This is a genomic window from Streptomyces sp. NPDC055140 (assembly GCF_053607285.1).
The window spans coordinates 278222-335586 of record NZ_JBSGTG010000008.1; the positions used below are offsets into that span (position 1 = coordinate 278222).

The window sequence follows — 57365 nt, forward strand, 5'->3', positions numbered from 1 at the left end:
CACAGCGGATCGTCGTCGAGTACGACAGGCGGTTCGAGTTACGACGATGACGACGACTCGTACAGCAGCTCCAGCTCGGGCTCCTCGGGCTACACGTCGGGCGGCAGCAGCTACAACAGGCGCCCCACCCGCACCCCCAGCACCTCCAGCACCTCCAGCACCTCGGGGAGCGGCCGGAGCGCCGACATCACGGCGAAGCTCCTCAAGTGCGCAGGCAAGGACTCCGCGTACGCGTCCGTCGAGCTCAGGAACCGCGGCAGCCGGGACGGCCGCTACAACCTCACGATCCACTTCCAGGACGCGGACGACATCACCGTGATCGACGGCAGCACGTCCGTCACCGTCCCGGCCAACGGCACGAAGGTCGCCAAGGTGAAGCCCGGCGGCGTCGGCCTGCTCCCGTCGATCGACCACTGCCAGCTCGACGGCGCCCCGGCCCCGAGCTGAGGCCCTGCCTCCCCGCCGCCGGTCACCGCACCCGGAACCCGCCCGGCCGCCGCGCGGAGAACAGCTCGGCCTGCCGCTCCGGAGCCAGATTGCCCAGGGCGATCAACTGCGGCGCGTGCGCGAGGGCCTGCGTGCGCGCCGCTTCCTTGGCCGCCCACACCGCCCGCACCGTGCCCTGCACGGCCTCGGTCGGATACGACGCGATCGTCTCGGCGCAGCGCACCGATGCCGCCAACGCGCCCCCGGGCCCGGTCAGTTCGGACACGAGCCCGGTCTCGTACGCGCGCCGGGCCGAGATCCGTTCGGCGGTCCCCATGAGCGCCATCCGTGCCACCTCGCCGAACGGCATGCGCTGGGCGAGGTGGATGGTCTCGTAGGCGCTGACCATGCCGTAGGTCGTATGCGGGTCGAAGAACGTGGCGCTCTCGTCGGCGACGACGAACTCGCTCTCGCCGATGAGATAGAACGCCCCGCCACAGGCCATCCCGTTGACGGCGGCGACGACGGGCTTCCACAGATCGTTGGCCTTGGGCCCGACCGCGACGAGCGGATCGTCGATGCTGTACGGGGACTGCGGCTGCGGCACCTCGGCGTCGCGGTCGATGCCCGTACAGAAGGCCCGCTCGCCGGCGCCGGTGATGACGACGGCGCGCACCGAGTCGTCGAACCTGAACCCCTGCCAGGCGGCGGTGAGTTCATCGGCGGTCGCCAGGTCGATCGCGTTGTGGCGTTCGGGCCGGTCGAGGGTGACGACGGCGACCCCGGTCTCCTTGTCGGTCTCGACGCGCACGCTCACGGCCGCTCCAGAACCCAGCGCGGCATCGTCACACCGTCGACGTCGGTGAAGGCGACCTGCACCTTCGCGCCGATGCGCAGCCGTCCGGGGTCGACGGAGTTCAGGGCCGCGTCGGCGGAGGCGACCAGATTCCCGACGAGCCGGATCCGGGGCGCGTCCGCCAGCTCGACGATGATCGCGTTGTACGGGGCGACGGCGGCGTACGCGGGCAGGAGCGGCGGATGCGGGACGACGTAGGACCAGATCCGCCCCCGCCCGCTCATGAGCCGCCACTCACTCTCGAACGACCCGCAGTGCGGGCAGCAGGGACGAGGCGGGAAGCGCAGCTCACCGCAGGTGGGGGAGGCACAGGCCTGCATGCGGAGTTGGGACTGGGCGGCGTAGTGCCAGAAGGGTGCTCCGTCGTCATCGATGACAGGTGACAGATAACAGATTTCAGATTCTGTCATTGGTCAATCCAACTTCCCTTTTTGTCATGGGTAAGTCCAACGCCGTCGGGGCGGCGGTCATGGTGCCGGTCACGGCGACCCGCAACGGCCTCACCGCCCAAGCTCACGCCCCCCGCAGCAGCAAGGCCGACGTAGGTACCCCCTCGCCCGCTGTCACCAGGCACGTCCCAGCCCCTGGTACCTGCGCCGTGCTGATGCCGCGCAGTTGTTTCACACCCTCGTTGATCAGGTTGAAACCGTGGACGTACGCCTCGCTGAGCCCGCCCCCACCGGTGTTGAGCGGCAGCCGTCCGCCGATCTCCAGCGCCCCGCCCTCCGTGAACGCGCCGCCCTCGCCGCGCCCGCAGAACCCGTACCCCTCCAGGGACAGCGGGATCAGCGGCGTGAACGCGTCGTAGATCTGGGCGACGTCCACGTCCTCCGGCCCGAAGTCAGCCTGTTTCCACAGGTGTCGGGCCGCGGTCCACGCCGGCCCCGTCAGCGGGTCGTCGTTCCAGTAGTTGACCATCCCGTGGTGCTGGGACGGCAGCCCCTGCGCGACCGAGTGCACGTACACCGGCTTCTGGCGGCAGTCGCGTGCCCGCTCGGCGGAGACGACGACGCACGCCAACGCGCCATCCGTCTCCAGGCAGTTGTCGAAGAGGCACAGCGGTTCGCTGATCATGCGGGCCGTCATATACATGTCACGCGTCAGCGGCCGCTCGTACATCATCGCGGCCGGGTTCTGGTTGGCGCGGTTGCGGCAGGCGAGCGCGACGTTGAAGAGGTGGTCCCTGGTCGCCCCGTACTCGTGCATGTAGCGCCGCGCGAGCATCGCTATCTCGTCGGCGGGGCGCAGCAGCCCGTACGGGCGGGTCCACTGTGCCGGCGTCGGCAGCTGGACCGCCGTGTTCTTCCACGGGCGCGGCCCCGACCCCCGCTTGCGCGACCGCCACGCGACACCGACGCTCGCCTGCCCGGTGGCGACGGCGGCGGCCAGATGCGCGACGGTCGCGCACGATCCGCCGCCCCCGAACCCCACCTTGCTGAAGAAGGTCACGTCGCCCGCGCCGACGGCCTTGGCGACCTCGACCTCGTCGGTCTCCTCCATCGTGTACGAGGCGAAGGCGTCGACCTCGGACGGCGCGATCCCGGCGTCGTCGAGCGCGGCGAGAATCGCTCGGCAGGCCAACGTCTTCTCGTTTTCCCGGAGTTGTTTACCGAAGGCCGTCTGCCCGATCCCCACTATGGCTGTCGCGTCCTTGAGCCCCGCCATCGCAAGCCACCTCCGCGCGTCGTGATGCCACCACGATCGTCCCGTCTGCTGACAGCGCGTCAGGCTACCGTTAATCTGACGGATAGTCAGCTACGGGTCGGCTACGGGTGTGGAGGTCGTGCGATGCGCGGGGACCTGGAGTGGGGCACCGTTCCCCAACTGGTGCATGCGGCAGCCGAACGGTACGGGGAGCGTGAGGCCGTCGTCGAGGGCCGTACGCGCATCTCGTACGCGGAACTCGGCGACCGCGTCGAACGGGCGGCCGCCGCGTGCATCGCGAGCGGCGTCGAACCCGGCGACCGGGTCGCGGTCTGGGCGCCCAACACCCTCGACTGGATCGTCTCCGCCCTCGGCGCGGTGAGCGCGGGCGCGGTCCTCGTCCCCCTCAACACCCGCTTCAAGGGTACGGAGGCGGCCTACGTCCTGGCCCGCTCCCGCGCGAAGCTCCTCTTCGTCACGGGCACGTTCCTCGGCACGTCCTACGTGGCATCCCTTCGCCGTGCGAACGCCGAACTCCCCTACCTGGAGCAGGTGGTTGTCCTCTCCGACACGGCCCCCGACACCTCACCCGACCACGAGGACCCACGCGTCTGGCGGACCTGGAAGGACTTCCTGGCGGGCGGCGAGGGCGTCTCTGGCGAGACGGTCCGGGCCCGCGCGGCGGGAATCGCCCCGGCCTCCCCCTCCGACATCATTTTTACCTCGGGCACCACGGGCCGCCCCAAGGGCGCGGTGATCACCCACGCCCAGACCCTGCGCGGCTACGCGATCTGGTCCGACCTGGCCGGTCTGCGCGAAGGCGACCGCTACCTGATCGTGAACCCGTTCTTCCACACCTTCGGCTACAAGGCCGGCATCATCGCCTGCCTGATGCGCGGCGCGACCATGGTTCCGCAGCCAGTCTTCAACGTGGACACGGTCCTCGCCAACATCGCCGCCGAACGCATCTCCGTACTCCCCGGCCCGCCCACGCTCCACCAGTCACTCCTGGACCACCCGAACCGCACCGCCCACGACCTGTCGGCCCTACGCCTGGTGGTGACAGGCGCGGCGGTGGTCCCCCTCCAACTCGTCGAACGCCTCCGCTCCGAACTCCGCATCGACACCGTCCTCACGGCGTACGGCCTCTCCGAGGCGAGCGGCATCGTGACGATGTGCCGCCGCGGTGACGAGGCGTCGGTGATCGCGTCGACGTCCGGCCGGGCGATACCCGGCACGGAGGTACGCGTGGACTCGCCCGAACCCGGCGAACCCGGCGAGGTCCTGGTCAGGGGCTTCAACGTCATGAGCGGTTACTTCGAGGACGAGGACTCGACACGCGAGGCGTTCACCGAGGACGGCTGGCTGCGCACGGGCGACGTGGGGGTCCTGTCCGACTCGGGGAACCTTCGTATCACCGACCGCATCAAGGACATGTTCATCGTCGGCGGCTTCAACGCGTACCCGGCCGAGATAGAGCAGCTCCTCGGCCTCCACCCGCACGTGGCCGACGTCGCCGTGATCGGCGTCCCGGACGGGCGGCTGGGGGAGGTCGGCAAGGCGTACGTCGTACGGCGCCCGGGTTCCGTCCTTACGGCCGACGACCTGATCGCCTGGTCCCGCCGCGAGATGGCGAACTACAAGGTGCCGCGCGAGGTGGAGTTCCTGGCCGAACTCCCGCGCAACGCGAGCGGGAAGGTGGTGAAGGGGGAGCTGCGGGCCGGTAAGTCACGGTAGTCGGCAGCTATCCGAGGGCGGCACGGATCTCCTCGATCATCCGCTCGGGCCGCTGGAACACGTCGGCGGCGGTGCAGCGCAGGAGGAGGCGGACCTCCGGGCACTGGAGGACCTGGTTGAAGCGGTCGATGTCCCGCCGGTGGGCTTCTAGGGAGCCGTGGTACGCGTAGCCCTCGATCTCGACGGCGAGCCCTTCCGCCCGGAACAGGAAGTCCAGGAAGCGGCGCCGCCCGTCCGGCGTGCGTACTTCCACCTGGCTCTCGGGCCGCAGGCCGGCATCATGCAGGCGCAGGCGGGCGACGGTCTCGGCGGGGGACCCGGCACCGGGGTCCACGAGCTTCAGCCGGCCCCGCGCCCGGGACGCCCCGAGCAGCGGCGCGTCCAGTTCGGCGGCGAGCGCGGCGGCGGTCGTGAGCGGGGGCCGGCGCACTCGGCCCACCGTGCGCCGGGTGAGGGCCGACTCGACGGCGACCAGCGCGTCGTCCGTAGGACCGTCTGCCCGGAGCAGGTCGGCGACGGTGCGGTTCACGTGCGTGACGCGCAGCCCCCATCGGACCGCGATCTCGCTCGCCGCGAGGGGCATCCGGTGCACGCGCACCCCCGTACCCTCCCGGCGGAGTGTGAGCCCGGGGTCGGTGAAGTGCAGGGTGTGGGCGCCGCGCTCGGGGGTGAGGGTCTCGATCCGCCAGAGCGCTGCGGCGCTGCGGTGACTGACGACGAGTCCCGGCTTGAGCAGTTGTACGGCGCGCAGCCGTATCGGCAGGTCGGGCCGCCGCCCGGGCTCGCCCCACGCCCCGGCTCGCAGCCGGGTCCAGCCTTCGTCACGCAACCGCCGCGTGAGCGTACGCCCCGCCCACCCCGCTTCCAGTGCGGCCGAGGTGAGCAACACCCCGCCCCGCGCCAACGCCCGCAACTCCGTCCCGGCCATGAGATGACTCTGCCGGAGCGGGGGATGTGGCGCTCGGGCCTGTGGATAACCAGCGCGTGAGGCGGGCGCCCGGTGGGTGGGGCCTGCGTGGGTGGCTGGCTGGCGGGGTGGGATTGGCGGCTTTGGGTCAGGGAGTGTGCGCTACGAGGGGGGTGGGCGTGGCCGGGATCTGCCTATCGCTGTTCTCTAGCTGGGGGTCAGCGCTTCAGGTCGGCTACGAAGGCGGCCCAGGCCGGGGTGCGGAAGAGGAGGACGGGGCCGCCGGAGCGGGCGGTCTTCGAGTCCCGGACGGGCACGAGGGCGGGGTGGCCTTGGGCTACTTCGACGCAGTTCCCGCCGTCGCCGTTGCTGTAGGTGCTCTTCGTCCAGTGGGCGGCGCCGGGGAAGGCCTCGGCGATCTCGACGCAGTCGCCGCCGCTGCCGTTGCTGTAGGTGCTCTTCCTCCAGCACGCGCCGCTCAAGTCAAAGTCGTTGCTTGCCATTTCGGTAGTCCTCAGCCGCTTCCTCGATCAGGGCGAGGGACGCCTCCGGCGGCAGAGCGGCGGCCCTGAGCCGATCGTACGACCTGCGGTACTCCTTCACGAGGGCCGGATCATCGATGGTGTCACCGGTGTGGAGCGACTCCGTGTAGACCAGGGGCGGGGCATCAGCGAAGGTCATGACCTTCGCGGTGCCGAGCATGAAGGGATGCGCCCCGCAATTCCACGGAAGGATCTGTGGAGTGATCCGGTGCCGGTGCGCCAAGGCGGCGATACGGTCGAGTTGTTCGGCCATTTCCTCGGGCGGGAGGATGGGTAGCCGCAGCAGCAATTCATGCAGGATCGCCCAGTACTCGGGCGTCGAGTGGTCGTCGTCGAAGAGGCGGGCTCGCGCCAGGCGGGCGTTCACCTTGGCGTCGGTCCTCTCCTGGGGTTCGAGAGGATGCGTTGCCCGCACGACGGCACGGGCGTAGGCCTCGGTCTGCAGCAGGCCAGGGATGAGGGTCGGGCACCACTCCTCGATGGCCTCCGCGTGCTTCTCCGCCTCCAGTACCTTCTCGAAGTAACTCGCGTGACCGGCCCGTCGGGCCTTGCGCACTTCCTCGCAGCGCCGCCCGAAGAACCCGTCGGTCTCAAGGACCCGGTCCACGTGTTCGGCGAGGTCGCGCGGCATGCGGCGCTCGCCGCGTTCGATCTCGCTGAGGTGGCTCTGGCCGTAGAAGCTGCCCTCGACGAGCTGTTGGAGCGTGAGCCCGGCCGCCTCCCGTTTCCACCGCAACTCCTTGCCGTAGAAGCAGGCGACGCTCTCCGAGCCGTCGATGTCCTTGCGTCGCACCATGCGCTACCGCCGATTCCACAACTGCCGGGCGCAGTTCCACAGTTCGGGTCCGGGAACCCAAACCCTTTTACGGTACGCCGCTCAGCGCCACTGTGTGACTGATTCGCCACGGAGTGCACTCGATGGGAAGGCGTACGCATGCACCACCAAACCCCCACCGCTGTCGGCGCGAGGGTAGTGAGCCCGCACGAACTGGCCGTCGAGTTGCTCGCCGTTCCGAAGGCCGTGCCCGAGCTGCGCAGAGCGGTGCGGGGGCACTTGGGTGCGGAGTGCTCCGAAGTGCAGCTCTGTGTCAGTGAGTTGCTGGGGAACGTGATCCGGCATGTGGGGGAGGGGACGCCGGTTCGCGTGCGGGTGGCGCGGGTGGAGGGCGTCGGGATCCGGGTCGAGGTCACGGACCCCGACCCACGCGTGCTCCCCGTGCTCCTGCACGCGACGGGGGAGGACGAGTCGGGGCGGGGCCTCGTACTGCTCGACGCGGTGGCGCGGCGATGGGGCGTGGAACAGGGCGCGGCGTCGAAGACGGTGTGGTGTGAGGTCGAAGCGGAGGAGGCGTAGTGCTGCCGGCCTTGCTCGGGCGGGTGCTCGCGTGGCTGTTGCCGGGCGGGGGCACCCGGCGTCGGGCCGTCACGGTGACGGAGCCGGGGCCGGTCGCACCGCCGCCCCCGCGTGCGCGGCCCCGTAGCCCTTACGCACGCGAGGCGGCGGCGGACTACCGGGTCGACGTGTCCGACGACCCGCTGACCCGGCCCTACTACCGCCACTACCGCGCGACGGAATCCATGTGCGCAGGTTGAGTGGCGTGGGGAACACTGCCCAGATGAGCTCCGAGGCCTTCCGGAAACCGCAGGAACGGGCCCTTCGCCATGTCGCGTCAGTGGCGTCGGGCCCTCCGCTTGATCCGGCGCTGCGGGTAACGATCAACTTCCACCCGGACCGCCTGTTGCACGGCAAGCCGATCCTGGACGCACTGGCGGACGACGGCCTCTACCGCTCGCAGTTCGTCACGGGCACGAGCAACGGCGGCCTGACCGCGCATCCCGGCGGGGACCGGTGGCGCTGGGAGAGCCGGATCTTCGGCGGTTCATATGACGGGGCGCCTGCTCACGAGAGGCCGGTCTACGGGGCGTTGAACTTCCGCCGTAAGGCGGTGGGCGCGGCGCCGCGGTTCGGTTCGGCTCACTTCCGGCTGGCTGGAGGGGCGGTGGCGCGGACGACGTTCTGCTACCCGGACAGTTTCCTTGAGCCCTCGGATTTCGGTGTCGCCGATCGTATGGGGCTCATCGACCTTGCCCTGGCCGACAACCAGGACGACCTCGACGACTACATCGAGGCGCAGGTGCATGGGCCGGTCCGGCTGAACGGCCATGTGGAGGCGGTGGTCTTGGACCCGTGCTACCGCGACTCCCCGGTCGAGGCCGCGGCGCTGCGCCTCGGCTGCCCGGTGGAGTGGCACGGTGGCTTCCGCCTCGGGGTCGAGGAACTCCGCCGTCACCCGGACTACCGAGGTCAGGAGTACGTCGACCTGGCCACGCGGATCGCCGTCGGCGGCGTACTCGATCCCCGCATCATCGGAGACGCGGCCCGCGCCGGCCACTACGCCCCGCAGTCGGTCAAGAAGGTGTGGCACTACCTGGCGCGCTTCGGAGCGCCCCGCGCTTAGGGCGCGGGTACGACGATGGGGCCGAGCTCGGTGAGCTCGGCCCCATCGAGGAGGTGCTGGATCAGGGCATGTGGCTGTCCTGCGGCGCGACCGGCGCGTGGCTGTCCAGCGGCACAATCGGCGCGTGGCTGTCCGGCGGGCTCACGGGCATGTGGCTGTCCGCCAGTGCCGGCGCGGCCGCGCCGGCTGCGACGCCGACGACCATGGCAGCGGTGACGAGGATCCTCTTGGTGCGCGTCATGGCAACTCCTGTGATGCGAGTGGTCATTCGGACATCAAGTGACGCTAGTGGCAGGAGATGGATCTTCGATGAAATCGGACAGTTTCTGCCAGAGTTTGGCCTGAGCGAGTCGCCTCGCCCGGACATGACTCGGCCGCGACGGCTCCCCCTCCGCGCCGCCGCGGCCGATCCCCGTCGGGAAGAAAGTCTTAGGAGTCCTTGGCCGGAGCCGGCGCGTGGTTGTCCATCGTGATGATGGTGTCGTCGGCCGGCGGCGCGGGCGCGTGGTTGTCCATCGTGATGATGGTGTCGTCGGCCGGCGGCGCGGGCGCGTGGTTGTCCATCGTGGTGATGTCTTCCAGCTTCTTCTCTGCCTTGCTCATTGCCATGAACCCCTTCTGACGCGACCGGATGACAGAACCCTTGCCCGGCAACTCCCCCGAGGGTTGCCGGACAAGGGCCGTAGTGGGCGCTCACCTGCGAGGCAAGTCCCGGCGATCCGTCTGCCCCCCGACGCGGCGGATCGATGACCTAAGCATGTCAGGCAGCTATAAACGTTCAATGAACGCCCCAGCAGTCTCAAACTGCGGGGGTCGGGGCGAGCAGCTCTCGGACTTCACTGGCTTGGGCGTCGGCGCCTGTCGCCTCGTACAGGGCAAGAGCCTCGCGCCAACAGACACGTGCGCGATCCACCTGACCGACGCTGACGAGGGATCGCCCAAGCGTCGTGAGGATGCCGGCGCGTGAGCGGTCGCCCCCCACAAAGCCCGTGGCGAGCGCCTGTTCGGCGTGCTGAGCGGCCGAGGTGGGACGCTTCGCTGCGAGGTGCGCCTGAGCAATCCGGAAGTGAGTGGTGCCTTCCCAGAGTCGCTGACGGTTCTTGGTGAAGATCTGAAGTGCCTCAGCAAGCTCGTCCAGGGCATCGGACGACCGGCCGGCCTGGATCAGGGCAATGCCCAGCGCGTATCGGGCATTCGCCAACCGCAAAGTGCGCCCAATGCGGTTGTAGATCTCCACGCCCTCACGGGCAAGGGAGATTGCGTTGGTCGAGTCCCCCATGGAGGCGCGAAGGCGCGAGAGATTGCATACGGCGCTGGCTTCTGCAGGGAGGTTGCCGTCGCAGCGGGAGCCGTCAATTGCCTTGCGGAGATGATCTTCGGCCTCGGCGTGCTTCCCTTGGATGAAAGCGATGATCCCCCGATCGTTGCTGGACCAGTAGAGAGGCGCGACGTCGTCGGCTGACGCGGCAAATAGTGCCGCTTGACGTGCCTCGTCGTCCGCCTCCTCATAACGGCCGGCTACGAGATGGACGTTGGTGAGCGTCGTTCGAGCCCGTCCCTCTGCTCGTGCATCGTCGGCAGCAGTTGCGGCTTGCCTGGCTGCATGAGCGGCCGACTCGTACTGCTTGGCATTCGCGCCGGACTCCGCCAAGTCTTTGGCCGCCCAGAGAAGGTCGACGGCCTGACGGAGCGTGGTGCCTCCTGACGCTTGTCGAGCGCATGCCAGCAGGGAGTTGGCCTCGGTGTACAACCAGTCGAGGGCGTCATGGCGGTCGTGGAACTCGATGCCTGCATAGCGAGTGGGCGCCAAATGATCTACGACGCGATCCCCCGGCCGCTCAATCGCATAGACCCTGGCCGCAGTAGCCAGATAGAAGTCCAGCAGCCGAGACATCGCCGCCTCCCGCTCCTCCGGAGGCAGCTCGTCCCGCTCCGCGCACGCACGCGCGTAGAGCCGGACCAGGTCGTGGTAGCGGTAGCGGCCGGGGGCCGCGGACTCCAGCAGGGACGTGTCGACCAGCGACTCCAGGAGGTCCTCCGTCGGCTCGACCGGGAGGTCCAGGACCGCCGCCGCCGCCGCGAGGGAGATGTCCGGGCCGTCCGCGAGGCCCAGCAACCGGAAGGCCCGAGCCTGCGCGGGCTCCAGCTGGCCGTAGCCCAGTTCGAACGTCGCCTTGACCGCCAGGTCGCCCGCCTGGAGTTCGTCCAGGCGGCGGCGCTCGTCGGCGAGCTTCGCCGCCAGGACCGAGACCGTCCACGTGCGCCGCGCCGCGAGGCGCGACGCCGCGATGCGGATGGCGAGGGGGAGGAAGCCGCAGGCGGCGACCACGTCGAGGGCCGCCTCTCGCTCGGAGGCCACCCGTTCCGCGCCCACGATCTTCGTGAAGAGCTGGAGCGCTTCCTCCGGCGACATCACGTCGAGGTCCACGAGATGCGCGCCCACCAGGTCGACCATGCGGACGCGGCCCGTGATGAGCGCGGCGCAGCCTTCCGTGCCGGGGAGCAGGGGGCGGACCTGGGCGGCGTCGCGGGCGTTGTCCAGGAGGATCAGGACGCGGCGGCCGTCGAGCGTGGAACGGTAGAGCGCCGAGCGTTCTTCCAGGGAGTCGGGGATCGCCGAGTCGGCCGTGCCGAGCGCGCGCAGGAACGAGCCGAGGACCGTCTCCGGTTCCGCCGCGCGCGGGCCCGCGCCCTGGAGGTCGACGTACAGCTGGCCGTCCGGGAAGGACGGGCGGGCGGCGTGGGCCACGTGGACGGCGAGCGTCGTCTTTCCTACGCCGCCGATTCCGGCCACCGCCGACACCGCCATGACCTGGCCCTCCCCGTCGGGGGAGGAGGCGGACGACAGGATGTCGCGCAGTTCGGTCACGAATGACGCCCGGCCGGTGAAGTCCGGGACCGTCGCCGGGAGTTGCGCGGGGCGGAGTGGGCTCGCCGAGGGTTCCGCCGTCGGGGCGGACGGTTCCGCGAGTGCCGGGTCCGCCTGGAGGATGCGCTGCTGGAGTTCGGCGAGGCCGTGGCGCGGGTCGACGCCGAGTTCGTCGGCGAGGAGGCGGCGCGTGTCGGCGTAGACGGCGAGGGCCTCGGCCTGGCGGCCTGAGCGGTAGAGGGCCAGCATGAGGAGCTCGCGGAGGCGTTCGCGCAGGGGGTGCGCGGCGGTGAGGGCGGTGAGTTCGGAGACCGCCTCCGCGTGGCAGCCCTGCTCCAGGTCCATGTCGAGGCGGTATTCGAGCAGGCCGAGGCGCCATTCCTCCAGGCGGGCGCGCTGGGTCTCGGCGTACGGGCCGGGGATGTTGGCGAGAGGTTCGCCGTCCCACAGGGCCAGCGCCCGGTTGGCCAGCTCGCGTGCCTTGCACAGGTCTCCTGCGCCCCGGGCCTTCTCGGTGTCGGAGCGCAGCGCCTCCGCCGCGGCCAGGTCGAGCGCGTCGCCGCTCACGGAACGGATCGCGTAGCCGCCGGACTCGCTGACGAGGACGCCGGGGTCGAGGATCTTGCGCAGCCGGGAGGCGTACGTACGGACGGCGGCGAGGGCCTGCGACGGGGGTTCGTCGCCCCACAGGGCGTCGATCAGCTCGGCGGCCGTCGCGGTGCGTCCCTCGCGCAGCAGGAGCGCCGCGAGCAGGGCGCGCTGCTGTGGGGAGCCCGTGGTCAGGAGCTCGTCGCCGCGCCAGGCGCGCACCGGGCCGAGCACACTGAAGCGCAGGCTCGCCGGAACCTCCGTGGCCTCGGGCAGCTCAGCGCTCCCGGTGCTTTTGGAGGTCCCGGCGTACCGCTGCTCCGGTACTCGCGGTACACCGTCCATCGCTGCCCCCTGCCGCACGCGTCGGATCCAAAGACGACGAGGCCAGTTTGCCTTGTTCATGGCGGATGCGTCAGCCACGCGAGACAGCCATCACAGACACCTCACCTCATGTCCCCGCTGTCCGGAGAGCTGACGGGTCGTCAGATCGGCGCTACCGTGGTCGACATGGAGACCAAGGAGACCAAGGAGAGCCCGCAGGGCTTCCCCCGGATCATTTCGGTGGATGACCACACTGTGGAACCGCCCGGCGTCTGGCAGGACCGCCTCCCGGCCAAATACCGGGACGAAGGCCCGCGTGTCGTGCGCGCGCCCCTGAAGGAAATGACGTTCCTGGGCGGCAAGTTCGCGCCCGTCATGGGCGCACCCGGGGACGAGGGGCCGATAGGTGACTGGTGGGTCTACGAGGACCTGCACCGCCCCCTCACCCGCCTCGACACCGCCGTCGGCTACGACCGTGACGAGATCAAGCTCGAGGTCATCACGTACGAGCAGATGCGTCCGGGCTCGTACGACGTGCCGGCCCGGCTCGCCGACATGGATGTCAACCACGTCCAGTCCGCGCTCTGCTTCCCCACCTTCCCGCGCTTTTGCGGGCAGACGTTCACCGAGGCCAAGAACCGTGAACTCGGGCTGCTCGGTGTGCGCGCGTACAACGACTGGATGGTGCAGGAGTGGTGCGGGCCGCAGGCCCAGGGGCGGCTCATACCGCTCACCCTCGTCCCGCTGTGGGACGCCGAGCTCGCCGCGGCAGAGGTGCGACGCAACGCCGCCCGGGGCGTGCGTGCCGTCGCCTTCTCCGAGATACCGCCGCACCTGGGCCTGCCGTCCGTCCACACGGACGAGTGGGACCCCTTCCTGCGGGCCTGCGACGAGACCGGCACCGTCATCGCGATGCACATCGGGTCGTCCAGCAAGATGCCGTCGACCTCGCCCGACGCGCCGCCCGCCGTCGGCTCGACCATCACCTTCGCCAACTGCTGTTTCTCGATGGTCGACTGGCTGATGAGCGGCAAGTTCGAGCGCTTCCCGAACCTGAAGATCATGTATGCCGAGGGCCAGATCGGCTGGATCCCGTACATCCTGGAGCGCGCGGACGTCGTCTGGGAGGAGAACCGCGGCTGGGGCGGCGTCGCCGACAAGGTGCGCAAGAGGCCCTCCGAGTACTTCACCGACCACGTCTACGGCTGCTTCTTCGACGACGCGTTCGGGCTCAAGAACCTCGACGCGATCGGCGTCGCGAACGTGCTCTACGAGACCGACTACCCGCACTCCGACTCCACCTGGCCGAAGTCCAAGGAGGTCGGCGAGGCGCAGATGGGGCACCTGGACGCCGACGTCGTCGAGCGCATCGTGCGCGGCAACGCCATCGACCTGCTGGGGCTGACCGACGACGGACTCTGGGCGGGGCGGCGGTGAGCGGCGGGCCGGCTGTGAGCGGCCGGGCGCCCGGGCGTCTGACCTACGGCATCCAGCTCCCGGTCCAGTCCCAGTCCACGATGTACGCCGAGAGCTGGGAGGCCGGGGCCGGCGCCGCCGACCTCGCCGAGATCGCCCGCACCGCCGACCGCTCCGGCTTCGACTACATCGCCTGCTGCGACCATGTCGCCATCCCGCGCCGCCTCGCCGACGCCATGAGCACCACCTGGTACGACCCGGTGGCCACGCTCGCCTACCTCGCGGGCATCACCGAGAACGTGCGCCTCATGAGCCACGTCGCGATCATCGGCCTGCGCCATCCGCTGGCCACCGCCAAGCAGTACGCCACCCTCGACCATCTCTGTGGGGGCCGGCTGATCCTCGGCGTCGGGGCAGGGCACGTACAGGAGGAGTTCGAGGCGCTCGGGGTCGACTTCGCGCGGCGCGGGGCCGTGCTCGACGAGGCCATGGACGCGCTGAAGGCGGCGCTCGGGCCGGAGGAGTATCCGTCGTTCAAGGGGGAGCGGTACGCCTTCGAAGGGCTCGGGCAGCGGCCGCGTCCCGCGCAGAGCAGGGTCCCCGTATGGGTGGGCGGTTCTTCGGCCCCGGCGGTGCGCCGCGCCGCCCTGAAGGGGGACGGATGGCTGCCGCAGGGGGACAGCCGCGAGCAACTGCCGGGACAGATAGCGAAGTTGAAGCGGCTTCGGGAGGAGGCGGGTATCGAGGCTCCCGTCACCGTGGGCGCGATCGCCGAGCCTCTGTACGTGGGCGTACCCGCGTGGCACGTCGGGCGGCGCGCCCTGTCCGGCGCCCCGCAGGCCCTCGCCGAGTCGCTGCGCGCGTACGGCGCGATGGGGGTGGACCAGATCCAGGTCCGGTTCCGCTCCCGGAGTCTCGGTGAACTCACCGACCAGATGGCGGCGTTCGCCGCCGACGTCGCTCCGCACCTGAACGACTAGGCACCTCAATGACTAGGAGTACCGGCATGGGCAAGCTGGACGGGCGCGTCGTCGTCATCACGGGCGCGGCGCGCGGGCAGGGCGAGCAGGAGGCGCGGCTGTTCGCCGCGGAGGGCGCCAAGGTGGTGCTCGGGGACGTCCTCGACGATCAGGGCGAGGCGCTCGCCAAGGAGATAGGCGGGCTCTACGTCCATCTGGACGTGAGCCGCGAGGACGACTGGGCGGCCGCCGTCGCCGCCGCGAAGAGGGCGTACGGGAAGATCGACGGGCTCGTGAACAACGCCGGGATCCTGCGGTTCAACGAGCTGGTCAGCACGCCCCTGGACGAGTTCCAGCAGATCATCCAGGTCAACCAGGTGGGTGCCTTCCTCGGGATCAAGACCGTCGCGCCCGAGATCGAGTCGGCCGGCGGGGGCACGATCGTGAACACGGCCTCCTACACGGGGGTGACGGGTATGGCGTACGTCGGCGCGTACACCGCCACCAAGCACGCGATCGTGGGGCTGACGAAGGTGGCGGCCCTCGAGCTGGCCGCGAAGAAGATCCGTGTGAACGCCGTCTGCCCCGGCGCCATCGACACCGCCATGAGCAATCCCTCGCAGCTGGACCCGGGCGCGGACACCGAGGAGGCCTCGCAGGCGCTCGACGAGCTGTACCGCAAGCTCGTGCCGCTGGGGCGGGTCGGGCAGCCCGAGGAGGTGGCGCGGCTCGCGCTGTTTTTGACCTCGCAGGAGGACTCCGCGTACATCACGGGCCAGCCGTTCGTCATCGACGGCGGGTGGCTGGCGGGCGTCAGCGTGCTGTGATCCCGCGAGATCTGACGCTGCATCAGGTATTGACGCTGTACGGGCACGGTGAAACAGTCGGCACATCGAATCTGACGGTACGTCAGAAAGAGCGCAGGAGCTTCTGACGCAGCCGCCGGTCACAGACAGGGGACGGTGAACCTCCTTGGAATTCGGGCTCTTTGTACAGGGATATGTGGGCAAGCGGGCCGAGACCGACCCGCTCGCCGAGCACAAGGCGCTGATGGAGGAGACCGAGTACGTCATCCAGGCGGACAAGTCGGGCTTCAAGTACGCCTGGGCGTCCGAGCACCACTTCCTGGAGGAGTACTCGCACCTCTCCGCCAACGACGTCTTCCTCGGCTACCTCGCCCACGCCACCGAACGCATCCACCTCGGCTCCGGCATCTTCAACCCGCTCGCCCAGGTCAACCATCCGGTGAAGGTCGCCGAGAAGGTCGCCATGCTCGACCATCTCAGCGAGGGGCGTCACGAGTTCGGCAGCGGGCGCGGCGCGGGCAGCCACGAGATCCTCGGCTTCATCCCCGGCGTCACCGACATGAACTACACGAAGGAGATCTGGGAAGAGACCATCGCCGAGTTCCCGAAGATGTGGCTCCAGGAGGAGTACGTCGGGTTCAAGGGCAAGCACTGGCAGCTGCCGCCGCGCAAGATCTTCCCCAAGCCGTACGGGAAGGCGCACCCCGCCATGTGGTACGCGGCAGGCTCCCCGCCCTCGTACGCGATGGCCGCCAGGAAGGGCCTCGGCGTCCTGGGCTTCAGCGTCCAGAAGGTCTCCGACATGGAGTGGGTGCTCGACCAGTACAAGTCGAACATCGGCAAGGCGGAGCCCGTCGGGGCGTTCGTCAACGACAACGTCATGGTGACCTCGACCGCGATCTGCGCGCCGACCCACGCGGAGGCCGTACGGATCGCCGCGACCGGCGGGCTGCACTACCTCCAGTCGCTCGTCTTCCGCTACCACGACACGTTCCCGCGCCCCGAGGGCTTCCCCGTGTGGCCCGAGACGCTGCCCGAGTTCAACGAGGAGATCATCGAACTCCTCATCGCCGAGGAGCTGCTGATCTGCGGCGACCCGGACGAGGTGCTCACGCAGTGCAAGCGGTGGGAGCAGGCGGGCGCCGACCAGCTGTCGTTCGGCATGCCGATCGGCATCTCCAAGGAGGACACGCTCCAGTCGATCAAGCTCATCGGCGAGCACGTCATCCCGAAGATCGACACGGATCCGGTGCACCGGACGACGCGCTTCCGCGACGCCGTCTGATCCGGTCCGGCCCATGGACCGCCCCGGCCCCTCCTTTCCCGGACGGGGGTCGGGGCCCCTGGGGGTTGCGGGTCATGGGTGACCGACACGGGGCTGCGCCCCGGACCTCCTGTCGCCCTTCGGGCTCGTCCTCAAGCGCCGGACGGGCCGGCTGGGCGGCCCGAAACCTCGGACGGCGGGATGGGCGGCCCGGTCGCGAACCCGCCGCCACTCACCCTTCAGGACCGCCGCCACTCAATCTTCAGGACCGCCGCCACTCACCCTTCAGGAGGGGGACGACCTCGTGCTCGACCACCTGATCAAAGGAGCGACCGTAGTCGACGGGACGGGAGCCCCCGCCTACGTCGCCGACGTGGGGATACGCGACGGGCGTATCGCCGTCATCGCCGAGCCGGGGGCCGTGACCGAGCCCGCGGCGGGCAGCGAGGACGCGCGCGGCCGGATCCTCGCCCCCGGCTTCGTCGACCCGCACACCCACTACGACGCCCAGTTGTTCTGGGACCCGTACGCGACGCCGTCCCTGAACCACGGCGTGACGACCGTCGCGGGCGGCAACTGCGGCTTCACCCTCGCGCCGCTGCATCCGGAGCGGCCCGAGGACGCCGACTACACGCGCCGGATGATGTCCAAGGTCGAGGGCATGTCGCTGGTCGCGCTGGAGGAGGGCGCACCCTGGACGTGGAACTCGTTCGGTGAGTACCTCGACGCCCTCGACGGACGGATCGCCGTCAACGCCGGCTTCATGGTGGGGCACTGCGCGCTGCGCCGCTACGTGATGGGCGCGGACGCGGTCGGCGGGCAGCCGACGCCCGAGCAGCTGGAGCAGATGGTCGCCCTGTTCCACGAGGCGATGGACGCGGGCGCGTGGGGCTTCTCGACCACCCAGTCCTCGACGCACTCGGACGGCGACGGGCAGCCGGTCGCCTCGCGGCACGCGCGGCCCGAAGAACTGCTCGCGCTCAGCCGCGCCGTCGCCGAGCACGAGGGCACCCAGATCGAGGCGATCGTCGCCGGGTGCCTCGACCAGTTCAGCGACGACGAGATCGACCTGTTCGTCGAGATGAGCGCGGCCGCCGGGCGGCCCCTGAACTGGAACGTCCTCACCATCGACGCGGCCGTCCCCGAGCGGGTCCCGCGCCAGCTGATCCCCAGCGAGCGGGCCCGCAAGGCCGGCGGCCGGATCGTCGCGCTGACCATGCCGATCCTGACCCCCATGAACATGTCGCTCGGCACGTTCTGCGCCCTGAACCTCATCCCCGGCTGGGGCGAGGTCCTCTCCCTGCCCGTCGACGCGCGGATCGCGAAGCTGCGTGACCCGGACGTGCGGGCACAGATGCTGCGGCGCGCGGACAGCAAGGAGGCCGGCGTCTTCCGGCGGCTCGCCCACTTCGGGCGGTACGTCATCGGGGACACGTACTCGGAGGCGAACGAGGGCCTGACCGGGCGCGTGGTGAACGACATCGCGGCCGAGCGCGGCCAGGAACCCTTCGAGTGCATCGTCGAGATCTGCGCCAACGACCGCCTGCGGACGGTCCTTTGGCCCATGCCCAGCGACAACGACCCGGACTCGTGGACCCTGCGCGCCGAGACCTGGAGCCACGAGGACGTGCTCCTGGGCGGGTCCGACGCGGGGGCGCACCTGGACCGGATGTGCGGGGCTCCGTACACGACGCGCTTCCTCGGGGACTGTCTGCGCGGGCGGAAGCTGGCCGGGATCGAGGAGGCGGTGAAGATGCTCACCGACGATCCGGCGCGGCTCTTCGGGCTGCGTGAACGCGGCCGGATCGAGGAGGGCTGGCACGCGGACCTCGTCCTGTTCGACCCGGAGCGGATCGACGCGGGCAAGGCCACCCTCGTCCACGACCTGCCCGGCGACAGCCCGCGCCTCGACTCGAAGGCCATCGGCATCAACGCCGTGTGGGTCAACGGCGTCGAGGTCATCCGCGAGGACGTCGTGACGGGGGCAGTGCCCGGCACCGTGCTGCGGTCCGGACGTGACACCAGGACGGTGAGCACGCTGCATCTTCCCGGGGGGCAACCCCCGGACCCCCGGCCGGACAAGAAGGCGGTCCGGGGCGTGGCGAGCGAGACCTCGGACGGCACCGAATGACTGACGCGCAGAGGCTGTTCATCGGCGGCGAGTGGACCGAGCCGGACGGCGGGCACTATGAGGTCGTCGACCCCGCGTCGGAGGAGGTCGTCGGGCTCGCCCCCGAGGCGTCCCGCGCTCAGGTCCACGACGCGGCGTCGGCGGCCCGCGAGGCCTTCGCCTCGTGGTCCCGTACGAAGCCGGAGGAGCGCGCCGCGATCCTGGACCGGGCCGCCGACGTGATGCAGCGCGACTTCGCGGCTAACGCGGAGCTCGCGCAGGCGGAGAGCGGCGCGACGAGCGGGACCGCGCGCGGGATGCAGGTCGCGGTGGGGGTGGCGCGGTTCCGCCGTTATGCGAAGGGCGCGCTCGAACCGGTCGAGCAGGGGCTGCCGCCGCAGATCAACGAGGCGGGACCCATGGGGAAGGCGGGCGTGCTCGGGGCGCTCGCCGTACGGCAGCCCGTCGGCGTCGTCACCTGCATCACGTCGTACAACAACCCGTGGGCGAACCCGGCGGGCAAGGTCGCCCCGGCGCTCGCCATGGGGAACACGGTCGTCGTGAAGCCGGCCCCGCAGGACCCCCTGTCGGTGTACCGGATGGCGGCCGCTCTGGAGGAGGCGGGGGCGCCGCCCGGTGTGGTGAACGTGGTCAGCGGGACGGCCGTGGACGTGGGCGAGGCGGCCGTCGACTCGCCGGACGTCGACATGGTCAGCTTCACCGGCTCCACCGCGGTCGGGCGGCGCATCGGCGAGGTGTGCGGGCGCGGCATGAAGCGGCAGCTGATGGAGCTGGGCGGAAAGGGCGCGGCTCTCGTCTTCGACGACCTGGACGAGGCGGGCCTCGCCTCCGCGGTCTCGGGGATCGGCACCACGTACGCCTTCTACAGCGGGCAGATCTGCACGGCGCCGACGCGGGTGATCGCGCAGCGCGGGGTGTACGACGCGCTCGTCTCGAAGCTGGCCGAGTACGTCGGCCACATGAAGGTGGGCGATCCGAGGGCACGGGGGACGGTCGTCGGGCCGGTGATCTCGGCGGCGCACCGCGACCGCGTCGAGTCGTACGTCGAGCTGGGCCGCAAGGAGGGGGCGCGGATCGTCGCGGGCGGCGAGCGCCCGGCTCTCGACAGGGGTTTCTACGTCGCCCCGACGCTCCTCGCGGACTGCACGAACGACATGCGGGTCGTACGGGAGGAGATCTTCGGCCCGGTCGTGGTGGTCGTGCCCTTCGACGACGAGGAGGAGGGGGTGGCCCTCGCCAACGACAGCGATTACGGGCTCATCGACTACGTGTGGTCGGGCGACGTGGCGCGGGCGTTCCGGGTGGCGCGGCGGCTGCGGGCCGGCGGGGTCGGCGTGAACACGGTCGGCCGGAACATGGAGGCGCCGTTCGGCGGCTTCAAGCAGAGCGGGGTGGGCAGGGACGTGGGCTCGTACGCGCTGCACGCCTACAGCGAGCTCCAGTCGATCGTGTGGCAGGGGTGACCGGCCCCTGCCACTCCTCCTCCTACTGCGGCGGCCGGCCGCCGTAGGGCGGCTGCTGTCCGTACTGCGAGGGCGGCTGCTGGCCGTAGTGCTGCGGCGGTTGCTGCTGGCCATAGTGCTGCGGCGGTTGCTGCTGCCCGTACTGCTGGTGCTGCGCCGCGCCGTACGGGGGCTGGGCCTGGCCGCCGTATCCGGGCGCCTGCACGCCGTACTGCTGCTGCGGCTGTCCGTCGTACTGCGGCTGGGAGCCCGGCGGGAGGTGGAAGACCTGGCCGGGGGAGGGCTCGTGGCGTACGAAGCCCGCCGCCTGGAGGTACGCGCCTGCCTTCTTGTGGCGCAGGAAGTTGATCCAGATGCCGACGCCGGCCAGGACGGCGATGCCGCACGCATAGCCGACGGCGAGGCCCGGAGAACCGCCCAGGGAGATGAGCGAGCGCAGGAACGCCAGGAGGAGGACCACCCCGATGACCGGCAGCCGCTTCAGCAGCGCGGCCTTGCTGCTCAGGTCGAACAGGACGCGCTTCTTGTTGACTTCCAGCGTCTGCGGCGGGATCCCGGGCACCTGTGGCGCGTACGGCCAGTACTGCGCGGCGCGTGCCTGCGCCTGCGGCCCGGGGTCGGGGGTGAAGAACAGCTTGATGGAGAAGACCTCCTGCCGGGCCCCGGCGTACTGGTAGCCGAAGAGTTCGGCGGTGGACACCAGCGTCGCGAGCCGCTTCATCATCGACATCTTGGTCGTGAACTCGAACGGCATGCCCCTGCGCATGTGGTCGAGCAACTGGACCGTCTGGCGATCGGCCATGCGTCTTCCGCCCCCTGTCTTGGCGCGCCCGGCACTGCCGCACCCCGGCGCTGTGGCAAACATTCAGGAGGGGCAGCCTAGCCAGCTGTGCTGTCCATGCCACCCCCCCTTCTGCGCCCTCTGAACGGTGCGGCTCGGCACCCCGGGGGCCGGGCTCCTACGCCCCCAGGAACACCGGGTTCGTGAACGCCGTGAGCGCCCCCGGCAGCCCCGGGACCGTCGGCGCGTGCCGGACCTCGGCCCGTACATAGGCCGCGTACGAGGCCGTCGTGCGCCACTCGGCCGTGCCCGACCCGGACTCGGGGAGCGCCGGCGCGGTGAACAGCGTGCCCTGGTCGGTGACCACGTGGAGCGTGCAGCCCGGGGCGCCCTTCACCTCCAGGCGGACGGTGACCGGCGCGTCGGGGTCCACGTGGAGGCGCTCGCCGATCCCGGCGTGCTCGCCGCGCGAGCCGGACGCCGTGAACGTCAGCTCCACGGACTTCGACTCGGCGACGTACGAGCGGCCCGCCTTGATGCCCGCCTGGACGGCTTCCCGGGTCAGGTCGTCGGCGAGGACCACCGTCTGCGGGCCGCCGATGCGGTCCGGGTCGCGGTGGGCGTCGCTGTTGCCCATCGCGGGGATCCACTGACGCGAACCCCGTACGGACGCCACCAGCGTGTTGTCCCAGTCGGCCAGGGAGATCTCGTCGTCCGGCGTGTACGGGCCGTTCCACACCTCGACGGCGTCCGCCTCGCCGAAGCCGAACTTCCAGTTGCAGCCGATGCAGGTGGCGTGCGGATGCGCCGGCACGACCAGGCCGCCGGCCCGGCGGACCTCGCGCGCGTACGTGCCGAAGCGGTTGTCGCGGGCACGGTAGCGCCAGTCGACGAACGTGCCCGGGTCCGTGCCGAGCGCCACCACGTGCCCGTTACGGGTCGTGATCTCCTCGCCCAGCATGATGAGCAGGTCGTCGCCGGCCTGGTCGGCCCAGTGGGCGTGCGACGAGTGCGTGTTGTGGTCGGACGAGTTGATGAAGTCCAGGCCCGCCGCGCGCGCGAGCGCCGCGATCTCGGCGGGCGTGCGCCTGCCGTCCGAGAACCACGAGTGGATGTGGCAGTCCCCGCGGTACCAGGCACGGCCCCGGCCCTTGGCGCGCGCGGGCGGGTACACCGGGCGCGGGGTCGGGCCCTGCTCGCCGTACGTGAGGGTGACGGTCAGCTCGTACGGGAGGCCCTCGGGGGCCACCGTGTACGGGCCGAGCGCGATGTGCCAGGTGCCCGCGCGGACCGGCCCCGGGATGTAGCCCGGCGTCGCGTCGTCCGCCCGTACGAAGAACTCGGTGCGCGCGCCGCCCGACCAGCCGCGGAAGCCCTTCCCGCCGAGCTCGGTGCCCCGCTCGTCGAACACCCCGATGTCCAGGGCGTTGTTCTGCGTGCCGGCCGGGACGGTCGCCTTCGTGTAGGTGTACGCGACGTGGATCTCGCGGACTCCGCGCGGCACCTCGACCGGCACGTACACGAAGTCGGGCGCGCCGGGCGGCAGCGTCCCCTTCACGATCTGCTTAGCCTTCGTTCCGTCCGCCGGTGTGCGGCCGTCGGCCGCGCTCGCGAAGCTCACACTGCTCAACGTAAGCGCGGTGGCCGCTCCCGTCACGAACAGCGCGCGTCTGCCCATGCCGGTCGTGGTCTGGTGGTCCTCGCACATGCTGCGGCTCCCAGGGTCCTGTGACGTTCCGTCTGTGACGTGGGTGGTGCATGCAACTCTGGTATTGAGCCGTGAACTCTCGTGTAAGGGAAGGGGATCGGAGTCTTACGTCTGTCCGCCCGGGGAGTCCATGGACTCCTGAGGGGCGGGCCGGTAGTAATGCCCCATGCGGATCTCGACCACGATTTTCCTGACCGACGAGACCATCACGCCTGTGCGGCTCGCGCGTGAGCTGGAGCAACGCGGGTTCGCCGGGCTGTATCTGCCCGAGCACACACACATTCCGGTGGAGCGGGCGACGCAGTATCCGGCCGGGGGTGACCTGCCCGCCGAGTACGGCCGCACCCTCGACCCGTTCGTCGCGCTGGGGCAGGTTGCCGCCGTCACCGAGCGGCTCGGGCTGGGCACCGGCGTCACGCTGATCGCCCAGCACGACCCCATCGGCCTGGCCAAGCAGATCGCCACCCTCGACCACCTCTCCGGCGGTCGTTTCACGCTCGGCCTCGGCTTCGGCTGGAACGTCGAGGAGGCCGCCGACCACGGCGTCGAGTGGCGCACGCGGCGCGAGCTCGGCCGGGAGCGCATGGGCCTCATGCGGGCCCTGTGGGCGCAGGAACCGACCGCGTACGACGGTGAGTTCGGGGTGTCGGTACGGGCCAGCCACGCCTATCCGAAGCCGGTGGGCGGCGCACCCCGCACGCTGATCGGGGGAGCGGCGGGCCCGAAACTGTTCGCGCACATCACCGAGTACGCCGACGGCTGGCTGCCCATCGGCGGGCGCGGCCTGACCGAGTCGATGCCCGTGCTGCGGGCCGGCTGGGAGGAGGCGGGCCGCGACCCGGCGGACCTGCACGTCGTCCCGTACGCGGTCCTGCCGAGTCCGGGCAAGCTCGCGCACTACGCGGAGCTCGGCATCGACGAGGTCGTCCTCCAACTGCCACCGGCGGACGAGACATCGGTCCTCAAGATCCTCGACGAGTACGAGCAGTACCTGTGAGGGACGGCGCGGGGCACAGGTGAAACGTGTACGTCGCGTGATCCCGCGCACGTCAGCGCGGCGCAGACGCCGTCGGTGGGCGCTCGTATCCTCGGGAGCATGACTGATCCGGAGCCTGTACGACCCACCGCCAACGCGATGCGCCGCGCGTTGAAGCGGTCCCGCGACGGCGTTGCCCTCGACACGGCCGAGGCGGCGGTCCTGCTCCAGGCCCGCGGCGACGACCTGCGGGACCTGACGGCGTCCGCCGCACGCGTGCGCGACGCGGGCCTGAAGGCCGCGGGCCGCCCGGGCGTCATCACGTACTCGAAGAAGGTCTTCATCCCGCTGACCCGGCTGTGCCGGGACAAGTGCCACTACTGCACGTTCGTGACCGTTCCCGGCAAGCTGCGCAGGGACGGCCACGGGATGTACCTGTCGCCGGACGAGGTCCTCGACATCGCCCGCCGCGGCGCCGAGATGGGTTGCAAGGAGGCGCTGTTCACGCTCGGCGACCGGCCCGAGGACCGCTGGCCCGAGGCCCGCGAGTGGCTGGACGCGCACGGGTACGACGACACGCTCGCCTATGTGCGCGCCATGGCGATCCGCGTCCTGGAGGAGACGGGACTGCTCCCGCACCTCAACCCCGGCGTCATGACATGGACCGACCTGCAGCGCCTCAAGCCGGTCGCGCCGTCCATGGGCATGATGCTGGAGACGACGGCGACGCGCCTGTGGTCCGAGCCCGGCGGCCCGCACCACGGCTCGCCCGACAAGGAACCCGCCGTCCGGCTGCGGGTCCTGGAGGACGCGGGCCGGTCGAACGTCCCGTTCACCACCGGCGTCCTCATCGGCATCGGCGAGTCCTACGAGGAGCGCGCCGACTCCCTCTTCCAGCTGCGCCGCATCCAGCGCAGCTACCACGGCATCCAGGAAGTCATCGTCCAGAACTTCCGGGCCAAGCCGGACACGGCGATGCGCGGCATGCCGGACGCCGAGCTGGAGGAGCTCGCCGCGTGCATCGCGGTCGCCCGCCACATCCTCGGCCCCTCCGCCCGCATCCAGGCCCCGCCGAACCTGGTCGACGAGGAGTACGCGCTCCTGATCGGCGCCGGCATCGACGACTGGGGCGGGGTGTCGCCGCTGACCCCGGACCATGTGAACCCCGAGCGTCCCTGGCCGCACATCGACGAACTCGCCGCGAAGACGGGCGAGGCGGGCTTCGAGCTCCGTGAACGCCTGACGATCTACCCGGAGTTCATCGAGCGCGGCGAGCCGTGGCTCGACCCGCGTCTCCTGCCGCACGTACGGGCCCTCGCCTCCGCCGACACCGGCCTCGCCGACGAGGACGCGCGCCCTGCGGGCCTGCCCTGGCAGGAACCCGACGAGGGGTTCACCGCCACCGGCCGCACGGACCTGCACCGCACCATCGACACGACGGGCCGCACGTCCGACCGGCGCGACGACTTCGACGACGTGTACGGCGACTGGGAGGCGCTGCGCGAGCAGGCCGCGCCCGGCATGGTCCCGCAGCGCATCGACGGCGACGTGCGCGCCGCGCTCGCGACGGCGGCCGACGACCCGACGAAGCTCACCGACGACGAGGCGCTGGCCCTGCTGCACGCGGACGGCCCGGCGCTCGACGCCCTCTGCCGCGTCGCGGACGACATCCGCAAGACGGTGAACGGCGACGACGTCACGTACATCGTCACGAGGAACATCAACTTCACGAACGTCTGCTACACCGGCTGCCGTTTCTGCGCCTTCGCGCAGCGCCGCACGGACGCGGACGCGTACACGCTCTCGCTCTCCCAGGTCGCGGACCGGGCGGAGCAGGCGTGGGACGTGGGTGCGGTCGAGGTGTGCATGCAGGGCGGCATCCACCCCGACCTGCCGGGCACGGCCTACTTCGACATCGCGAAGGCGGTGAAGGAGCGCGTCCCCGGCATGCACGTGCACGCGTTCTCCCCGATGGAGGTGGTGAACGGCGCGACGCGCACGGGCATGTCGATCCGGGACTGGCTCACCGCGGCGAAGGAGGCCGGCCTCGACTCGATCCCCGGCACGGCGGCCGAGATCCTCGACGACGAGGTCCGCTGGGTCCTCACCAAGGGCAAGCTGCCCACGGCGACGTGGATCGAGGTCATCAAGACGGCCCACGAGCTGGGCATCCGCTCGTCGTCGACGATGATGTACGGGCATGTGGACCAGCCCCGCCACTGGCTCGGCCACTTCCGCACGCTGGCCGGCATCCAGAAAGAGACGGGCGGCTTCACGGAGTTCGTGACGCTCCCGTTCATCCACACCAACGCGCCGGTCTATCTGGCGGGCATCGCGCGTCCGGGTCCGACGACCCGCGACAACAGGGCCGTCACCGCCATGGCGCGCGTCCTCCTGCACCCCCACATCCCGAACATCCAGACGAGCTGGGTGAAGCTGGGTACGGAGGGCGCCGCGGAGATGCTGCGCTCGGGGGCGAACGACCTGGGCGGCACGCTGATGGAGGAGACCATCTCCCGTATGGCGGGCTCCAGTTACGGCTCGTACCGCTCCATCAAGGACCTCATCACGATCGCGGAGGAAGCGGGCCGCCCGGCGAAGCCGCGCACGACGCTGTACGGGGAGGTCCCGCTGGAGCGGCAGCACGCGGCGACGGCCTCGGACGGCCACCTGCCGGAACTGCTGCCGGTACTGGGGGACTGAGGAGGATCACGCGCGAGGGGGGTGGGTGAACCCATGGGCTCACCCACCCCCGTCTCTCAGTGCCCGATGAGGTCCTGCCCCAACTGGGCGTTCTTCTCGGGGACATGGACGGTGGCCGCGCCGAACGACGTGATGCCGCTCGTGGTGAGCCCGCCGGTGGCCCCGCGCAGCACCCAGGCGGCGCCGGAGTCGGTGTACGTGCCGTCCTCCAGGGGAGCGGTGGCCGTCAGGTCGGCCTTGCGGTCGCCGTTCAGGTCGGACAGGAGGACCTTCTGGCCGAAGCCGTCGCCCGTCTCCGAGGCGCCGGGCACCGCGGTCGTGGACTGGTTGAAGGCCTGCGAGCCCGTGCCGGACAGGCCACCGCGGCCGCCCTTGAGCAGGACGACGCTGCCGGCGCCCTTGATGTTGCCGATGGCCTCGCCGGGCACGCCGACGGCGATGTCCGCGTAGCCGTCGCCGTTCACGTCACCGGCGGAGATGTCGGTGCCGAACATGTCGCCGCTCTCGCCGACCCCGGGCACGCCGGCCGTGTCCTGCGTGATGGTCTTCGTGCGGGTCGTGGACGGCCCGTCCGCGGTCCCGTACATGACGAGGACGGTGCCCTTCTCGTACGGGATGTCCTCGTAGTTGTCGCCGATGTCGTGGACGACGAGGTCGCCGTATCCGTCACCGTCGACGTCACCGACGGCACCGCGGAACGACGACGTCAGCGACTTCGCGGTGTGGCTGACACCGGACTTGCCGCCCTTCCAGAACTTGCTGGCGTACGCCGACTCCTCGAAGCCGTGGCTCGTCACGATGTCGTCGGCGCCGTCCCCGGTCATGTCACCGACGACGATGTCGGCGGGCCCGAAGGTCTGGCTGGTGGCGATGGAGTCCTGGCTCGCCGGCTTGCCGCTCGCGCGGTCGAAGGGGCCGTAGGAGATGGTCATCCCGGCGGCGTCGTCGTCCGGGTCGTCGCTGCGCGGGTAGTCGTCGGTGACGAGGTCGCGGTGCCCGTCGCCGTTGAAGTCGCCGACGGCGAACATCCCGGTCGACGTGGGCAGGGCGACACTGCCCTGCCCGCTCAGCCCGGCCGCCGAACCCCACAGCACGACGCTCGGCGCGCCCCCGAGCCCGGCGACGACGAGGTCGGTGTACGAGTCCCCGTCGAGGTCCCCGCTGGTGACGCGCTCCCCGAAGTAGCCGCCCTCCTCGGCGGCCCCGGGTATCCCGGTGGTGGAGCGGGTGAGGACCTTGGCGTGTGCGATGTCCGGCCCGTTCTTCCCGCCGTAGACCACGGAGACGGCCCCGGCGTTCTCCTTCCCGGACACGGTCGCGCCCGGCGCTCCGAGCACGAGGTCCTGGTACCCGTCGTGGTTGAAGTCGGTGGCGGGGACGCGGGGTGGAACGGGTGTGGCAGCGGCGGCGGTACCGGCGGCGGATACGAGGCCGAGCGGCACGGCGAGCGCGGTGACGGCGAGGGCTGTGACGAGAGTGCGGCGCACTGTTCCTCTCCTTCTTGGTGTCCTGTGGGGGTGTTCGTGGTTACGAGAAGAAAGACGGGCCACCGAAGAAAAACGTTGTACGCGCCCCGGCGCACGTACGTCCCAAGCCTGTAACAGCGCATGCGGAGGCCCCCGTTCGGGATGTGCGTCCCGAACGAGGGCCTGAACACCGAAGGGAGTCCGTCAGCCGACCAGCAGGTCCTCGCGCAGGTCGCGTACGTCGCGGTGGCTGAGGCCGAGGGCCTTGTCCAGGTAGCGGTCGAACGTGCCGTAGCGGCTCGTCACTTCCTGGAAGCCCGAGTTCAGGTACTCGGGGCGCACGTCCAGCATCGGCTTGTACACGGCGGCCTGCGCGGGCGGCATCGCGGCGAGCGTCGCCGCGTTCTCTTTCGCGCGGTACGTGTTGCTGGCCAGGTAGTCGTCCGTCACCGTGTCGCGCGGGACGCCGAGCGCGGTCAGGAGCGTGGCGTTCGCCCAGCCCGTGCGGTCCTTGCCGGCCGTGCAGTGGAACAGCGCGCTCGCGCCGTCGGCGTCCGTGATGCCGTGGAAGACCGTGGTGTAGGCCTGCTGTGCGGTCGGGGCGGAGACCATGGTCTTCTCCGCGTCCACCATCAGCTGGGCGGCGGCCTCCGGCGACGCGGGCAGGCCGGACAGGCTCCCGAGGTCGCCGAGCACGTCCGCGACGACATAGCGGGAGCCGGTGGGGACGCGGTCGGGCGCGGAGGTGCGCTCCTGCTGCGTACGCAGGTCGTAGTCCACGGAGATGCCGAGGCGCTTCAGCTTCGCCAGGTCCCTGTCCGTGAGCTTGTCCAGGGACGCGGTGCGGTAGATCTCGCCCATCCGCACCCAGTGCCCGTCGGTGGTGCGGTAGCCGCCCGCGTCCCGGAAGTTGACCGCGCCGTCGAGGCGTATCTCGCGGTCGGCGAGGCGCAGGCCCTGGCCCCGGTCGGGGACCAGGTCGAACCACTGGCGGTCGGCGGCGGGCAGGCCGCGCACGGTGACCTTGCCGGACGAGCCGCCGGAGGCGACGGTGCGGCCGCCCGCGCGGACCGCCACGTGCCGGACACCGGGCGCCTTCCACTCGACCGTGTAGGAGGAGCCGTCCTCGGACGCCGTCACGGTCGCCGCCGTGAACGGGATGCGGTGGTGCGACGCCTGCCCGTGAGAGGCGGGGTGCGCGGCGGCGACGGGTGCGGAGAGGCCCACGAGGAGCGCGGCGGCCAGGGCGTACGAGGAGGCCCTGACACGAGTCATCTGCGTCATGGTGCGGATGTTCCGGGTGCCCGACGATGCGTGAGCCAACGCACGGTGAACGGCGTACGTCGGACGGCGGTCGAGCGGCGCCGCGCCGCAGGTCCCCGGGCCGCGCCCCGGGACATCGTCCGGTTTGCGGAAGAAAAGCGGGTGAATTGGCCTCAAGGGCGACTTCGCCTGTGCCGCTTCGGCTCTCAACCACGTACGCCCCGTCGATTACAGTGCTGCGCAGTCGTCGCACGCGTAACGAGACCCGGAGGGGAGAGCTCCCCGTGGCAGCCCAGCTGACCCCCAAGCAGGGGGGACCCTCATCGGCCGTATGGGGCCGCGCCGAGCAGCAGGATTTCCGCAGCCGGGTCCGCGGCACGCTCATCGGGGCCGCGCTCGGCGACGCCCTCGGAGCGCCGCTCGCCGAGCTCTCCCTCGAAGAGGTCAGGGCCGCGCACGGTCCGCAGGGACTGACCGACCTCGCTCCCGCGTACGGGCGCCGCGGCGCCGTCACCGCCGCGACCCAGCAGGCGCTCTTCACGGTGGACGGCCTGATAAGAGCGCAGGTGCGGCGCGACACGGGCGCCTGGCACCCCCCGACCGACGTGCACCGCGCCTACCTCCGCTGGGCGGCGACCCAGCGTGACTGGGGCCCGGACGAGCGCCGCAAGGAGGACGGCTGGCTGGCCCGCGAGGAGTGGCTGTACTCGCGCCGCGGCCCGTCCCGCGACTGCCTCCTCGGACTCGGCAACGACGTCATGGGGACCCTGGAGAAGCCCAAGAACGGGGGTGCGGCCGGGGCCGCGCCGGCCGCGCGCTCGGCCGCGTTCGGGCTGCTCGTCGGCTGGGAGCCGCAGCTCGTCTTCCAGCTGGCCGCCGAGTGCGCGGTCCAGACGCACGGCGCCCCCGCGGCCTACCTCGCCGCGGGTGCGTACGCGGTCGTGGTGCACGGACTCGCGCGCGGCGAGAGCCTCGACGGCGCTGTGCAGCGCGCCCTCGTCCTGCTGGCCGCGCGCCCGGGGCACCAGCCGGTCACGGACGCGCTCAAGCACGCCCTCGGCGCGGTCCGCCAGGGCATGCCGTCGGCCGCCCGTGTCGACGAACTCGTGGGTGACGGGCTCGCGGAGGGTGTGCTCGCCGTGGCGGTGTACTGCGCCCTCGTGGGCGAGGACATACGGCACGGACTGTGTCTCGCGGTGAACCACGGCGGCCCGTCCGAGGCGACCGGCGCGCTGTGCGGGGGCCTGCTCGGCGCGCTGCACGGGGAGACCGCGCTGCCGCCGGGCTGGGTGACCGAGCTCGAGGGCCGTCGCACGGTCCTGGAGCTGGCCGACGACTTCGCGATGGAGATGACGCAGGGACCCGCCCTGCACAGCCCCGCGGCGTCCTCGCCGGGGTGGCTGGCCCGCTATCCGCGGGCGTGAACGCCGAAGCGCCGGACCGGCTGTGATCAGCCCGCCCGGCGCCCGGTGAGGAACGCGTCCTACGACAGTCGGCCCGGCGGCTGCGTGCCGACCGTCCCGTCCTGCGGCTCCGCCGGTGCGGGAACCGCCGCCGCCCCGGTGGACCCGTCGTCGTCCGTGTTGATGCGCTCGATGAGCGCGTCCCGCTCCGGGGAGTCCTCCGGCTTGAGGTAGCCGATGAGGATGTAGAGCACGAGCGAGACGGCCAGCGGGATCGACACCTGGTACTCGAGCGGCACACCGCCCTCGACGTTCCAGTTGATCGGGTAGTTGACCAGCCAGAAGGCGAGCAGACCCGCGGCCCAGCTGGTGAGCGCCGCTGTGGGACCGGACTTGCGGAAGGTGCGCAGCAGACCCAGCATCATCGGGATCGCGATCGGGCCCATGAGACCCGCGACCCACTTGATGACGACGGTGATGATGTCCTTGAACGTGGGCGAGTTGACCTGCGTGGCGACCGCCATGGACAGACCGAGGAAGATCACCGTGGTGAGGCGGGCGGCGAGCAGTCCCTTGTTCCCGATCCACTGCTCCTTCGCCCTCTTCGAGACCGCGGGTGCCACGTCCCGGGTGAAGACGGCGGCGATCGCGTTGGCGTCGGAGGAGCACATGGCCATCGTGTGCGAGAAGAAGCCGACGATGACCAGGCCCAACAGGCCGTGCGGCAGCAGCTGTTCGGTCATCAGGCCGTACGAGTCCGAGCCGTCCGGCTTCTGCGCGTGCACCAGGAGCGGCGACACCCACATGGGGAAGAAGAGGACGACCGGCCAGACCAGCCACAGGATCGCCGAGAGGCGCGCCGAGCGCGTGGCTTCGCGGGCGGACCCGGTGGCCATGTAGCGCTGGGCCTGGTTGAGCATGCCGCCGTTGTACTCGAAGAGCTTGATGAAGAGGAACGCGAGCAGGAACACCGTGCCGTACGGGCCGACGAGCGGCTTGCCGTGGCCGGCGAGCGCGGGCTCGTCCCAGACCCCGAAGATGCCGCCGAACGGGCCGAGCTTGGAGACGACGGCGACGAACATCGCGACACCGGCGATGAGCTGGATGATGAACTGGCCCAGCTCGGTCAGCGCGTCGGCCCACAGGCCGCCGATGGTGCAGTAGATCGCGGTGATGGCACCGGTGATCAGGATGCCCTGGTTGATCGAGATGCCCGTGAAGACGGACAACAGGGTGGCGATGGCGGCCCACTTGGCGGCCACGTCCACGATCTTCAGGAGCATGCCGGACCAGGCCAGCGCCTGCTGTGTCTTGAGGTTGTAGCGGTTCTTGAGATATTCGAGCGGGGACGCCACGTGCAGCCGTGACCGCAGCCGGTTGATGCGCGGCGCGAACAGCTTCGAGCCGATGGCGATGCCGAGCGCGATCGGGAACGACCACGTGACGAACGACGTGACGCCGTACGTGTAAGCGATGCCGGCGTATCCGGTGAACATGACGGCGCTGTAGCCGGACATGTGGTGCGAGATGCCGGACAGCCACCAGGGCATCTTGCCGCCGGCCGTGAAGAAGTCGGAGACGTCGTCCACACGTTTGTGGGACCAGACGCCGATCGCGACCATGATGCCGAAATAGCCGATGAGCACGGCCCAGTCGAGACTGTTCATTGAGCCCCCTCCAGGGGTCTGGTCCTACTTATGAACGCCGTTCATGGTGTGGGGAGCTGCAGGGCCAGGACAACGCACCGGAGGGTCAAGGGACAGTAAAATCGTTCTACTTATTGACCTGTGTTCATGTCTGTGAATTGAGATAAGGGCAAAAAGGACCGCACGGCGGTGGGTGCCGTGCGGTCGGATCCTGGCTGGTGGGTCGGAACTACCGCATCAGCTCACCCGCGTTGACCAGAAGCGACTGGCCGGTGATGGCCCGCGCCCGGTCGGAGGCGAGGAACACGGCGGCGTCCGCCACGTCCCCGTCCGTGGCCAGTTCGGGCAGCGCCATCCGCTCGGTGAGCCGCCCCAGGACCTCGTCCTGCGACACGCCCTCGGTGTGCGCGGTGAACTGGACGTACGCCTCGACCGGCGGCCCCCACATCCAGCCGGGCAGCACGGTGTTGACCCGGATGCGGTGCGGCCCGAGTTCGCGGGCCATGGAGTACATGGCCGAGGTCAGCGCGCCCTTCGAGGCCGCGTACGCCGCCTGCCACACCTGAGAGGGCGCGGCGACGGCCGACTGCGTGCCGATGACGACGACGGAGCCGCCCTGCTGCTTGAGCGCGGGCAGGCAGGCCCGGGTCATACGCAGCGTGCCCAGCAGATTCACGTCGATGACCTGCTGCCACGTGGCGAAGTCCGCGTCCTCCAGGCCGCCGAAGTAGCTGTCCCAGGCGGCGACATGGACCACGGCGTCGACCCCGCCGAACCGCTCGCGCGCGAGCCCCGCGAGCGCCTCGCACTGGCTCTCGTCGGTGATGTCCGTCGCCGCGTACGCGGTGTGCGTACCGTCCGGGTCGATCTCGGCCGCCGACTTGGCGAGGTTCGCCTCCGTGCGCGCGCCGAGCACGGCGTTGCCGCCGTCGCGCACCACGGCCGCGGCGACCTGGTGGCCGAGCCCGGCCCCGACCCCCGACACGACCACTGTCTTTCCGTTCAGGAGCATCCGGTCGCCTCCCGGCTATGGCAGTTCTTCTGACGGGGCGTCAGAGTAGGCCCGTCCGGTGGAGGAAGGAAGGGGAGCGTCGTGAGCGAGAACACGAGGAGTGAGGTGTACGCGGAGCTGGCATCGGTCGGCCCGTACGGGGTGCGCCCCGGGCACGCCCTGATCACCATGGTCGAGCCGCACCCCGGCCATGAGTACGCGTACAACCGCTGGTACGAGGACGACCACTACTACGCCGGCGCGATGGCGATGCCCTGGATGAACTCGGGGCGCCGCTGGGTGGCCACGCGCGAACTCCAGCTCCTGCGCTACCCGGAGAAGTCGGCGGTCGCGCAGCCGGTCACCGCGGGCTGCTACATCTCCACGTACTGGATCACCGACGGCCGCTACGACGACCACATGAAGTGGACCGTCGGCATCAACAAGCGGCTCAACCGGGACGGGCGCGTCTATCAGGACCGCACACACGTCTTCACCGCGTTCCAGGACCACGCGGCGACCGTGTACCGGGACGGGGCGGCCGGACCGCGCGACCACCACGCCCTCGACCACCCCTACCGAGGTCTGGTCGTGGAGGTCATCGACGCCGAAGGGCCCGAACAACGCGACGAGTTGCTGGAGTGGCTGCGCTCGCGGCACCTGCCGAAGCGGCTCGCCGGGTCGCCGGCGGCGATGGTCACGGTCTTCCGTCCGACGCCGCTGCCGGGCGACCGGATGTCGTACGTGAAGCAGGTCGAGGGCGTCGACACCCGCCTGACGCTCCTGTGGTTCCTGGAGGCGGACCCGGTCCAGTGCTGGGAGGACCACTTCACGGGTCTGGACACGGCCGTTCACGAGTCGGGCCTCGGCCGCGTCGAGCTGGTGGCGCCGTTCATCCCGACGATCCCCGGCACCGACATGTACGTGGACCGGCTGCGCGGGTGACCCGGTGAAAAAGCCGAGCCCCCTCGGCCAGGACGGCGGGCCAGTCGAGAGGGCTCTTTCAGTACCGCAGTGGTGCTCTGTTGGTGCCGAAATGGTGCTGTGATGCTGTGAGTTGGTGCTGTGCTGCGATGGGGAGTTCTCCGATGCCTCAGGCGGCGTCGAAGGCGCCCCGGCCGACCTCGGTCACGAAGGAGTTCCATGAATCGGGGGCGAAGCCGATCGAGGGCCCCTCGGGGGCCTTCGAGTCCCGCACCGCGATCGCGGCCAGGAGGGGGGACTTGACCTCGACGCACGCGCCGTTCCCCGTCGAATAGGAGGACTTGGTCCAGGAATTCGTGCCGCCCTGCTGAATTGCCATTTTTGCTCCGGTTTAGCCAGTGGTCGAATTGCTGCCACCGCTTCTGTGAAGCGGTTTGCGCCAACGTGGTACTTGATGGCGTGATCGACGCTACTCGCCAACATCGGTGCGCGAAGAGGCCATTCACTCGACCGGATGGCATATTCCAGTCGGGTCTTCCGCCCCGCCGCGGCGAAGGTGTACCGTGCGGCACTTCTCTCGCGCGGGGCGGATTCTGTCCCTCTGGACCGCCTATGGGCCGCCTCTGCGGCGCCCTAGACGGCTTCCTGGAGCGCGTAATCCTGGGCGATCTTCGCGATGAACTGTCGGGATTGTTCCACATTCAGTGCCTGTGCCCGCAGATGCTCGTACATCACGCTGTACTTCTGCACATCGTTGGCCTTTTCCAGATAGAGATCACTGGTGACGCCCTCGATGTAGACGACGCTCGAATCCGCGGCGTCCGGGAACTCCAGAATCGCGTACTGGCCGTTCAGACCCGGGTGCGCGCCCATGTCGAACGGAATGACCTGCACGGTCACATGGGGCAGCTGGGACTGCTCGACCAGGTGCTCCAGCTGCTCGCGCATGACGGCCCGGCTGCCGACGACGCGGCGCAGCGCCGACTCGTCGAGCACGGTCCACAGCCGCAGCGGGTTGTCCGGGGCCGCGATGCGCTCCTGGCGGCGGACCCGGACCTGGACCCGCTTGTCGATGTCGGTCGGCGTGGTCTCCGGGAGCGCGCCGGTGATCAGCGTCTCCGCGTACGCCCGGGTCTGCAGCAGGCCGGGCACGACCTGCGGATCGTAGACGCGCAGGCTCGCCGCGTCCGTCTCCAGACCGATGTAGACGCTGTAGGGGATGTCGCCGAAGGAGTGCCACCAGCCCTGCTGGCGTGAGTCCTTGGCCATTTGCATGAGTGAGTCGACGATGCGGTGGTCCTCGACCTCGTAGACCCCGCACAGGTCGCGGACGTCGCGCTGGCTGATGCTGCGCCGCCCGTTCTCGAGCCTGCTGATCTTCGACTGTGAGACCAGGAGCCGCTCGGCCACCTCTTCGGCGGTCATGCCTTTGAGCTCGCGGAGCCGGCGCAGCTCCTGGCCCAACCGGCGTCGCCTGACGGTGGGATTGACATTGGACGCCACGGGACGTGCACCTCCGGCTGCGTGCCTCTGTGATTCTCTGCGTATCTTGCGAATCTGCTGCTCAGCAGATTGCCACCCTGGGCTTCATACCGCTGGGAAACGGCGGATATGCGCAGCGGACACGACAGTTGGGCATGCGGCCCGACGTGCGGGCGGCGTTGCCGGACATGCGGCCGCGCGGGGTGCCGGTCCGTGTCGTCGTCCGGATCCGGCACCCCGCGCGGCTCAGCGGCTCCCGGACCGGTCTTTGGGGACTGCGGTGCGGCGCTGTTGCGGTGCGGGCTGTTCAGATGGTGCGGTGCTCAGTGCGCCACGGCGCGGGCCATCGACCCGTGGTGCGGCTGCATCGGAACCCTGCCGGGCTCCGGCGCTCCCCTGCCCGGCGGGGCCGGGTTGCGGCGTGGCTGAGCGGCCACACCGTTCTGGACGTCCATCACGGCGTGCGCCACGAGGCCGCCCATGGGGTCGTGCCTGATCAGGTCCCGCAGCCGGGAGCGGGACGATCGTCCCTCGTTCCCCGGATACAGGTGCTTGCCGAGTCCGACCGCGTGGGCCAGTGCGGCGAGCGCCGCGGTCCGTGGGTCCGGCGGTACGCCGGTACGGATCGCGCTGTCCAGCCGGGCCTTGATCTCCCGGCTGATGGCCGTGTCCGTCGCCTGGTAGCGAGTCGTCGGCAGTACCCCGCACATCTGGCCGGCCACGGCATGGACCATGCCGCACCTTTCCAGATGCGAGAGATACGTCTGGCGCAGCCCCAGTCGGGGCCCGCCGATCCAGTGCACCGCGCGTACCGGGGTGCCGCGCCTTCGCAGCAACTCCAGTGCGCAGTCCAAAGTCGGATCTCCGGTCGGCCGTGGTGCCACCACGGCGATACGATCCCCGTCTGGGGCTATCCGTCCGGCCAGCGCCAGCTCTACTAGCTGTGCTCCGGCCAGACCTAGGTCGAGCGACTGCGGCTGTGCGGTGGTACCCGTGGTCGGGTCCAGCGCCAGCAGCAAAAGCTCCTCCGGAATTGTTCTGCGGCTCCTGCCCATCCATGCCTCCCCGCGTGGATGAATGACAGGGTGACCCCTCTCACATTGGTCTGTCGAGGGTGCGTGGGTGCTTTGTGCGGGAACCAGTAGGTATGTCGTTCTCGTCTACCACCTGGGTGAAGCCCCCACACAGGACACTGGTACATGGTTCGGACAGCAGCGGCGTAGCGCGTGGCGCGTAGCGAGGAGGCATCGGTGGCGGGGACCCCCGACAGGTCGAAGCAGCAGGAGTCGTCGGGAGGACCGATCCCGGAGGAACGGGACCCGAGGCTCGCGATGGCGAGGCAGTCGCCGGAGCGGGTCGATCAGGCGACGGCGGTGTTCTCCGTCCGGGACGTTCCGGCGGCGACGGAATCGGGTTCGGGTTCGGCGGAGAATTCCCCGGCGGATTCGGACGCGGATGCCTCCGGTGCGGAGGACTCGACCTCGGCTTCCGGTTCGGCGCCGGAATCGGCATCGGTAGCGGAATCCGGGGCGGACCCGGAGCCCGAGGCGGGTTCCGGGGACGGTACGGAGCCGGGTTCCGGCGACGAGCCGGGCGACGCGCGCCTGCGTGCCGCTGTGGCGGCCTGGGTGTCCGGTCCGCGGGACGGCTCCGCCGACGGGCCCGAGGCGGCCCGTGACGGTGCCGCTGACGCGGCGGAGGGCGACGCGGAGGGCGACGCGGAGGCGTCCGAGGCGGACGAGCCGCAGGCGGCAGACACCGCGTCGGACGCGGCGGAGGACGACGGCGACGGCGATGACGCCGTGGCCGACGCCGCTGAGGCCTCGGCCGGCGCCGAGGCCACGGACGCCCCCGAGGAGTCCGGCGACGACGCGGACGCCGAATCCGCTGACGCCCCCGAGGCAACCAGCGACGACGCCGAGCCGGCCGATGCCCCTGAGGCACCGGAAGCCGAGGCGTCCGACGCCGACGCGAAGCCGGCCGACGAGGTCAAGGCTGACGCCAAGCCGACCGACGACGCGAAAGCGCCTGCCGACGCGAAGTCGGTCGACGACGCGAAGGCTGACGCGAAGCCTGCCGACGAGGTCAAGGCGCCTGCTGACGCCAAGCCGGTTGACGACGCGAAGGCTGACGTGAAGCCGGCCGACGAGGTCAAGGCGCCTGCTGACGCGAAGTCGGTCGACGACGCGAAGGCTGACGTGAAGCCGGCCGACGAGGTCAAGGCGCCTGCCGACGCCAAGCCGGTTGACGACGCGAAGGCTGACGCCAAGCCGACCGACGAGGCCATGGCGCCTGCTGACGCGAAGCCGGCCGACGACGCCGAGCCCGTCGACGCGAAGCCCACACGCGGCGAAGCCAAGCCCACACGCGGCGAAGCCAAGCCCCCCGTCGACCAGGCCACCGCCGTCTTCAAGGCCGTCAAGCCGCCCGTCGATCAGCCGACCCAGATGCTCAAGTCGCTCGGGTCCAAGCCCGCCGGTGCGGGCAAGGCCGAGTCCGATGCCGAGCGCACCAGCAAGTTCGTGCCTCTCAAGGGGCTCGACTCGGGCACCCCGGCCAAGCCCAAGGCGCAGCCCGAGGCACAGTCCAAGGCGCAGCCCACCGCCCCGCCGCCCGCGAAGCCCTACGTCGGGCCCGAGCGCACCACCCAGCAGCCGCTCCCGCCGCTGCCCCCGCTCGACCTCCTGGCCGAGCTCACGAACACGCCGCCGCCCGCGGAGACCCCGGTCCGCACGGCCGTGCGCAGGGTCAAGATCTGGACGCCGATCGTCCTGCTGCTCGCCGTCGTGTTTGCGGTCGCACAGGCCGTACGCCCGCTGCCGGCGCCCACGCTGGCGCTGACCGCCAAGTCGACGTTCGCGTTCGACGGGGACAAGGTCTCGCTGCCGTGGCCCGCCGAGGGCCAGGGCTCCATGGACGTCAGCGGCATCGGCTCGATGGATCGGTTCGGCGAGCAGAAGCCCGTACCGATCGGGTCCGTGGCCAAGGCCATGACGGCGTACGTCGTGCTCAAGGACCACCCGCTGCAGCCGGGCAAGGACGGTCCGTCCATCGACGTGGACGCGAAGGCGGAGAAGGAGGGCGGCTACGACTCCGAGGGCGAGTCGACGCTGAACACCGTCAAGGAGGGCGACAAGCTCAGCCAGAAGGACGCCCTTTCGGCCATCATGATTCCGTCCGCGAACAACATCGCGCGGCTGCTGGCCCGTTGGGACACCGGTTCCGAGGAGGCGTTCGTCAAGAAGATGAACGCCGCCGCCAAGGACCTCGGCATGACCGGCACGACGTACACGGACCCGTCCGGGCTGAAGGAGACGACCGTCTCCACCGCTCAGGACCAGGTCAAGCTCGGCAACGAGCTGGTGAAGATCCAGGCCCTGATGGACATCACCAAGCTGCCGACGTGGAAGGACCCGTCGGGCAAGACGTGGCAGAACTACAACCGCCTCGTCCCGTACAACAACGCGGTCGGCGTGAAGACCGGTTCGACGACCAAGGCCGGCGGCAACCTGCTCTTCGCCGCGACGAAGGACGCCGGCGGGGAGACCGTGACGGTCGTCGGCGCGATCCTCGGGCAGCACAGGGCGCCGATCATCGACACCGTGAACGCGGTCAGCAAGACGGCGATGCTCGCGGCGCAGGACGCCGTGAAGGCGTCGACGATCCTGAAGAAGGGCGACGTCGTCGGTTACGTGGACGACGGGCTCGGCGGGCAGACCCCGGTCGTGGTGACGAAGAACGTCTCGGCGGTCGGCTGGGCGGGCCTGACGGTGAAGCTGGAGCTGGCGGACGGTGCCAAGGGCGCCGCCATCCCGCACAGCGCGAAGGCCGGTACGCAGGTCGGCGAGCTGAAGGTCGGCGACGGCTCGGGCGGTGCGGTCACCGTCCCGGTCGCCCTCCAGAAGGACCTGACCGAACCCGGCTTCGGCGAGAAGCTCACCCGCGTCGGCTGACCTCCCGGCCGGCCCCACGCGGAAGCGCCCCCACGGCACACAGCCGTGGGGGCGCTTCCGTCGGAAGACCGCTCACTTCGTCTTCGGCGGCACGCACTTGGGTGCCGCCTTGCCGGACGGCCCCCCGTACTGCGAGCTGATCCGGACGGCGCCCGGCTCCTTCACCGTCAGGCGCGTGAACTCGCCCTCCTCGCGCAGGCATCCGTTGTCCGCCCACAGCCACGGCGAGTACGCGATCCGCACGATGATCGAGCCGGCCTTCGGCATCCGTACGACGAGGTTGGCGCCGTCGGAGCGGACCACCGAGCCGGGCGAGTCCACCAGCGGCACGGCGTTCTTCACGCGGTAGATCCGCCAGTTGGCGTCCCGCCACACCGATTCGAGGTAGTCAGGCTCGCTGGACACCAGCTTGTGCTCCAGCTCCGCGGGGCCGTCCGGCTCGCCGTTGTAGACGACGACGAAACCGACGGCCCACTCGGAGAGCCAGGCATGGTACGAGGCGGAGGAGAAGGCGCCCTCGGGTACGTCGGTGCCGCCGTGTCCCTCGTAGAAGAGCCGTCCGCGCTCGACGTCGGCCTGCCGGTTCCAGCCGCGCGCCATGTTGATGTAGGGCGCGAGGACGGCCGCCTCGCGGTGGTCGCGGGCGGGGACGACCTCGACGCGGGTGCGTTCGGCGCCGAGCTTCTTGAGCGTGGAGACGACGCCGTCGGTCTTGATCGCCCACTCGGGGACCTCGGTGTTGGCGACGACGTCGGCGATGGTCTTGCCGGACAGCCAGCCCAGGGAGAGGACGATGGCGACGATGCACATCACGCGCTGCCGGTGGGGCGGGAAGAACCCGCCGAGTCTGCCGTCGTAGCGGGGCCCGCGGTCCCGGTTCATCACGGCGGCGAGGAGCAGCACGGGCGCCACGATCTCCGTGAGCCGCTCCACGTTCGTGCCGATCGGGGTGGCGATCAGATAGGTGAGCACCACGCCGACCGCGTACACGGCGGTGCCGAGGCGGGCCACGCGCCAGGCGCGCGGCGCGCACAGCAGGACGACCGCGCACAGGATGAGGGGCGGGAAGATCCGCCCGAACGGCATGGGCTGTTCACCCTTGAACGGGAACAGCCAGGTCGTCACGCCCACGATGAGGACCGGCGGCAGGAGCAGCGACAGGGCCTTGCCCCACTGCCGGTTCAGGAGCCAGGCGGCGCCGGCCACGACGAGGAAGAGCCCGGCGACGGGGCTCGCCATCGTGGACAGCGCGGCGCACACCGAGGCGATGACGATGCGCCGCCCGTTCATGTGCGCGAGGACGGCGCCGAGTCCGAAGGCCACGCCCAGCATGAACGTCGAGCGCCCCGACACGACCTGGCACCACAGCGAGAACCCGACCACGAGGGCCGGCCACAGTGGTCTTCGGATGCCGGTGCGCTCGACGATGGACGCGGCGAGCCAGGTGGACGAAACGCCGGACAGCAGCGTGACGGGGACGACGCCGAACAGTGCCATCAAGTAGGGCGAGATGAGGCTGTAGTTGGCGATGTGGAGGCCGCCGTACCAGAACAGGTTGTACGCGGAGCCCGGGTACATCTTGGCGAACTCGGCCCATGCCACCTGTGCCGCGAGGTCGCCGCCGCCGGTCGCGAGGAACGCCAGCCACAGGACGTGCAGCGGCAGTATGCAGGCGGTGACGAGCAGGGCGGTCCGGTGCCGGCCGTGCCAGGGCTCGGGGATGTCCGGGGACCGGCGCGCGCGTGCGGCAGGGGGTGGAGACAGTTCGGCAGAGGCCACTGCGGCGTTCCGTTCCGGTCGGACGGGCAATTGTGTTCGGAAAGACGCTAGCCGTGGCCCGAGAGTTGGTTGACGCGCCCCTGATGTTTGCGGCAAATCTACGCAGGGCCGTCGGAGTCCGACGTCGCTAGCCGCCCGGTGACGCGCAGATGTCGTCCGGCGCGTGCACCTGTCCCGACCGGCCCGACGGCGTTCCGGCGATCTGGCTGCGGACGGTCTCCAGCTGCCCGAGGAGCGCGTCGAGCGTCCCCGTCCGCGGGTCCTGGAAGTACGTCAGGACGGCCCGGTAGAACGCGTCGCGCAGCACGGGCGGCATGACGTCCGACGCGTCGAAGCACAGGGTGTCCGCGTCGTGGGTCAGATACGAGGCGACGGCCCGGCCGGTCGGGTCGTCCGGCTGCGGGTCGGTCGCGTCCGGGAAGAAGGGCCGAAGGTGCGCGTCCGTGGACTGCGACCAGGTCCTGCGGCCGTCCTCGCTGGTCAGGAGCGTCACGAGTTCCTGTGCCGCCGGGTTGTCGGTGAGCACGGCGGCCATGTCGCCCGACACCTCGTACGTGTCCTTGTACGCGGCCCGTCCGTGCAGGAACCGGGCGGCCGGCTCCACGCGCAGGGTGTTGTCGGCCATGGCGCCGGGGTAGAGGGAGCGGATGAAGGACCCCTGGTGTTCGTGGGTGCAGCCCGGGAGCGAGCCGCCGAGGAGTCCGCGCTTGGGGTCCTTCGGGTGCTTGGGGTCGGGTGTGCCCTCGAACGACATGGTCAGGGAGCGTTCGACGGACTTCGGCGACCGTGGGCCGAGGATCTCGGACCAGGTCGTGAAGGCGCGGCGCACGGCCGGGTCGTGCTTCCAGTCGAGGCGGCCGGTGGCCCACCGCGTGTACGTGTCGGGGCCCGCCTGATGGAGGAGGATGTCCTCGATCCAGTCGGTGCCGGGCCATCCGGAGGTGGCCTGCGCGGCCATGCCCACGCACCAGTCTGGCGCCTTGGTCCCGGTGGCGCGCTTGCTCCACACCATGCTCTTGAGGTTGACCCGCAGCGGCACCCAGTAGGTGCGGTGCCTGCCGTCGAGGGTGAGGGTGGGGGACCAGGGCGGATAGCCGCGTTCGGCGGCCTGTGAGGACAGCGGTTCGAGTTTGCCGTCGGCCGCGTACTCGGTGAGCTCGCCGATGCTGTTGAGGATCGCGACGTCGGGCGGGGCGCCGGCCTCCAGCTGCGCGACGAGGGTCTCGCGCAGGGAGCGGGTGCCCTTGTAGACGTAGTGGTGACCGCTGCGGTGCGACAGTCGGGCGAGGGCGTCCTCGAACGCGGCGCCCTCGGGTCCGGTCCACGGCCCGAGCACGACGACGGTCCGGTGCGCGTCGCCACCCGCGCAGCCGCCGGTGAGCGCGGCGAGGGCGAGCAGGCAGGCGGCGAGCGCGAGTCGGAGCACCCTGGTCCGGCGCCTCATACGGCGGTCCCCGGGCGCCCCACGAGCAGATACTCGCGCCGGTAGGCGTGGAGGGTGACGCCGGTGACGGCGGCGACGAGCAGGCCGGCGGGCGCCACCCAGGGGGCCACCCCGTCGACGGCGGCGAGCCGGCCGTTGTCCAGAACGTCGTCCATCGAATCGGCGAGCGTGACGACGGCGGTGTCACCGGGCGGGTCGATGCGGCGCTCCTCGACGGCGACCTCGGTGTCCGGCGAGGTCACCACGTACAGGCTGCGGGCGATCGGCACGGTGTCCTCCTGGGCGGCGTACGCGTACAGCCCGTCGAGGGTGATCGCGGGCACGGCGAGCAGGGGCAGCGCGGTGGCGAGGAGCGGCACGCTGGCCGAGATGCGGAAGCGGACCCGCAGGAAGCGCAGGGTGCGCCACAGGCCGGCGATCAGCAGCACGAACGCGAGGGCCGACACGGCGGCGGCGGTGACGGCGGCGGGGCCGAGCGCGGCGCGCGCGTCGAGGCGGTCGCGCAGGGCACGTTCGAGGTCCGAGATGCGGTCGACGACGGTCGTCGCCTCGCTGCCGGTGACGGGTGCGCAGCGGGGGTAGGTGGCGTAGCGGTCGGTGGCGGGTTCGTAGGGGTCGCCGGGATCGGGTGAGCAGAGCATGCTCTGGGCGTAGGAGAGTCCGGCCTTGCGCAGGGACTCGTCGGAGACGTTCGTCTGGGCCCAGGCGATCCAGCGCTCGTAGCCGTCGACGAGGCCGGAGACGACGTCGAGTTCCTGGCGCTCGGCCGCGGTCAGGGCGCCGCTGCGCGCGACCTGGCTGAGGTCCTGGGCGGCGCCGGTGATCCGGGAGCCGTAACGGGGGGTGAGTCCGCTCAGCTCGACGGCGTCCCCGGCGTCGAGGCTCACCTCGGCCTCCCGCTGGGCGATCCGCAGCGAGATCCGCGCGTCGGCCAGGTCACGCAGCGCGGGCGCGATGTGGGTGCGGATCTCGGCGGAGTCGTCGCGCAGGGACGTGGCGGTGAAGCCGAGTCCGGCGAAGGCGACGGCGGCGAGGAGGGGGAGGGCGACGAGCCGGTCGTGGAGGTAGGCGCGGTTGCGGGGCGGGCCCGGCCGGTCCGTGGCCCGCACCGGCGGGGCCCACGCGTACCGCCACAGCACGCGCGCGCCCTTGAGCGCGGCGCCCGCGAAACGCTTCGCCGACGCCCCTGCTCGCCGGGCCGGCCCCCGCGTGGACGTCATCGGTCCGCCGCCGGTCGCCGTCCGGTGAGCCAGGGCCGCAGGAAGGGCGGCCGGGGCCGGTCCCGGCGGTGCCACAGTTCGAGGGGCCTGACCAAGTACGCGCGGTCCAGGAGGCGTTCGGCGACGGCCGCGGCGTGCGGGCTGTCGGAACGGGCGGCCTGCCGGGCGAGCGCCCGGTAGAACTGCGAGAGCTGACGTCTCAACTTGGTGTCCTCGTCCGGGAATTCGAGCCGTCCGCCCGCGTCCCGCGCGTCCTGGTCGCGCCGGGCCGCCGCCTCCGAGAGCCGCCCGAGCGCCTCCGCCCCCACCTTCCCGTCCGCCACGAGGCGCTGCGCGGCCTCCCAGACCTCGGCCTTCATCCGTACGCGGGCCTGTTCGTCGGTGAGCCCGTGCTCGTTGAAGAGGCGGGCGAGCCGGGTCAGTGCGGTGCGCAGCCCGTCGGCCGTCGTCGCGTACTCGACGGCGACGCGTACCGTCGCGGTGCGCGCGCCGGTGCGGTGGCGCGAGTGCTGCGGCACCGCGTCGAGCGCCTCGATGGCGTACGTGTCGGGGGTGGCGCCCCCGAGCGCGAGGCGGGCCCGTGCCGCGCCGAACGCCGCGCTGCCGAGCGAGGGGTTGCGCAGCCGTACGGCCTCGTGGAAGGTCAGCGCCTCGTGCCAGTGGCCGAGCCGCTCGGCGCAGTGCCCGAGGGCGAGCTTGGGCGCGTACTCGCCGGGGATGGCGCCGTAGACCTGGTCGAAGTAGTCGCGCGCGGACGCCACGTCGCCCGCGGCGAGGTCGAGGAGGCCGCGGTGCCAGTCGATGCGCCAGTCGTGCCGGGACAGTTCGTGCCCGATGCCGTCGACCGCGCCGCGCAGCTCCTCGGCGGCGGACGCCAGGTCCGGCCGTTCGCCCGCCGCGCGTTCGGCTCGTACGGCGACGCGCAGCCGGAGCCTGCACCGCAGGAGCCGCACCTCGGGGGAGTCCCGCCAGTCGCCGGTGTGCTGGAGGAGAGCGGCGGGGTCGGCGTCGGCGAGGCGGCTGAGGCCGTCGTGGTGGGCGTCGTGCGGGTCGGGGCGCGGCACGGGCAGGCGGGCCGCGACATCGGCGGCGGACGGCGGCTCGTGCAGCGGGGCGGGCGGGACGCCCCCGGCGGGAGTCGCCCACCGGGGCAGGACCGGCGCGACCCCGAGCGCTCCGTCCAGGGCGTACGGCGACTGCATGAAGAGCGGCGACGGCTCGAACGTCTCCTGCCCGGTCCGCAGCGACCTCAACTCCCGGAACACGCCGCGCAGTTGGTCAGCCATCTCGTCCGCGTCCGCGTACCGCTCGGCCGGTTCGGGGCGGGTGGCGCGGCGCAGGGCGCGGGCCAGCGAGACGAGGCCGAGGCCTTCCGGGGCCGGGGTCGTGGTCAGCGAGGCGGCCTGCGCCGTCACAGGGTCGCCGTCGTGCATCCGGTCCAGGGCGCCGAGTTCGGCCAGCGAGTGGGGTCCGATGCCGAGTCCGCTCAGCGTGCGCAGCGTCTCGCCCAGGCTGAACAGGTCGTCGCGCGGGGCGGACGCGCCGGCCAGGGCGGGCGGGGCGAGCGGTACGTTCGGCGCGCGGAAGCCCTCGGTGGTCAGGCCGGGCGCGCTCTCCTCGCGGATGGATCCCACGTCGATGACCTTGGTGGTGGCTCCGTCGTGCATCACGTTCTGCGGCTTCAGGTCGCCGTACACCTTGCGGGGTCCGGGCCGCGCGTGCAGATGGTCGAGCGCGGACAGGACACGCAGCCCGTACGCGAGCACGAACTCGTGGAAGCGTGCGCCGCCGAACCGGTCCGGGTCGTGCCGGGCCAGTGCGCGGATCTCGTCGAGGTTGAGCCCGTCCACGTACGGCAGGACGAGGAAGGGGCCGACGCGGGTGTGGCGGCCGTAGTTGAAGACGGGGATGATCCCCTCGTGGTGGAGGTCGGCGAATGCCTGCCGTTCGTCCTCCAGCGAGCCAAGCCGTGGGGCGATTTGTTCCGGCCGCAGTGTCTTCACGGCGACCTCGCGGTCGTCGACCTTCCTGTCGAGCGCGAGATATACGTCGCCCATGCCGCCCCGCCCGAGACGCCGTACGACCTGATACTGCCCGGCCAGTAACTCGCCCTGTTCCAGGGCGGATTCGCCGGGACCCTCGGCCCGTCCCCGGTCGTCGCGCGGCCTGACCTCGGGCAGCGCCGTCGGATCGGGCCCCTCGTCGGGCAGCGTGACCCAGGCGTCCCGCGGCCCGTCCGGAGGCGGCATGACGAACAGCGGACCGGAGGAAGCCGTCATCGGCCGCCCCTGAATTCTCCGGTTGCTCCCGCGTCCCCCTGCATGCTGCCTCAGGATAGGGGCCCGGCGTCCGGATGGCGCCCGTGCGTAGGCCTCTGGCCTGACCGTGGAATGGAGGCCCCGGCCAGTGACGACGAGTACCGGCGCGAGACCGTACGCCGCCCTCAACCCTGCCCTGATCCGCTCCAGCCTCGCGGTCGTGGAACGCCGCGCGGATGCGCTGACCAAGTACTTCTACGCCCATCTGTTCAAACACAACCCCGGTGTACGGGCGATGTTCCCGGAGCGCATGGAGGAGCAGCGCGACCGCCTCTTCGCCGCGCTGACCACGGCGATCCTGAACCTGGAGGACACCGACGCCCTCGTCGACCACCTGCGCACGCTCGGCTTCGACCACCGAAAGTTCGGGGTCCGCACCGAGCACTACCCGGCCGTCGGACGCAGCCTGATAGCCACCCTGAAGTTCTTCTCGGGCAGCGCCTGGACGCCCAAGACGGAGGCCGCCTGGCGCGCGGCGTACGAACTCATCTCCAAAATCATGATCGCCGGAGCGGAGTCCGTGCCGGAGTCGGAACCGGCCTGGTGGAACGCGAAGGTGCTCCGCCACGAGCGCCGCGCCGAGGACATCGCCGTCCTCACCGTGCGCCCGGACCGGCCGTATCCCTTCGTTCCGGGCCAGTACGCGACGCTGACGGCCCCCGAGGCGTCGCAGGTCTGGCGCCCGTACTCGATCGCAAACGCCCCGCGCGCCGACGGCACCCTCGACTTCCACATACGCCGTGTCGAGGGCGGCCTCCTGAGCAGCGCCCTGGTCGACGAGGTCGCCCCGGGAGGAGCCGTCCGCCTCGGCCCGCCGCTGGGCACGACGACGCTCCCGCAAGCCCCGGAGGGGGAGCTGCTCTTCGTCGCCGGGGGGACGGGATGGGCGCAGATCAAGGCGCTGGTCGAGGAGTTCGCCGTCCGCCGCGGCTCCGCGACCGCCACGCTGCTCATCGGCGCCCGCACGGAAGACGACGTGTACGACCTCGGCGTCCTGAAACTCCTCGGCGGCGCGCACCCGTGGCTGCGCCTGGCCGGCGCGCTGCCCGCGCGCGACCGGCCCGACGCGGACGCGACGCTCCTGCGGGAACTGACGCGTTACGCCACCGCGCAGAGCCTGCGTCACGCGCCCGCCGAGTGGCCGCACGTGTACATCAGTGGCCCCCCGGCCATGGTCGACACGGTGGAGACCCAACTGGCCATGCTGCACCGCGTACCGCCCGACCGCGTCCACCACGACCCGTTGGCCCACCACGACACGGGCGAGCGCCCGGAGACGGCGGCGGAGTGGTTCCTGATGAAGCGCCAGGTTCCCTGGATCCGGCCCCGTCCGTGACGGCCCCGGCGCCGGCGTGACCGGCGTGACCGGACCGGCCGTCAGAGGCAGTGGACGGGGATGCGCTGGACGAGGTTGTTGGCGAAGCCGCCGCGGTTCCACGGCTGGGTGAGCGGCTGGGTGCGGCCGGTTGCGTCGGTGGCGCGGGCGCCGAGGACGTGGGTGCCGGGCGCGGCGGTCCACGGGGCGTGCCAGTGGCGCCAGGCCGCCGCGTGCCCGTCCGACGGGTCTTCGTCCGCCGGGTCGCCGTCCGCCGGGTCCAGTGTGGCGACGCTCCACGTGGCGCCGTCGTCCGTGGTCACGTCGACCCTGGTCACGGGGCCGTGCCCGGACCAGGCCCGGCCTTCGAGGAGTACGGGCCCGGGGCGGACCACGCGGGCCCGCGACATGAAGTCGGGGAACCCGGGCGGGATCATCAGGGCGCGCGGCAGGATCCGGGTGACGGGCTCGCCGGGATCGTCGGCGTCCCAGCGGAAGCGGTACGCGACGGCCTGCTGGAACCCGTCGAAGGGGGCGTCGACGAGCGTGATCCCGCGCAGCCACTTCACATGCGCCATGCCGTACCAGCCGGGGACGACGAGCCGCAGCGGGTAGCCGTGCTGCGGGGGCAGGGGCGCGCCGTTCATCGCGTACGCGACGAGGACGTCACCCGCGGCCACCGCGACGGGCAGGCTGCGCCGGTAGTCCTGCTCGACGCCGCGCTCGACCCCGTGGTCGGCGCCGGTGAAGACGGCCTCGACGGCGCCGTCGTCCACCCCGGCCTCGTCGAGGAGTACGCGCAGCGGCACGCCGGTCCAGTCCGCGGTGCCGACCGCCTCGACCAGCCAGGGCTGGCTGACCGGCCGGGGCGTGAGCAGGGCGCGCCCGTTGCCCGCGCACTCCAGCGTGACGCGGCGGGTCACGGCGGGCAGGGACCGCAGGGCCGCGAGGCCGAGGGTGAGCGGCTTCCTGACCAGGCCGTCGACCGCGAGCTGCCAGTCGTCGGCGCTCGCGTCCGGGATGTCGTAGTGGACGAGGACGTAGTGCAGGCCGGGCGGGGTGACGTCGTAGCGGAGCGCTTCGAGGGGGAGGCCGTGATTACGCGCGGCGAGCGCGAGTTCATCGGGGGTGATCCCTTCGCCGGGGGCGGCGAGCCGGCCGGGGCGACTGACGCCACCGAGACCGTCGGGTCCGTTCATGACTTGGTCCGCTCCGTCCATGTCTTCATGGTGCTCCGCGATTGCGGGGCCTGCCGGGCGGGCGGATCCTTGAAGTGTCAGCCGGCGCTCGATGAGGTGTGTCGGTGGCTGACGGGGGTGCCCGCACGCCGGCGCGAACCGCTCACCGACGCCCGCCGAGAGGCGGGAAGACGGGACGGGGGGACAGCGGTCCGCCCAGCGATGCGTCCCGTCGAGGAGAGCGCCATGAACGAGACCGACACCGGCACCACTGCCACGGACCCCACCGCCACGGACGTCGTCGGCTTGATGCGAACCGAGCTGCGTGGCCCGGTCATTGCGCAGGGCGACCCGGAGTACGACGAGGCGCGCAAGATCTACAACGGGATGATCGACCGGCGGCCGACCGCCATGGTGCGGTGCTCGGACGCGGCGGACGTCATGACGGCGGTCGACTTCATCCGCGACCACGGACTGGAACTCGCCGTCCGCGGTGGCGGCCACAGCGGCGGCGGCCTGTGCCTCGTCGACGACGCGATCACGATCGACCTGTCACCGATGCGCTGGGTGCGCGTGGACCCCGCGCAGAAGACGGCGTGGGTGGGCGGCGGCAGCCAACTGCGCGACCTGGATCACGCGGCGCACGCGTTCGGCCTGGCGATACCCGCCGGAATCATGTCGACGACCGGCATCGGCGGCCTGACCCTCGGCGGCGGTCACGGCCACCTGACGCGCAAGTACGGCCTGACGATCGACAGCCTCCTCAGTGTGGACATGGTCCTCGCGGACGGCAGCTTCGTCACGGCGAGCGAGACCGAACACTCCGACCTGTTCTGGGCGGTGAGGGGTGGCGGCGGCAACTTCGGCATCGTCACCGCGTTCAAGTTCCAGCTGCATCCGGTGCACACGGTGGGCGTCGCGCTGACGCTGTGGCCGGTCGAGAAGACGCGTGAAGTCCTGGAGTGGTACCGGGAGTTCCTGCCGCAGGCACCCGAGGACCTGAACGGCTTCTTCGCCGTGCTGGCCGTGCCGCCGGGACCGCCCTTCCCCGAGGAGATCCACGGCAAGAAGATGTGCGGGGTGGTGTGGTGCTGGACGGGAGACCTGGCCCGCACGGACGAGGCGATCGCGGCGGTGGAGGAAGCGGGCCCGCCCGCCTTCCGGTTCACGGCACCGATGCCGTACCCGGCGCTGCAGACCATGTTCGACGAGCTGCTCCCCAAGGGCCTGCAGTGGTACTGGCGCGGTGACTTCTTCGACCGCATCACGGACGAGGCGATCGACGTACACGTCAAATTCGCCGAGAACCTCCCCACGCCGCTGTCGACGATGCACCTCTATCCGGTGAACGCGGCCGCGGCCCGGGTTTCCGAGGACGCGACGGCCTGGGGCTACCGGGAAGCGGTCTGGTCGGGCGTCATCGCGGGCATCGACCCGGACCCGGCGAACGCGGATGCGGTCAAGCAGTGGGCGAGGGCGTACTGGCACGACCTGCACCCGCACTCGATGGGCGGCGCCTACGTGAACTACATCGGCGAGGACGAGCACCAGGACCGCGTCCAGGCGACGTACCGCCACAACTACGACCGCCTGGCGGAGGTCAAGCGCAAGTACGACCCGAACAACCTCTTCCACGCCAACCAGAACATCGAGCCGGCGGTGGGGCAGGCCGCGTAGGGACTTGGGATCGCGGGCTCGGCGACCGGACGGGTCACCGTCGGCCGGGGCCGTCGGGGTGCTGCGCACGGCCACCGGGCAGGTCGAGTACGGCCTGGAACTCCCGGCTCGCCTCCTGCAGGCGGCCCGCCGCCACGTAGGCGCTCCCGAGGCGGTTGCGGATGTCCATCTCCAGCCAGTCGTAGTTGGGTTCGGTGAGCGGGGACATCAGCCGGCGCTGGAGGAGAAGGGCCTGCTGGTGGAGGGCGATGGCCGTCTCCGGGTTTCCCTCGGCCTCCTCGGCCGTGCCGAGCCGGGTCAGGCTGCGGGCGCAGAGGAAGGCGTCCCCGGTGTGCAGCACCTGGTCGATCGCCCGGCGCAGCAGCCGTTTGGCCTCACCGTAGTGGCCGAAGTGGAGGCGGGCGTCGGCGGCGCAGCTCAGGGCTCTGCCCAACATGTGCGGCCTGGCGGCCTTCTCGGCGTGGGTGCAGGCATCGTCGAAGCAGTCCAGCGCCTCCGCGTCCCGTCCCTCCAACTGGTGCGCGAGACCCAGGAAGAGGAGCGTGATCCAGGTGATCCAGTCGTTGCGCAGCCGCCGGGACAGGTCCACCGCCGCCATGAGGTGGGGCATCGCCCCGTCGCCGTCGCCGCGACGCAGCCGGACCGTACCCAGACCGGCGAGGGCCCGCGCCTCCTCGCCCGGTTCGGAGAGCCGCCGGCCGAGGTCCAGGGCGTCGGTCGCGTACGTGAGGACGACTCCGTAGTCGCGCTGGTGTCCGGCGGTGTACATCACGCAGTTCCGCAGCGCGGCCGCCATCCGCCGGTCGGCGGCCTCGCCCTCGTGCGCGAGCGCGATCTCCAGAGCCATCTGGGACTCGTGATAGCGGCCCCGGCGCATGAAGTAGTCGCACAGCGCCTCGGCGATCCAGCAGGCGTAGTCGGCCTCACCGAGGGCTGCGGCGTGTCCGACGACGTCGACGAGCTCTCCGCCTGCCCCGTCCAGCCAGGCCTCCGCCTCCTGCCAGTGGGCGAAGCGCGACGAGGTGAGCCGGGGTCCGGTGGGGAAACCGGCGGGGCCCCAGTCGCTGGCGGTCCGGGCCGCGTCCAGGAAGAGGCCGAGTGCGGCCCTGCGCGCGGCTCCGGCCTCGTCGGGCAGGGCGTCAGCGAGGCGCCGGGCGTGCACGCGGACCAGGTCGTGCAACCGGTAGCGGCCCGGACGCGGCTGCTGCACCAGGCTCGTGTCGACCAGGCTCTCCAGGATCCGCTCGGCATCGGCGGCCGGCCGGTCGAGCAGCGTCGCCGACACCAGTACGTCGAACTCGACCGTCGGAGCCAGGCCGAGGGCGCGGAACCCGCGCTGCTGCTCGGCGGCGAGCTGGTCGTACGACAGGCGGAAGGCCGCCTCCACGCTGCGGTCACCGACGCTCAGCTCGACGAGCCGGTGGTCGTCGCCCGCCATGCGGCCCACCAGGTACTCCACCGTCCACGTGTCCCGGTTCTGCAGCCGCGACCCGGCGATGCGCAGGGCGAGCGGCAGCCCGTCGCACAGCCCGGCGAGGCGCTGCGCCGCCTGAGGCTCCCGGGCCGCGCGCTCCTCCCCGATGATGTGCGTGAGCAGGGACACCGAAGCACCGCTCGCCAGGGGCTCCAGGATGACGCGCCGGTCGGCGTCAAGTCCGGCGAGGCGCCGCCGGCCCGCCACCAGCACGCGGCTTCCGGCCCCCGCGGGCAGCAGCGGCCGTATCTGGTCGGCGTCCAGGGCGTCGTCGAGGACGAGGAGCAGCCGCAGCGGGCTGGTCGCCGCACGCCAGACGGCGGTGAGTTCGTCGAGGTCGCCGGGCAGCTCACCGGTGGCCGCGCCGAGGGAACGCAGCAGCCGCTGGAGCGCCTGCTCCGGCGACTGGCGCCGACGCGTGCTGTGCGCGCGCAGGTCCACGTACAGGCAGCCGTCCGGGTACCGGTCGCTGAGCTCGCGGGCCGCGCGGACGACGAGCGCGGTCTTGCCGACGCCGGCCGTGCCGTCCACCGTCACGACCGACACGGATCCGGGAGCGGAGGGTGCGGTCAGCTGCGCCAGCTCGGCGTCCCGCCCGACCAGGCGGCCGGCGTCGCCGGGCAGTTCGTTGACGGCGCGGCGGGGACGGATCCTCGGCGGCGCGGCCACGGCGGAGTTTCCGGGATTTCCGGGGTCGCCCGAGTATCCGGAGCGTCCGGTGGCCGCCCCGAGGAGGCGCTCGTCGTCCCGGCGCAGCACCGCCTCCTGCACACGGCGGAGTTCCTCACCGGGTTCGACCCCGAGTTCGTCGCGCAGGAGCGCGCACATGTCCCGGTAGACGCCGAGCGCGTCCACCTGCCGTTCGCTGCCGTACAGGGCGCGCATGCGCAGGGCCGCGAGCGACTCGTCGTACGGGCCGGACACGGACAGGGTGGCGAGACCGTCGAGGGCCTCGGTGAATCTGCCGAGCAGGACGAGGCACTCGAGGCGTTCCACCCGCACGGTGCGCAGCCGCTCCAGGAGCCGCTGCCGCTCCACGCCGGCGAACGGTCCGGGCAGCCCGGCCAGCGGTTCGCCGTCGAACAGGGCGAGCGCGGCCGAGAGCCGTTCCACGGCGGTGTCCGGATCGCCGGACGTCTTCGCGCGCCGTGCGGCGTCGACGTGTTCGGCGAGGTCCGCCGCGTCGAGCTGGACACCGCCCACGAGGAGGCGGTAACCGCCCGGCTCCCCGCGGATCAGGGACTGCGCGGGACCGGCGCTCCCGGCGTCGAGGGCCTGGCGTAGCGCGTAGACGTAGCTGGGCAGTACCTTGCGACCGGAGTTCGGGGGACTGGCGCCCCAGATACCGTCGAGCAACTGCTCGTGGCTGACGAGGAATCCGGGCCGCAGGGCCAGCGCCGCCAGGACGGCCTGCCGCCGGACGGGGCCGAGCGGCAGCGGCGTACTGCCGCGCCAGGCACGCACCGGCCCGAGCACGGCGAGCCGAACCGCCCGACGAGAGCCGTCGCCCACCCGCAGCCTCCGCTCCACGCTCACCGAGCGCCCGATCCGCGCATCATCAGAATTTCATTGGCATTGCAGCGTGTGCCGCGATGGTTTGCAAGTGCCCATCGAGCTTCGGGAGTTCACCGGCGGCCGGGGCGAGCTGGACCGGCGGCGGCCGTAGCCGGGGAACGGCCGCCGCCCATGCGGAAGGAACGGAACATGCAAGCAGCGAGCAGCCCTGTGGAGCGCATGCTGAAAGGGCGCGGACTCTTCCTCAGCGTGGAGCGGAGCGACGCCGCCGAGGTGGTGTACGTCTGCGTGGACGACGGACTTCCCGGCGGCTACCCGGTCGGCTACGTCATCGCGTCGCGCACGGGAACCTGGAGTGCCTACGCACGGGTCCGCCCCGGCCGGATCTTCACCACGGACGAGATCTCCTCGGGTCTGGAGAGCGTCGACGAAGCGGTACGCGCGGTGGTCGCCCACGCCCGCTACGAGGACGTCCTGGCAGCGTGAAGCGGGTGACCGCCTCACTCCCGATGACTGGGGGCGAACTCCCGCCCCAGCAAAAACCGGCCACATAGGCACGAGCGCTACAGCCGATCGGCGAGGAAGCCGCCCACCGCCGTCCGGAATCCGTCCGGTGCCTCGACCCACGGAAGATGCCCAGCGCCCTGCAACACCTTCCGCGACACCCGAGGCAGAGCCTGCTCCAGCGAATCCACGGCCCGGCGCGGCCGAATGTCCTCCGCCCCGTCCACGATCAGGGTCGGGACATCGAGCCCTGCGCATGCCGTGTGCAGAGCTGTCGTGCCCCAAGTGCGCTTGCCCTCGGCGTTGATGGCGGCGTTGCACTCGAAATTCACGCCGAGCCAGGGCGTGGCCATGCGCTCGGCGTGCTCGATCGCGCGCTTCCGTTCGCCGAAGTCCGCCGACCACTGCAGCACCGAGTACTCACGGTCTTCCGCATCGGAACGATCTCCCCGACTCTTCAAGGCTTCCCAACGACCCCGGTGGGCCCTGAGGTTGGCGCGCAGGTTCTGCTTGTACGCCGCGTGCCAGGTGGAATCCTGATCGATGCCGGTGCCGGACAAGTAGACCAGCTTGCTCACGCGGTCGGGGTGCTCCAGCGCGTACTGCAATGCCAGTTGGGCGCCCCACGAGTGACCCAGCAGCGCCATCTGCGCCAGCCCGAAATGCCGGCGGACGGCATCGAGGTCGGCCACGGACCGAGCCGTCGCATACGGCCCATGCCGCTCCGACCGGCCGCATCCCCGCTGATCCCAGCGGTGGACTGTGACCCCGTCCGTCAGCAGCGCAGCCACATCCTCAAGGGTGTCCCACAACCCGGGCCCGCCATGACAGAACACCACGGGTGCGCCCGCACCACTCCGGACCGCCCAGAGCCGGACCCCGTCTTCCGTCAGCACTGTCTCGTCCATGCCGATGAGTCTGGCGGGTCAACGTCGTCCGGCAGGCCAGGCGGCGGCGGTACCGCCGGGGACGTACGCCTACGTCGTCCACGGCAACGTCAACAGCGTGTCGGCGGTCTACACCGCCGCCGACCCCGCCACCGACGCCGTGACCGCCACCGTCCCCGTCGGAAAGCGGCTGTCCGGGCCGCGCACGGCCGGGGCACCCTCTCGTGGCGGACGTGATCACGCGAAAGGGCCAGTTCGAGAGGTTCGCGCCTCTGAACCGGCCCCTTTTTGTCATGTGCCCCGGCCGGATACGCAGGGGGTGTCGCGGGCGCCGGACGAGCCGGGGAGCCGATCGATGGGGTTCCCGAAGAGCCCCGGCTTCTGGGCCCAGTTCAGCCATAGGGTGTGCCACAGAGGGCTATAAGGCGCAAATATGGATTTACTACGCGATATCGGACGGCGGCCGGGTACCTCTGGCCCGAAACCCCTGCATGCGGCGCCGCCCCATTCTTTTCGTGGCTGAACGCTCGCGGCGCGCATCTGAAAAAGGAGTGGCATGCTCACACGTAAGTCCCTCGTCCGGACCGCCCAGGTGCTCTGCATCGGCGCCGCAGCCACGCTCGCCCCCGTCGCGCTGGCTGCTCCCGCCTCGGCCGCGACGCTGCCCGTGGCGTGCAGTGAGGCGGCCCTGCAGGCCGCCATCACCGCCGCCAACAGCACCCCGGCCGGCGACACCCTCAACCTGAGGCCCGGCTGTCCGTACGCGCTGACCGCGGAACTGCCCCCGATCACCACGCCGGTCGTCATCAACGGCAACTTCGCCACCATCAGTGGGTCAGGAACGTTCCGCATCTTCACCGTGGACGGCGGCAACCTGACCCTGCGAGCGGCTGTCCTCTCCAATGGCGACGCCACGGGCAGCTCGTTCCAGAACGGCGCCGGCGGCGCGATCGTCGTCGACGGCAACGGCACCCTGAACCTCAGCGGCAGTGTGATCCGGAACAACCACGCCGCCTTCGGTGGCGGCGTCAGCGTGTTCAGCGGCTCCGAGGCGCACATCAGCGGAGACACCTTCACGGGCAACAGTGCCACCCAGAACGGCGGTGGCCTCGTCAGCGACGGCACGGTGACCGTCAATCTCTCGCAGTTCAGCGGGAACACGGCAGGCAACACGGGCGGCGGCATCGCCAGCATCGGGACGCTGACGGTCAACATCAGCAACCTCGTGAACAACACCGCGACGAACGGCGGCGGCGGCCTTGCCAACGGCGTGCCCGCCGCCAGCGGCGGTACCTCCAAGGTGAACGCCAGCAACATCAGCAACAACTCGGCCGGTGGTGCGAACCCGGGCGGCATCTACAACAACGGCGGCACCGTGACCCTGCGCGCCAGCCGGGTCGCCGCCAACACCCCGAACAACTGCCTGCACGGCCCGACCGTGGTACCCGGCTGCAGCGGCTGATCCTCGCCCCGTCATCAGCCGCCCTCAGCCGTCGCACGGCTCGGCGCGGACCCGACGCGGGATCCTGAAAACCTCGTGGGTTCAGAAGCAGATGTCAAAGGCCCCGGACCATGATCGGTCCGTGGCCTTTGCGTCGGTGTCCCCGGCAGGATTCGAACCTGCGACACCCGCTTCAAGGGTTCGATCCGAACCCCCTTTGGCCGCTGCTGTCGCCTGACGTGACGGCTGTACGGCGTCGCTGGCGTGCGCCCTCGTCCGGCGTCGTTGATGTCAGCCGTGGATGTCAGACGCCTTCTGATCCGTAGCTCTACAGAGAACGGTCGGTCACGGTCATACCGGCCGAAGTCGAGCCCATGGCGACCCTTGCTGAACGGGGCAGTTGCCATGGTTGCTGTGCTTCGCCGCTGTACGCAGAATCACCCGCATGGGATCTGTGCAGCCTGAGCTGAGCTGGCCGTTTGAGGCTGAGGTCTTCCCTCGAGGCCTGCTCGCGATCATCCAAAGGTCCGTCTCGGCGGGGGAGTTCCCGGCCCTGACCGTGATCCATGATGACGAGGATGACTGGCTCGTGAGCGACGGCGTACACGATCCCGACGGTGGGGCCTCGCCGGTCCTCCACCTCCGACACGTCGTGGACTCGGACCCGTCGCTCGCCCAGCTGGCCACCATGCCGCCTGGATACGCCGCCTGGCGCTCAACTGCGGCCGATGCCTGGGTCATTGAGGAATGGACCTACCTCGACGATCAGCACCGAGAAGTCCGAACCTGCGGCCCAGCGCATGGGAGTCGTCTGGTGTGATCGTCGGCGCATCCCTCCTGACCTGGTGCTCCACGGACGCCGAGCGCGATGGATCGGCGCCTTCGACACGTAATCGACGGGGGCGCCAACGTCCACTGGCTACGGC

Annotated in this window: 44 protein-coding genes and 1 pseudogene (1 of these 45 cut by a window edge); 20 read left to right on the top strand and 25 right to left on the bottom strand. The window is 71.0% G+C overall.

Translation table 11 applies throughout. The annotated features are described in order from the left end of the window. Positions 1 to 447, top strand: the 3' portion of a protein-coding gene (locus ACWFR4_RS18400; RefSeq protein ID WP_453455695.1) for a hypothetical protein. It extends 153 nt beyond the left edge of the window; the window shows 447 of its 600 coding nt (coding positions 154-600); its start codon lies off the left edge, out of view; it ends in the stop codon at positions 445 to 447. Positions 448 to 469: 22 nt separating this feature from the next. Here ACWFR4_RS18400 and ACWFR4_RS18405 read toward each other — a convergent pair whose 3' ends face one another. The 3 genes from ACWFR4_RS18405 to ACWFR4_RS18415 form a co-directional block, all read right to left on the bottom strand. Next, a complete protein-coding gene (locus ACWFR4_RS18405) occupies positions 470 to 1243 on the bottom strand; it encodes an enoyl-CoA hydratase/isomerase family protein (RefSeq protein WP_453653289.1) in 774 nt (257 codons plus the stop codon). After that, a complete protein-coding gene (locus ACWFR4_RS18410) occupies positions 1240 to 1692 on the bottom strand; it encodes a Zn-ribbon domain-containing OB-fold protein (protein WP_453455700.1) in 453 nt (150 codons plus the stop codon). Before ACWFR4_RS18410 ends, ACWFR4_RS18405 begins: the two co-directional genes overlap by 4 nt. A gap of 103 nt (positions 1693 to 1795) precedes the next feature. Further along, the gene (locus tag ACWFR4_RS18415; RefSeq protein ID WP_453653291.1) at positions 1796 to 2947 is read right to left on the bottom strand and encodes a lipid-transfer protein; all 1152 of its coding nucleotides are present in this window, start codon (positions 2945 to 2947) and stop codon (positions 1796 to 1798) included. 123 nt (positions 2948 to 3070) lie between these two features. Between ACWFR4_RS18415 and ACWFR4_RS18420 the strand changes: the two genes are divergently transcribed. Further along, entirely contained in the window at positions 3071 to 4663 is a 1593-nt protein-coding gene (locus ACWFR4_RS18420; RefSeq protein ID WP_453653293.1) for a FadD3 family acyl-CoA ligase, read from the top strand. Between the two features lie 7 nt (positions 4664 to 4670). On the opposite strand, the gene ACWFR4_RS18425 is transcribed toward ACWFR4_RS18420, so the two are convergent. The 3 genes from ACWFR4_RS18425 to ACWFR4_RS18435 form a co-directional block, all read right to left on the bottom strand. After that, positions 4671 to 5591, bottom strand: coding sequence for a hypothetical protein (locus ACWFR4_RS18425; RefSeq protein WP_453653295.1), 921 nt, complete (start codon positions 5589 to 5591; stop codon positions 4671 to 4673). A 197-nt stretch (positions 5592 to 5788) separates the two neighbouring features. Then, positions 5789 to 6073 carry a DUF397 domain-containing protein gene (locus tag ACWFR4_RS18430; protein ID WP_453653296.1) on the bottom strand — a complete coding sequence of 95 codons (285 nt, stop codon included), beginning with the start codon at positions 6071 to 6073 and terminating at the stop codon, positions 5789 to 5791. Further along, on the bottom strand, positions 6054 to 6908 hold the full coding sequence (locus ACWFR4_RS18435; RefSeq protein WP_453653298.1) for a helix-turn-helix domain-containing protein: 855 nt from the start codon (positions 6906 to 6908) through the stop codon (positions 6054 to 6056). The genes ACWFR4_RS18430 and ACWFR4_RS18435 overlap by 20 nt, the downstream gene beginning before the upstream one ends. 138 nt (positions 6909 to 7046) lie before the next feature. Here ACWFR4_RS18435 and ACWFR4_RS18440 point away from each other — a divergent pair, with 138 nt between their 5' ends. Genes ACWFR4_RS18440 through ACWFR4_RS18450 form a run of 3 tightly spaced genes read left to right on the top strand, consistent with a single transcriptional unit; the run spans position 7047 to position 8571 of the window. Beyond that, complete coding sequence (locus ACWFR4_RS18440; RefSeq protein WP_453653300.1) at positions 7047 to 7466, top strand: ATP-binding protein; 420 nt, start codon at positions 7047 to 7049, stop codon at positions 7464 to 7466. Continuing rightward, the gene (locus ACWFR4_RS18445; protein ID WP_453653302.1) at positions 7466 to 7705 is read left to right on the top strand and encodes a hypothetical protein; all 240 of its coding nucleotides are present in this window, start codon (positions 7466 to 7468) and stop codon (positions 7703 to 7705) included. Before ACWFR4_RS18440 ends, ACWFR4_RS18445 begins: the two co-directional genes overlap by 1 nt. Positions 7706 to 7728: 23 nt before the next feature. Further along, a complete protein-coding gene (locus tag ACWFR4_RS18450) occupies positions 7729 to 8571 on the top strand; it encodes a DUF3626 domain-containing protein (RefSeq protein WP_453653304.1) in 843 nt (280 codons plus the stop codon). A gap of 61 nt (positions 8572 to 8632) precedes the next feature. Here ACWFR4_RS18450 and ACWFR4_RS18455 read toward each other — a convergent pair whose 3' ends face one another. From ACWFR4_RS18455 to ACWFR4_RS18465, 3 genes are all read right to left on the bottom strand, one after another. Then, complete coding sequence (locus ACWFR4_RS18455) at positions 8633 to 8812, bottom strand: hypothetical protein (RefSeq protein ID WP_453653306.1); 180 nt, start codon at positions 8810 to 8812, stop codon at positions 8633 to 8635. Between the two features lie 188 nt (positions 8813 to 9000). Further along, a complete protein-coding gene (locus ACWFR4_RS18460; protein ID WP_453455718.1) occupies positions 9001 to 9174 on the bottom strand; it encodes a sigma-like protein in 174 nt (57 codons plus the stop codon). Positions 9175 to 9370: 196 nt separating this feature from the next. After that, complete coding sequence (locus ACWFR4_RS18465; protein WP_453653308.1) at positions 9371 to 12373, bottom strand: BTAD domain-containing putative transcriptional regulator; 3003 nt, start codon at positions 12371 to 12373, stop codon at positions 9371 to 9373. 165 nt (positions 12374 to 12538) lie between these two features. Here ACWFR4_RS18465 and ACWFR4_RS18470 point away from each other — a divergent pair, with 165 nt between their 5' ends. The 6 genes and pseudogenes from ACWFR4_RS18470 to ACWFR4_RS18495 all read left to right on the top strand — a co-directional run bounded on the left by ACWFR4_RS18470 (position 12539) and on the right by ACWFR4_RS18495 (position 20391). Then, positions 12539 to 13789 (top strand): amidohydrolase family protein, encoded by a 1251-nt coding sequence (locus ACWFR4_RS18470; RefSeq protein ID WP_453455724.1) that lies wholly within the window; start codon positions 12539 to 12541, stop codon positions 13787 to 13789. Continuing rightward, the gene (locus ACWFR4_RS18475) at positions 13786 to 14748 is read left to right on the top strand and encodes a TIGR03619 family F420-dependent LLM class oxidoreductase (RefSeq protein ID WP_453653310.1); all 963 of its coding nucleotides are present in this window, start codon (positions 13786 to 13788) and stop codon (positions 14746 to 14748) included. Before ACWFR4_RS18470 ends, ACWFR4_RS18475 begins: the two co-directional genes overlap by 4 nt. Before the next feature lie 26 nt (positions 14749 to 14774). Then, positions 14775 to 15554 carry an SDR family NAD(P)-dependent oxidoreductase gene (locus tag ACWFR4_RS18480; protein WP_453653312.1) on the top strand — a complete coding sequence of 260 codons (780 nt, stop codon included), beginning with the start codon at positions 14775 to 14777 and terminating at the stop codon, positions 15552 to 15554. Positions 15555 to 15699: 145 nt separating this feature from the next. Further along, the gene (locus ACWFR4_RS18485; RefSeq protein WP_453455728.1) at positions 15700 to 16818 is read left to right on the top strand and encodes an LLM class flavin-dependent oxidoreductase; all 1119 of its coding nucleotides are present in this window, start codon (positions 15700 to 15702) and stop codon (positions 16816 to 16818) included. Between the two features lie 283 nt (positions 16819 to 17101). Next, positions 17102 to 18835, top strand: a pseudogene (locus tag ACWFR4_RS18490) (N-acyl-D-amino-acid deacylase family protein); the annotation flags it as partial. A gap of 89 nt (positions 18836 to 18924) precedes the next feature. Further along, positions 18925 to 20391, top strand: coding sequence for an aldehyde dehydrogenase family protein (locus ACWFR4_RS18495; protein WP_453653314.1), 1467 nt, complete (start codon positions 18925 to 18927; stop codon positions 20389 to 20391). 22 nt (positions 20392 to 20413) lie between these two features. Here ACWFR4_RS18495 and ACWFR4_RS18500 read toward each other — a convergent pair whose 3' ends face one another. Beyond that, positions 20414 to 21193: a hypothetical protein gene (locus ACWFR4_RS18500; RefSeq protein ID WP_453653316.1), complete on the bottom strand. Its 780-nt coding sequence runs from the start codon at positions 21191 to 21193 to the stop codon at positions 20414 to 20416. A 157-nt stretch (positions 21194 to 21350) separates the two neighbouring features. Continuing rightward, positions 21351 to 22880: a CehA/McbA family metallohydrolase gene (locus ACWFR4_RS18505; protein WP_453653318.1), complete on the bottom strand. Its 1530-nt coding sequence runs from the start codon at positions 22878 to 22880 to the stop codon at positions 21351 to 21353. A 166-nt stretch (positions 22881 to 23046) separates the two neighbouring features. Here ACWFR4_RS18505 and ACWFR4_RS18510 point away from each other — a divergent pair, with 166 nt between their 5' ends. Then, entirely contained in the window at positions 23047 to 23877 is an 831-nt protein-coding gene (locus ACWFR4_RS18510) for an LLM class F420-dependent oxidoreductase (protein WP_453653319.1), read from the top strand. Positions 23878 to 23976: 99 nt separating this feature from the next. Next, positions 23977 to 26559, top strand: coding sequence for a bifunctional FO biosynthesis protein CofGH (locus tag ACWFR4_RS18515; protein ID WP_453455739.1), 2583 nt, complete (start codon positions 23977 to 23979; stop codon positions 26557 to 26559). 56 nt (positions 26560 to 26615) lie between these two features. On the opposite strand, the gene ACWFR4_RS18520 is transcribed toward ACWFR4_RS18515, so the two are convergent. Further along, positions 26616 to 28046, bottom strand: a complete 1431-nt coding sequence (locus tag ACWFR4_RS18520) for an FG-GAP-like repeat-containing protein (protein WP_453653321.1) — start codon at positions 28044 to 28046, stop codon at positions 26616 to 26618. 183 nt (positions 28047 to 28229) lie between these two features. Then, entirely contained in the window at positions 28230 to 29309 is a 1080-nt protein-coding gene (locus ACWFR4_RS18525) for a tyrosine-protein phosphatase (protein ID WP_453653323.1), read from the bottom strand. A gap of 263 nt (positions 29310 to 29572) precedes the next feature. On the opposite strand from ACWFR4_RS18525, the gene ACWFR4_RS18530 reads away from it, so the two are divergent. After that, a complete protein-coding gene (locus ACWFR4_RS18530; protein ID WP_453455748.1) occupies positions 29573 to 30712 on the top strand; it encodes an ADP-ribosylglycohydrolase family protein in 1140 nt (379 codons plus the stop codon). A 59-nt stretch (positions 30713 to 30771) separates the two neighbouring features. On the opposite strand, the gene ACWFR4_RS18535 is transcribed toward ACWFR4_RS18530, so the two are convergent. Together ACWFR4_RS18535 and ACWFR4_RS18540 are read right to left on the bottom strand one after the other, a co-directional pair. Beyond that, on the bottom strand, positions 30772 to 32358 hold the full coding sequence (locus ACWFR4_RS18535; protein WP_453653325.1) for a sodium:solute symporter family protein: 1587 nt from the start codon (positions 32356 to 32358) through the stop codon (positions 30772 to 30774). 208 nt (positions 32359 to 32566) lie between these two features. Then, positions 32567 to 33349 carry an SDR family oxidoreductase gene (locus tag ACWFR4_RS18540; protein WP_453653327.1) on the bottom strand — a complete coding sequence of 261 codons (783 nt, stop codon included), beginning with the start codon at positions 33347 to 33349 and terminating at the stop codon, positions 32567 to 32569. Positions 33350 to 33430: 81 nt separating this feature from the next. Between ACWFR4_RS18540 and ACWFR4_RS18545 the strand changes: the two genes are divergently transcribed. After that, on the top strand, positions 33431 to 34273 hold the full coding sequence (locus tag ACWFR4_RS18545) for a hypothetical protein (protein WP_453455755.1): 843 nt from the start codon (positions 33431 to 33433) through the stop codon (positions 34271 to 34273). Positions 34274 to 34421: 148 nt separating this feature from the next. On the opposite strand, the gene ACWFR4_RS18550 is transcribed toward ACWFR4_RS18545, so the two are convergent. The 3 genes from ACWFR4_RS18550 to ACWFR4_RS18560 form a co-directional block, all read right to left on the bottom strand. Beyond that, a complete protein-coding gene (locus tag ACWFR4_RS18550) occupies positions 34422 to 34631 on the bottom strand; it encodes a DUF397 domain-containing protein (RefSeq protein WP_326712504.1) in 210 nt (69 codons plus the stop codon). 254 nt (positions 34632 to 34885) lie between these two features. Further along, positions 34886 to 35755: a helix-turn-helix domain-containing protein gene (locus ACWFR4_RS18555; RefSeq protein ID WP_453455758.1), complete on the bottom strand. Its 870-nt coding sequence runs from the start codon at positions 35753 to 35755 to the stop codon at positions 34886 to 34888. Positions 35756 to 36057: 302 nt separating this feature from the next. Then, positions 36058 to 36789 carry a GOLPH3/VPS74 family protein gene (locus ACWFR4_RS18560; RefSeq protein WP_453455760.1) on the bottom strand — a complete coding sequence of 244 codons (732 nt, stop codon included), beginning with the start codon at positions 36787 to 36789 and terminating at the stop codon, positions 36058 to 36060. 195 nt (positions 36790 to 36984) lie between these two features. Between ACWFR4_RS18560 and ACWFR4_RS18565 the strand changes: the two genes are divergently transcribed. Further along, positions 36985 to 39687, top strand: coding sequence for a D-alanyl-D-alanine carboxypeptidase (locus ACWFR4_RS18565; RefSeq protein WP_453653329.1), 2703 nt, complete (start codon positions 36985 to 36987; stop codon positions 39685 to 39687). 72 nt (positions 39688 to 39759) lie between these two features. On the opposite strand, the gene ACWFR4_RS18570 is transcribed toward ACWFR4_RS18565, so the two are convergent. From ACWFR4_RS18570 to ACWFR4_RS18585, 4 genes are all read right to left on the bottom strand, one after another. Further along, on the bottom strand, positions 39760 to 41466 hold the full coding sequence (locus tag ACWFR4_RS18570; protein WP_453653331.1) for a hypothetical protein: 1707 nt from the start codon (positions 41464 to 41466) through the stop codon (positions 39760 to 39762). 127 nt (positions 41467 to 41593) lie between these two features. After that, positions 41594 to 42910, bottom strand: a complete 1317-nt coding sequence (locus tag ACWFR4_RS18575) for an extracellular solute-binding protein (protein WP_453653333.1) — start codon at positions 42908 to 42910, stop codon at positions 41594 to 41596. After that, the gene (locus tag ACWFR4_RS18580) at positions 42907 to 44130 is read right to left on the bottom strand and encodes a hypothetical protein (protein ID WP_453460458.1); all 1224 of its coding nucleotides are present in this window, start codon (positions 44128 to 44130) and stop codon (positions 42907 to 42909) included. The genes ACWFR4_RS18575 and ACWFR4_RS18580 overlap by 4 nt, the downstream gene beginning before the upstream one ends. Then, positions 44127 to 46409 carry a tetratricopeptide repeat protein gene (locus ACWFR4_RS18585; protein WP_453653335.1) on the bottom strand — a complete coding sequence of 761 codons (2283 nt, stop codon included), beginning with the start codon at positions 46407 to 46409 and terminating at the stop codon, positions 44127 to 44129. The genes ACWFR4_RS18580 and ACWFR4_RS18585 overlap by 4 nt, the downstream gene beginning before the upstream one ends. Positions 46410 to 46536: 127 nt before the next feature. Between ACWFR4_RS18585 and ACWFR4_RS18590 the strand changes: the two genes are divergently transcribed. Then, positions 46537 to 47784 carry a globin domain-containing protein gene (locus ACWFR4_RS18590; protein WP_453460464.1) on the top strand — a complete coding sequence of 416 codons (1248 nt, stop codon included), beginning with the start codon at positions 46537 to 46539 and terminating at the stop codon, positions 47782 to 47784. A gap of 41 nt (positions 47785 to 47825) precedes the next feature. On the opposite strand, the gene ACWFR4_RS18595 is transcribed toward ACWFR4_RS18590, so the two are convergent. Next, entirely contained in the window at positions 47826 to 48962 is a 1137-nt protein-coding gene (locus ACWFR4_RS18595; protein WP_453653337.1) for a sulfite oxidase, read from the bottom strand. 288 nt (positions 48963 to 49250) lie between these two features. Between ACWFR4_RS18595 and ACWFR4_RS18600 the strand changes: the two genes are divergently transcribed. After that, entirely contained in the window at positions 49251 to 50618 is a 1368-nt protein-coding gene (locus ACWFR4_RS18600) for an FAD-binding oxidoreductase (protein WP_453460530.1), read from the top strand. Positions 50619 to 50652: 34 nt separating this feature from the next. Here ACWFR4_RS18600 and ACWFR4_RS18605 read toward each other — a convergent pair whose 3' ends face one another. Then, positions 50653 to 53604, bottom strand: coding sequence for an AfsR/SARP family transcriptional regulator (locus ACWFR4_RS18605; protein ID WP_453653339.1), 2952 nt, complete (start codon positions 53602 to 53604; stop codon positions 50653 to 50655). Between the two features lie 192 nt (positions 53605 to 53796). Here ACWFR4_RS18605 and ACWFR4_RS18610 point away from each other — a divergent pair, with 192 nt between their 5' ends. Next, on the top strand, positions 53797 to 54093 hold the full coding sequence (locus tag ACWFR4_RS18610; RefSeq protein WP_453653341.1) for a hypothetical protein: 297 nt from the start codon (positions 53797 to 53799) through the stop codon (positions 54091 to 54093). A 77-nt stretch (positions 54094 to 54170) separates the two neighbouring features. On the opposite strand, the gene ACWFR4_RS18615 is transcribed toward ACWFR4_RS18610, so the two are convergent. Beyond that, positions 54171 to 55019, bottom strand: a complete 849-nt coding sequence (locus ACWFR4_RS18615) for an alpha/beta fold hydrolase (RefSeq protein ID WP_453653343.1) — start codon at positions 55017 to 55019, stop codon at positions 54171 to 54173. A 535-nt stretch (positions 55020 to 55554) separates the two neighbouring features. Here ACWFR4_RS18615 and ACWFR4_RS18620 point away from each other — a divergent pair. Next, on the top strand, positions 55555 to 56460 hold the full coding sequence (locus ACWFR4_RS18620; RefSeq protein ID WP_453653345.1) for a hypothetical protein: 906 nt from the start codon (positions 55555 to 55557) through the stop codon (positions 56458 to 56460). The last annotated feature ends 905 nt before the right edge of the window (positions 56461 to 57365 follow it).

Excerpts from the sequence above, each read along its gene's own strand:
- ACWFR4_RS18410 (WP_453455700.1), bottom strand. The coding sequence starts at position 1,692 with ATGACAGAATCTGAAATCTGTTATCTGTCACCTGTCATCGATGACGAC.
- ACWFR4_RS18415 (WP_453653291.1), bottom strand. The coding sequence starts at position 2,947 with ATGGCGGGGCTCAAGGACGCGACAGCCATAGTGGGGATCGGGCAGACG.
- ACWFR4_RS18420 (WP_453653293.1), top strand. The coding sequence starts at position 3,071 with ATGCGCGGGGACCTGGAGTGGGGCACCGTTCCCCAACTGGTGCATGCG.
- ACWFR4_RS18425 (WP_453653295.1), bottom strand. The coding sequence starts at position 5,591 with ATGGCCGGGACGGAGTTGCGGGCGTTGGCGCGGGGCGGGGTGTTGCTC.
- ACWFR4_RS18430 (WP_453653296.1), bottom strand. The coding sequence starts at position 6,073 with ATGGCAAGCAACGACTTTGACTTGAGCGGCGCGTGCTGGAGGAAGAGC.
- ACWFR4_RS18435 (WP_453653298.1), bottom strand. The coding sequence starts at position 6,908 with ATGGTGCGACGCAAGGACATCGACGGCTCGGAGAGCGTCGCCTGCTTC.
- ACWFR4_RS18440 (WP_453653300.1), top strand. The coding sequence starts at position 7,047 with ATGCACCACCAAACCCCCACCGCTGTCGGCGCGAGGGTAGTGAGCCCG.
- ACWFR4_RS18450 (WP_453653304.1), top strand. The coding sequence starts at position 7,729 with ATGAGCTCCGAGGCCTTCCGGAAACCGCAGGAACGGGCCCTTCGCCAT.
- ACWFR4_RS18455 (WP_453653306.1), bottom strand. The coding sequence starts at position 8,812 with ATGACGCGCACCAAGAGGATCCTCGTCACCGCTGCCATGGTCGTCGGC.
- ACWFR4_RS18460 (WP_453455718.1), bottom strand. The coding sequence starts at position 9,174 with ATGAGCAAGGCAGAGAAGAAGCTGGAAGACATCACCACGATGGACAAC.
- ACWFR4_RS18465 (WP_453653308.1), bottom strand. The coding sequence starts at position 12,373 with ATGGACGGTGTACCGCGAGTACCGGAGCAGCGGTACGCCGGGACCTCC.
- ACWFR4_RS18470 (WP_453455724.1), top strand. The coding sequence starts at position 12,539 with ATGGAGACCAAGGAGACCAAGGAGAGCCCGCAGGGCTTCCCCCGGATC.
- ACWFR4_RS18480 (WP_453653312.1), top strand. The coding sequence starts at position 14,775 with ATGGGCAAGCTGGACGGGCGCGTCGTCGTCATCACGGGCGCGGCGCGC.
- ACWFR4_RS18495 (WP_453653314.1), top strand. The coding sequence starts at position 18,925 with ATGACTGACGCGCAGAGGCTGTTCATCGGCGGCGAGTGGACCGAGCCG.
- ACWFR4_RS18500 (WP_453653316.1), bottom strand. The coding sequence starts at position 21,193 with ATGGCCGATCGCCAGACGGTCCAGTTGCTCGACCACATGCGCAGGGGC.
- ACWFR4_RS18505 (WP_453653318.1), bottom strand. The coding sequence starts at position 22,880 with ATGTGCGAGGACCACCAGACCACGACCGGCATGGGCAGACGCGCGCTG.
- ACWFR4_RS18510 (WP_453653319.1), top strand. The coding sequence starts at position 23,047 with ATGCGGATCTCGACCACGATTTTCCTGACCGACGAGACCATCACGCCT.
- ACWFR4_RS18515 (WP_453455739.1), top strand. The coding sequence starts at position 23,977 with ATGACTGATCCGGAGCCTGTACGACCCACCGCCAACGCGATGCGCCGC.
- ACWFR4_RS18525 (WP_453653323.1), bottom strand. The coding sequence starts at position 29,309 with ATGACGCAGATGACTCGTGTCAGGGCCTCCTCGTACGCCCTGGCCGCC.
- ACWFR4_RS18535 (WP_453653325.1), bottom strand. The coding sequence starts at position 32,358 with ATGAACAGTCTCGACTGGGCCGTGCTCATCGGCTATTTCGGCATCATG.
- ACWFR4_RS18540 (WP_453653327.1), bottom strand. The coding sequence starts at position 33,349 with ATGCTCCTGAACGGAAAGACAGTGGTCGTGTCGGGGGTCGGGGCCGGG.
- ACWFR4_RS18550 (WP_326712504.1), bottom strand. The coding sequence starts at position 34,631 with ATGGCAATTCAGCAGGGCGGCACGAATTCCTGGACCAAGTCCTCCTAT.
- ACWFR4_RS18560 (WP_453455760.1), bottom strand. The coding sequence starts at position 36,789 with ATGGGCAGGAGCCGCAGAACAATTCCGGAGGAGCTTTTGCTGCTGGCG.
- ACWFR4_RS18575 (WP_453653333.1), bottom strand. The coding sequence starts at position 42,910 with ATGAGGCGCCGGACCAGGGTGCTCCGACTCGCGCTCGCCGCCTGCCTG.
- ACWFR4_RS18580 (WP_453460458.1), bottom strand. The coding sequence starts at position 44,130 with ATGACGTCCACGCGGGGGCCGGCCCGGCGAGCAGGGGCGTCGGCGAAG.
- ACWFR4_RS18585 (WP_453653335.1), bottom strand. The coding sequence starts at position 46,409 with ATGACGGCTTCCTCCGGTCCGCTGTTCGTCATGCCGCCTCCGGACGGG.
- ACWFR4_RS18595 (WP_453653337.1), bottom strand. The coding sequence starts at position 48,962 with ATGAACGGACCCGACGGTCTCGGTGGCGTCAGTCGCCCCGGCCGGCTC.
- ACWFR4_RS18600 (WP_453460530.1), top strand. The coding sequence starts at position 49,251 with ATGCGAACCGAGCTGCGTGGCCCGGTCATTGCGCAGGGCGACCCGGAG.
- ACWFR4_RS18610 (WP_453653341.1), top strand. The coding sequence starts at position 53,797 with ATGCAAGCAGCGAGCAGCCCTGTGGAGCGCATGCTGAAAGGGCGCGGA.
- ACWFR4_RS18615 (WP_453653343.1), bottom strand. The coding sequence starts at position 55,019 with ATGGACGAGACAGTGCTGACGGAAGACGGGGTCCGGCTCTGGGCGGTC.
- ACWFR4_RS18620 (WP_453653345.1), top strand. The coding sequence starts at position 55,555 with ATGCTCACACGTAAGTCCCTCGTCCGGACCGCCCAGGTGCTCTGCATC.